This window comes from Flavobacterium luminosum, from assembly GCF_023635005.1.
Classification (GTDB): Bacteria; Bacteroidota; Bacteroidia; order Flavobacteriales; family Flavobacteriaceae; genus Flavobacterium; species Flavobacterium luminosum.
Window position 1 is genome coordinate 1 of the sequence record NZ_JAMLJM010000010.1, and the last position, 57,671, is coordinate 57,671.

A 57,671-nucleotide genomic window follows, 5' to 3' on the forward strand; every position below is an offset into this window, starting at 1 on the left:
TAATGCAAAATCAAATGTTAATTTTACAATTAAATTTTCTTTATCGTTTCTCATCTTCAAATTAAAGAATTGTCAAATTATTTTTGTCTTACTGTACGTTGCTCAATTCTTTTTTCAAATTTCTCTCCTTGGAAAATTCGGTTGACCATAATTCCCGGAATATGAATTTCATTAGGATCTAAGGTTCCTACAGGTACTAATTCTTCAACCTCGGCGATAGTGATTTTAGCTGCTCCGGCCATTGGTGCGTTGAAGTTTCGAGCCGTTCCTTTAAAGATTAGGTTTCCGGCTTCGTCGCCTTTCCAAGCTTTTACGATGGCAAAATCAGCCTTGTAAGCATGTTCTAAAACGTGCATTTTTCCGTTAAATTCACGTACTTCCTTCCCTTCGGCTACTTCAGTTCCATAACCGGCAGGGGTAAAAAATGCAGGGATTCCCGCTTGTGCAGCACGGCACTTTTCGGCTAAGGTTCCTTGTGGAGTTAATTCTACTTCTAACTCCCCGGAAAGCATTTGGCGTTCAAATTCTGCGTTTTCGCCTACATACGATGAAATCATTTTCTTGATTTGACGTTTTTGTAGTAGCAATCCTAAACCAAAATCGTCTACTCCGGCATTGTTAGAGATACAAGTCAAATTAGTAACCCCTTTTTTAACCAATTCTGCAATGCTGTTCTCTGGAATTCCGCATAATCCAAATCCGCCTAGCATTATAGTCATGCCATCTTTAACATCATGTAATGCTTCTTGAACGTTGTTTACTTTTCTATTAATCATAATTATATTCCGAATTCGTCTGTGTTCTGTTCTTCAATTTTTACAGCAGTAGAGTCGGTTGCAGTAGAATCATTTACTTGTCTTCTTGGTGCAACATAACAATCTACTTTTATTGATAAGTCTTTAGGTTTTTCGAAAGCTTCTTTGGAAACATTCAAAGATGTATCTGCATAACATTTTTTCATAAATAATGCCCAAATAGGTAGTGCCATAGTAGCTCCCTGACCCGTTGCCAATGTTCTGAAATGAGCGGAACGATCATCATTTCCTACCCAAACACCAGTCGCTAAATTAGGTACCATACCCACAAACCAACCGTCCGACTGATTTTGAGTTGTTCCTGTTTTTCCTGCAATTGGGTTATCAAACATATAAGGATAACCGGTTACTCTTTCAAACTTCCAGCCCCCTCCTTGAGTTCTTAATCTGCTTCCGGATCCAATTTCGGTTACGCCTTCCATTAATTTGATAACGGCATAGGCTACGTCTTTACTTAAAACGTCTTTGGATTCTAACTTAGGTTCAAAAATAACATTTCCGTTTTTATCTTCAATCTTGACAATCACCTGGGGTTTGATATAAATTCCTTGGTTTGCAAAGGCACTAAAAGCGGCTACTAAATCTCTCACTGTAATATCTACAGCACCTAATGCAATAGACGGTTGTGAAGGAATTTCTGTTTCAACACCTAATTTTTTCACTAGATCGATTACTGCATCAGGACCGGTTCTGTCTATGAGTTTTGCAGAAACCGTATTGACAGAAAGTGCCAGAGCTTTTTTAAGACTTATCATACCTCTGTACTGATGGTCTGAATTTCTAGGTTCCCAATCTTCGGTGACATTATGACGCCCTTTGCGAATCATGAAAGGACCGTCAACAATAGTATCACAAGGAGACATTCCTAATTGTTCTAAAGCGGTAGCATACACAAAAGGCTTGAAGGTTGAACCTACTTGTCTAGCTCCTAATCCTACGTGATCGTATTGAAAATAACGGTAATCGATACCACCAACCCAAGCTTTTACAAAACCTGTTTGAGGCTCCATAGCCATTAAACCTGGTTGTAAGAAATGTTTATAATAACGGATGGAATCGTAAGGTGTCATGATAGTGTCTCTGTCACCTTTCCAAGTAAAGACCGTCATTTTGGTTTTAATGTAGAATGACTTTTTAATCTCTTCCTCATCTTTTCCATCCTCAGAAAGTATTCTCCAGCGTTCCGAAGTTCGCATAGAACGCTCCATAATTCTATCGATATCCGACTGCTTGATATTAACAAACGGAGCGGTTTTGTTCTTTTTAGATTCTAAGAAAAACTCTTCCTGTAAATTCGCTAAATGTTCTTTTGCGGCTTCTTCAGCGTACAATTGCATTCTAGAATCTATAGTAGTATAAATTTTTAATCCATCGGAATAGATATTATAGTCCGATCCGTCTTCTTTTTTGTTTTCTACTACCCATTTTTTCATGTAATCGCGAAGATATTCACGAAAATAGGTTGCAGTTCCTTCGTTATATTTCTCGGGAGTAAAAGTCAATGTAATTGGTTTGGCCTGAAAATTTTCTTTTTGTGTTGTCGTCAGAAAATTATTTTTCTCCATTTGTTTCAAGACAACATTTCTTCTCTCGCGTACTTTTTCTTCTCTTTTTAAGGGATTAAATAGGGATGGATTTTTAAGCATTCCCACCAACATAGCTGCCTCATCAATAGTTAGATTTTTAGGCTCTTTAGCAAAATATACTTTTGCTGCGGAACGAATTCCAACCGCTGTATTAATAAAATCGACTTTATTAAAATACATAGCGATAATCTCGTTTTTGGTGTATTGTCTTTCCAAACGAATCGCAATAATCCATTCTTTTGCTTTTTGAACAATACGGAACGGTAAAAATTGAGAACCTTCACCGTGGAATAATAATTTGGCCAATTGCTGTGTTATGGTACTTGCTCCTCCTCTACTTCCTAAGCTCAGAGAGGCACTTAACGTTCTTCTGCCATCAATACCAGAATGTTCATAAAAACGTTCGTCTTCGGTAGCAATTAGAGCCTCTACCAAATGTTTAGGTAAATCTTCATACTTAACCGGTGTTCTATTTTCATTAAAAAATTTACCAATAACGACACCGTCTGAAGAAATAATTTCTGTAGCCAAATTAGACTCAGGATTTTCTAATTCAGAAAATGAAGGCATTGATCCAAAAAGCCCCCAAGAAGCAAAAAGAAAAAACAACAATACGCCTCCAAATCCCATGAAGAAGTATTTCCAAAATTTTTTCACATATGGTGAATAATCCGGTTTTTGAGTATTCAGTTTTTGTGCCATACTATTTCTTTTCTAATGATTCTATTCTAAAACCTATTTCGGTGATACCGTTCAAGCGTTCTACTCCGGTTACTTTCCCGGTTTGTCTTACCGCTTGTTGAATGGAAACTTTGTAATTTCCAGTTTCCGAAAAAGTAGCCTTTTCTTTGTACCAAAGTTTACTTTCCTTGATATCCGACCAACCTTCTCCCATTAAGGTACCGTCGGGATTTGCCATTTGATACTCTAACGTATCGATATGAATTTTTCCTTTGGGTTGTTCCATTTTTACAATTAGAAACAAATTACTGAATTCATAATCATCATTGTTTCTAACATTTATAAATAAATTGACAGGAACCTTTGAAGCTTTTTGTTCAAAATTAAAAGTAATGATGCTATCTCGATGCCAACCATCGTCGATAGTATGATATTCGTCAAAAATTTGCGTTTTATCGCACGATATCATCATCGAAGCGAACAAAAACAGCAATACACTATTTTTTAGCATCTTTTTTTTCATTTCTAAATTTAGGACGATTTTGTCTTTTAGGTTTATTATCTTTTTTTTCGCCCTCCGGCTTCGGTGTCGTTGCATTTTGATTTTGCCCTTGAGTTTGCTGTGGCGTTTGTGATTGCGGACGGCGTTTTTTATTATTGTTATTTTTGCTTTTCTTCTTTGGCTGATCGAAACGAGTTAAACTGTCTTGTCCCATAGCATTTTGGAACGTTTTTTCCACTTCTGGTTTTTCCGCTTCAAGCGCATAATCCTCTAAAGAAGAAACTCTTGTTTTTTGCTTGTTTAAGGCTATAATTTCTTTAACCTGTTCTGCTTTAATTACATGCCAATGCGCAAAATTATCGGTATAAGCAAACCACATCAGTCCTTTAAATATGTCTATTTTTTGACATACCGCATCTCCTTTTTCTGTATAAAGTTTCGTATCCATATCTGGCAAATCTTTTAAAGCATCCAGATAGGTATCTAATTCATAGTTAAGACAGCATTTTAGTTTACCACATTGCCCAGCTAATTTTTGAGGGTTTAAAGACAACTGCTGGTAACGAGCTGCAGAAGTATTCACACTTCTGAAATCTGTCAACCAAGTAGAACAGCACAATTCTCGACCACAAGAACCTATACCTCCCAATCGGGAAGCTTCTTGGCGGAAACCAACCTGTTTCATTTCGATTCTGATTTTGAATTCAGAAGCATAATCTTTGATTAACTGACGGAAATCTACTCGATCATTGGCGGTATAATAAAATGTAGCTTTCGAACCATCTCCTTGAAATTCGATATCCGAAATCTTCATTTCTAGATTTAAAGCAATGGCTAATTCACGAGCGCGAACCTTCATAGGCTCTTCGCGGTTGCGAGCATCACTCCAAATATCGATGTCTTTTTGAGAAGCTTTACGATATATTTTAGGGATTTCACCATCGGGGTTTTCGCCTTTTTTCTTCATTTGGACTTTAACCAACTCACCCGTCAGGGTAACTATACCCACATCGTGTCCCGGTGAAGCTTCGGTTGCTACAATATCCCCGATACTTAAGGTTAATTTTTCTGTATTTCTGAAAAACTCTTTTCGCCCGTTTTTAAAACGAACTTCCACACAATCGAAAGGTTCCTGACCACCTGGTAGACTCATGTTGGCCAACCAATCGAAAACTGTTAATTTGTTGCAGCTATCGGTGCCGCAAGTCCCATTATTTTTACACCCTTTTGGCGCTCCGCCATCAGTGGTTGAACAAGAATTACATGCCATAAATTTGAATATATATAGGTCGTCCCGGTTTGTTTTGGGACTACTATTGCCAAAATCATTTTGTGGGTAAAGATACATATTTTAAATTCCAAATTAGAAATTCCAAATCCCAAAATTTTATTTTGCAAATGTCTAGCAAGACCTTTTAAACAAAAAACCTGTTACAATATAAAAACGTAACAGGTGTAAGAATAAGTATCTTTAATCTAATTTTTAGGTTTCTTTTACCGAAATAATATGTACCGGACAAGCTTTTTCGGCTAATTCACAAGCCTCTACAATGGTATGATCGTGTGATTTTAAGGTGTGAAATCCTTTCGTATCGACAGATTTAATCAGTACCGATTTGCCATCTTTTTTAGACATTTGAAACTGTGCCGGCGCAAACTCTACACAATAATTGCAACCAATACACTTATCACGTTGTAAGGTAATAATAACCATTAGGCTTCTACAATTTTGTATAATTTATCTGACAATCGAATTCTGAATGGTAGTTTAAATGTACAACTGTCACCTTTTGTCGCTTTTTCGGAAACTTGATCGTTCACATACATCTCCCCAATAACCATTTCTTGTGCACCAGTACTTGGTCCTGTGATTAGAATCTTATCACCTTTCTTAATATCATAGGCTTCAATTTTAAATTCACCTATACTGGCTTTTTGATAAAAATGCATCCCTTTTCCCACATATACTTTCTTTTGAGTGGCATGACTTCCAGGGTCTTTACTCCATTCGCCTAGTTTTTGCCCTAAGTAATAACCGCTCCAGAATCCTCTATTGTAAACGGTGGACAAGGTTTCCATCCAAGTGCTGATTTTTTCTTTGGTAAAAGTTCCTTCGTAATACGAATCGATGGCTTCGCGATATGTTCTTGTTACTGTCGCCACATAATCGGCTGCACGACCACGACCTTCGATTTTTAAAACTTTAACACCAGAATCGATTACTTGATCTAAAAAATCGATTGTGCACAAATCTTTAGGAGACATCATGTATTCGTTGTCTATCTCAATCTCAAATCCTGACTCTTGATCGATAACCGTATATTTTTTTCGACAGTTTTGCTTACAAGCACCGCGGTTTGCCGACGAATTATGCGAATGCAAACTCAAATAACATTTTCCTGAAACTGCCATACACAAAGCACCGTGACCGAAAATTTCAATTTCAACCAAATGACCGCTTGGTCCTTTGATTTGTTCTTTTTCGATTTGCTCTGTAATTTTCTTTACTTGACGCAAACTCAACTCGCGAGACAACACAATAGTGTCGGCAAACATGGCATAGAATTTTACTGTTTCAATGTTAGTAACATTCAATTGAGTTGAAATATGCACCTCCATTCCAATAGTTTTGGCCGCCATGATTACTGCTTGATCTGATGCAATAACAGCGGTTATATTAGCTTCTTTAGCTTTGTTCAAAAGTGTTTTTACTATTGAAAGATCATGATCATAAACAATTGTATTGAGAGTCAAATAAGTTCTCACATTTTTTTCTTGACAACGACGCGCTATTTCCGGTAAATCGTCTAATACGAAATTTACCGTTGCTCGTGCTCGCATGTTCAATTGTTCTACACCAAAATAAACTGAATCACAACCGTTGTCTAACGCCGCTTGAAGTGATTCGAAATTTCCAGCCGGAGCCATTAATTCGATTCTTCCTGTAGTTGTCATTAGCGTATTATTTTAAATAATTTATCGGACGGTCTTACTTTAAAAGGTACATTAAATGTTAATTTGTCTCCTGCTTTTGCAACAGTATTAGGAACACCGTTAACATACATGTTTTCTACGATGAGTTCTTGTGTTCCGGTAGTTGGGCCAATAATCATGATTTTATCTCCCACTTGAAGCTCTTGGTTTTCCATTAAAAACTGACCTACTTGAGCTTTGGAGAAATAATGTTGTCCTTTGGCAACCAATACTTTTTTCTGCGCGATTCTTTGACGAATATTTTTGGGTTTCTCTGTCAAATCAGTTGCCTTGGCCAAAGGGGTTGCCGTTAACTCACCCGATTTCTTAAACTTTAAGGCTTCCGATTTTCCTTTTCTGAAGATTTTATTCCCTACCTGAATTCCTCTGCGAAGTCTAACTTGTTCTTCTAGTGGAAGATGAGTCATCTCGAGACATTCGGTTGAACAACAATTTTCCATTCTTTCAGCACACTCCTCACATTGAATAAACAATAAGTGGCAACCGTCATTGGCACAATTGGTATGGGTATCGCAAGGTTTCCCGCATTGATGGCATTGCGCTATAATATCATCGGTAATTCGTTCTCCCAAACGATGATCGAACACAAAGTTTTTACCGATGAATTTACTTTCTAATCCTTCTTCTTTAATTTGTTTCGCGTAATTGATAATTCCGCCTTCTAGTTGGTATACGTTTTTAAATCCTTGATGCTTAAAATATGCCGAGGCTTTCTCACAACGAATTCCTCCGGTACAATACATCACCAGATTTTTATCTTCTTTGAAATCTTTTAATTGCTCGTTAATAATCGGTAAGGATTCACGGAATGTTTCCACGTCTGGCGTGATAGCTCCTTTGAAATGTCCTACTTCACTTTCGTAGTGGTTTCTAAAATCTACTACAATTGTGTTAGGATCTTCTAGAATTTCATTGAACGCTTTAGCATTTAAATGTACTCCTTTATTAGTTACATCAAAGGTTTCATCATTTAAGCCATCGGCTACAATTTTGTGACGTACTTTAATGGTCAGTTTCAAAAACGAGTGATCGTCGTGTTCTACCGCCACATTCAAACGAATTCCTTTCATAAAAGGATACACTTCTAAAGTATCTCGAAAAGCTTCAAAATTTTCTGCAGGAACACTCATTTGGGCATTAATCCCTTCTTTGGCTACATAAATACGGCCTAATGCTTCGAGTGCATTCCAAGCTAAAAATAATTCGTCTCTAAATTTTTTTGGATGTTCAATGTTGGCATACGCATAGAAAGACAATGTAAGGCGTTGTTTCCCCGCCTGATCAATTAGTTCTTTTCTTTCTTCTGCGCTTAAGGTGTTATACAGTTGCATGCTATAAACGTTAAGTGAGAAATAAATAAAATGTCTTGAATTCTAAATGGAAGAATTCGCGGCAAAGGTATTGATTTTTAAATTATCTCAAAATATTTACCCGGTAAAGGTCTAACAACACCTTTGAGTTCCATACCCAACAATATCGACGATAATTTGAATACCGGCATTTGACAATCGATTGCAATAGTGTCTAAATGTTCTTTGTTACCTTTTTGCAAATAATCATAGATCAATTGCTCTTCGTTTTCTAAAGCAACAAAAAGTTGTTTTTGAATAGCCTTAGAAGGCTCTTTCTTTAAATCCCAATTCAAATGATAAATCAAATCTGCGGCACTCGTGAGCAATTGGGCTTTATTGGTTTTAATAAGAAGATTGCATCCTTGGCTGTATTTGTCGGTAACTCGGCCCGGTACTGCAAAAACTTCCCGATGATAATCATTAGCCATATTAGCTGTGAGTAATGATCCACCTTGTTCAGCACTTTCGATAACAATAGTAGCTTCAGAAATACCCGCTACAATGCGATTTCTTTTCACAAAATTTTCCCTATCTGGATTTGAAGAACTCCAAAACTCGGTCATGAAGCCGCCATTTTGCTCCATTTTGGCCATATACTTTTTATGGTTTTTAGGGTAAATTTGATTCAATCCATGTGCTAAAACACCTATCGTTGGTAGATTATGTTCTATTGCTGCTTGGTGGGCTACAATGTCTACGCCATAAGCAAAACCGCTAACAATCATTGGATTCAAAGGCGCTAAATCGGCTATAAGTTGCTTACAAAAATCAGCACCATAGGAAGTTACTTGTCTTGTGCCTACTATACTTATAATTTTTCGATTATTGAAATTGATATTTCCAGTCGTAAAAAGTAAAACAGGCGAATCATTACATTGTTTTAAACGTTCTGGATATAACGCGTCTTGGTAAAAAAGCGTTTGGATATTTTCTGATTGAATAAACTTTAATTCGCTTTCTGCCTCTTTAAAAGCTAGTGAATCTTGCAATTTTTTAATAATGAAAGGTCCAATACCTTCAATTTTAGCTAATTCAGAAGTTTTAGCTTTAAAAATTGCTTCTGCTGATCCTAAATGCGCTAGAAGTTTTTTGGCGGTAACATCACCAATACCTTCCACTTTCAGTAAGGCTAAGGTGTATAACAAATCTTGATGTAACATGGCGTATAAATTGTGAATAACAAAGTAACGTATTTTTAAATTGTTAATAAAATTTGTTAATAAAATTTTTATTTTGGCTTGTATGCTTTACTTTTGCTACTATGAATGTAGCACAACATATTTCTCAGTTATTGTATCGTTATCAATGTGTAACGATTCCAGGTTTTGGTGCCTTTTTAACCGAAACTGTTTCTGCAAACATACAGGAAAACAATCACACCTTTTTTCCTCCTAAGAAAGTAATTTCTTTTAATGCCAATATTAAGAACAATGATGGCTTATTGGCTAATCACGTTGCTGTTGCTGAAAGAATAAGCTACGAGCATGCGGTATCTGCTATTGAAAATGAAGTTTCCGAATGGAAAACAAAATTAGAAGGCAGAGATTATTTAATTTTTAAAGGCATTGGTCTATTAAAATTAAACGCTGAAGGTAATATTGTTTTCGAAGCTTCGAGTCATGTAAATTACCTTACTGATTCTTTTGGTCTTAGTTCTTATGTTTCGCCGGCTATAAAACGTGAAGCACTTAAGAATTTGGCAGATGCACCTGCTACCAAAAAAATAAGTATCGAAACCATAGAAGAGAGAAAAACCGTTCGCCCTTACTTAAAATATGCGGCAATGTTTGTCCTTTCCCTTGGAGGTACTGGTTTCGGATATGTTTCTTATATCAACCAGCAAGAGCAAGCTGAAACTTTATTGGTTCAGAAGCAAGTACAGAATGAAGTAAAAAATAAAATTCAGGAAGCTACTTTTTTTCTAAATAATCCGATAGGAGAAAACACTGTTGATCCTAACTTAAACTATAACTTTCATATTGTTTCCGGGTCATTCAGAATTAAAAAATATGCTGAAAATGCCATGAATATTCTAATTCAAAAAGGCTACGATGCTTCGGTTTTAGAACGAAATGAAGATGGATTATTTTCTGTATTGTACGGAACTTATAATTCTCAAGCTGAAGCCGATGCTGCTTTACTGAAGATTCAGAATCAAGAAAATAAAGATGCTTGGATTCTCCTGCAAGAAAAATAAAAACCTTTACAGCCTTTCAATTTCTGAAAGGCTTTTTTTATAACTATAGATATACGCACTATCTTTACCAAAAAAATTACTATGCAAACTAAATTTCCTTCTGAATCATTAACCATACTTACCGATTTAGTTCTTCCTGGAGAAACAAACCCTTTAAACAATCTTTTTGGAGGAGAATTGTTGGCTCGTATGGATCGAGCAGCAAGTATTGCCGCAAGACGTCATTCCCGTCGTATTGTTGTGACAGCTTCTGTAAATCATGTGGCTTTTAATAGAGCCGTACCACTAGGAAGTGTCGTTACTGTTGAAGCTAAAATTTCAAGAAGTTTTAAATCTTCTATGGAAATCTATATAGATGTTTGGATTGAAGACCGTGAGTCGGGGAACAAAACAAAGGCCAATGAAGCCATTTATACTTTTGTAGCGGTAGATGAAACAGGACGTCCTGTAGAAGTCCCGCAGGTTATACCACAAACTGATGAAGAAAAAATCCGTTTTGATGCTGCTTTACGTCGTAAACAATTAAGTTTAGTCTTGGCTGGAAAATTGAAACCCAGCGAAGCAACAGAATTAAAAGCGTTATTTATACAATAAAAAAGTCCCAAATTTGGGACTTTTTTATTACATATTAATGATCCATACTTGAGGATTCAATTTCGTTATATTTTGATAAATCAGGAATTTAAGCACTGATCTTCCAGCGGATTGATTATAGAAAATCTCCCCTAAAACTTGTTTGGTAGTAACCTTACTTCCTTTGTTCACATAAACTTTACTAATATTAGAATAAGTTGTAGTGTAATCTCCATGACGCACCATAATTGTTGCTGTACCGTTAGGAGCCATCTGTACATCACTTACCTCTCCGTTAAATACCGCTCGCGCTTTTGCTCCACGCTCTGAAGATACTTCAATACCGCTACTTTCAATCATGATAGAAGGTTCCAACGGATGTGGCTGACGACCAAAACGCTTCGTTAACGCCCCTTTTTCTACTGGCCAAGGCAAACGACCTCGATTCGCTTTAAAATCGTTAGCTAATTCTTTTGCTTCAGGTGTTAAGACGAAAGTTGTTGTATTCGTCGTGTTTCCAGATTTTCTGTTGGCTGCTGCAATTGCTTCACGAATTAATCGTTCTATTTGTCGTTCAATTGCACGTGCTTCTTTTTGTTTTTTACGGATATCCGCAATGATTTTATTTTTATCCTTTTTAATAGATTTTAATAACTTTTGTTGCTCTTGGCGTTCTATTTCTAAAGCCTTTTTTTCTTGCTCGCTTTCCGCAATCAGTTTTTCTTTTTCTTTTTTCTGAACCGCTAGCTTGTTATTGTATAGTTCTAGCTGTTTGGTTTTTTCTTTAATTTGTTCGCCTTGTACTTTTCTGAAACTAGAATATTGTTTCATATACTGAAAACGCTTGTAGGCTTGTAAAAAATTATCCGACGACAAAATAAACATTGCCTTACTTTGTTCTGATCGACTTTTGTATGATTTTACAATGTTTTTAGCATAATCTTCTTTTAACAAAATCAATTCTTTTTTAAGTTTATTAACCTCTAACTGATTAATATACATACTATTCCCAAGAACCTTCTTTTGTTTTTCGGTAGTTCTAATTAATTTTTGTTGCAACCCAATTTTTACATTTTGTTGCTCTACAACTTTCACTACCGATTTTTCTTTCTTTCTTTGAGTTTGTAATAATTTTTCCTGTTCACGAATTTCTTCCTGTAATCTGGCTTTTTGTTCTTCTAACCTACGTTGTCTCTCTTCTTCCTGACCAAAAGAAGTAGTGACCGTAATTAAAGCAAAAAATAAAATTATATATTTTAACATCATTAAAGATTAATTAGACTATTTGATGGTAATTTGTTCATAACCTCTTGGTACATTATATACAAAATTTAACTCGTCATTAAATTTGGCATCCCTGTACTCTATGGCAATGGACGTAGTTTGATTGTTCTGTGTTGCAAAAATAGCTAATTCTTGCGGTAAAACACTTTCGGCAAACGATTTATAATTGGAATAATTCACCAACATTTTTCGTTCAGGAGAAAGTTGTTGTATTTCTTGTTTTTTTAAATTGAAAGAATCCGGATAAAATACAAAACCTTTTAAAAAATTACCGGAAGTAATTTCGTTCAATCTCGGTGCGTTTTCTTCGGTAGTCATTTCATATTTGGTCTGATCTAAATCGTCTATAGCCTGACCAATAAGCATGTTTTGGACTTTCTTAAAATCCAATTCGGTCCCTAACCAATCGCTCAACATTTTGTAATCGCCTTCAAAATATGTATTGTTGGCTTTTTCATAATATTTAACCTGTGTTGGTGTGATGAGAGCTTTTGCACCAGTAATTCCGAAAAATTTTACAGTCAATAAAATCATCTCGTCTTTTTTAATACGAATATCTGCCGATACTCTTAAAGACTGTTTTGGACTTACATAATCTACGTTGGCATTTATAAAAGCCGTCTTAAAACCACGATTAATCGCGTAATGATTGGATATAATATTTTTAACTGTTTCTACTGCAGCGGTATTTGTTACTGTTGCAGGGGTTACTAAATTTTGTTTGGGTTTACAAGCTACCACTAAAACTAAAAGTAGTAAAGGAAGTATTTTTTGCATTCTTTTTTATTTCTTTTTAAGATTAATAGCTCTTTTCTGGTACTGATCACTTTTTGGGATATTGCCCATTTCTTTAAAAGTTTCTGATAGCAGTAAACAAAAATCAGTTTCAAGAGCTACATTATCAACTACATAATCTATGCCTATTTCTAAAAAAGTAATCGCTTTTTTGAAATTTTTAACTTTTGCAGAAGCCTTACCTGCAAAGTAATAATATTCCGGTTGGTTTGGATAAAGATCAACCAATTCGGATGCTTTTTTTAAGAGCAGTTCATAATTGGCTACTTCTTCGTAAGATGCCAATAAAAAAATATTCGTTTCTAAATCGTTGGTACTCGTATTGAATGCTTTTTCTAAATAAGCAATCGCTTTGGACCAGTTTTTCTTTTTGTAATAAAACTTTCCTAATTCTGTATAAACATTTACTTCAGGATTATTTTCGAAGTATGGAATTATTTTATTCAACTGTGTTTCAAAAGAAGAATTCTTCGTTGTGAAAATCAAAAACTCATTAAACATTCTGAATTTGATTTTCATATCAATTTTTTTACCGTTAAGAACTTTTTCTAAAGAAGCCAATGCTTCTGTTCCTTTGTTATCATTAATATGATATTTGAATAAAAAAACTTGTGCCCATTCCGAATTTGGAATATTTTTTTCCATCTTTTGAGCCACAGCTCGCGCTTTTTCCTCCTGATTGTTTTCGGAATACGTATAAATTAACGAAATATAATTTTCCTCAACCAAAGGATTTTGTTCTATTGCACTTTCAAGATTTTTCTTCCCTGTGCTATTACTAGTCGATTGCATATTAATTTCCAATCGATAAGTATCCCGAATATACGTTTTCCCAACAGTCTCGTCTAGCTCATTAATTAAAACCAAAGCTTTATCATACTGACGGGTATACATATACAACGAAAGTAAATCCTCTTTATAATTCTTATCGAGTGGAATAATTTTTTGAAGAGTTGTAATTCCCTGATTGTAATTTTTGGTTTCATAATAAACCTCATACAAATCAATCCAATACCATTTATTATTGGGTTGCAATTGGGTTGCTTTTACGTAATTATTCTCAGCCTCGATATAATTTTTTTGAAAAAAATAATTTTTCCCTAACTCATGATAAATTACTTCATTTTCAGGCTGAAGTTGTAAACATTTTTCCAAAGAAACAATTGCTTTGTCGTAGTTTTCGATGCCCTTTTGCAACAGTGCTTCATAGTAGGCTTCCTGAAAATCATCGGTTTCTAAAGCTATATCTTCAGGATTAACCTGAGCCAAAAGAGTTTGGGTGCAACAACTCAGCACCAATAATACAACGATATTTGAAACTCTTTTTTTCATCTTTATGTTTACTCCAAAACAGAATAATCGCCTATGCTGATACTCTTGAAATCGCCATCGAAAATTGCATGATTTCCAATCATAGCATTATCTAGTTTAGCATTACGAATATGGGCATGCGTTTGTACCAAGCTGTTTTTAATATTCACATTGGTTAAGTGGGTCGATTTACCAAGAGATACGTTAGGACCAACCGTTGAGTTTATCAATACCACATCTTCCCCAATGAAGCACGGAGGTATAATGGTTGAATTTTCAATTCGTACCGTATCTGCTATTAGATTTTCTTCTGCGTCAGTGTGAAGGAAATTTAACATGCGTGAATTGGTTTCTACGGTTACATTTTTGTTTCCGCAATCCATCCACTCCTCTACTTTACCAGGAACAAATTTCATACCTTTTTGTTTCATGTTTTCCAACGCATCTGTTAGCTGATATTCACCACCTTTTACAACGTTGTGGTCTAACAAATATTGCAATTCGCTTCTTAGGGTTTCTCCAGATTTAAAATAATAAATTCCAATGATTGCTAAATCAGAAACAAACTCTTTAGGCTTTTCTACAAAATCAATAATTTCATGTTGGTCATTAAGTTGTACTACTCCAAAAGCACTTGGATCATCTACTTGTTTCACCCAAATTACACTATCGGCTGTGGTGTCTAAAGTAAAATCAGCTCTAAACAAAGTATCAGCATACGCAACAACTAAAGGTCCTTCCATCGACTCTTTAGCACACAAAATAGCATGTGCGGTACCCAATGCTTCATTTTGATAACAAATAGTACCCTTTGCGCCTAATTTTTCTGCAATAGCCACCAAATCCTCTTCGACTTTGGTACCAAAATCCTTGTGGATGATAAAGGCGATTTCCTCTATTTGATGATTAATTACTTTGGCAATATCTTCAACTAATCTATGAACAATGGGTTTCCCCGCAATTGGGATTAAAGGTTTTGGGACAGTTAATGTATGTGGGCGCAAACGTGATCCGCGTCCGGCCATAGGAATTATGATTTTCATCTTTTATTGTATTAACATTTAAAGTAATAAGTCTTTCGTGTAGTCAAAAGTCTTTACTTAATTGATTATCTAAATTTATTTTACTCCAGTACTGCCAAATCCTCCAGAACCTCGAGAGGTTTCGGACAATTCTTCTACTTCAAGCCATTGGGCTCTTTCGTGTTTTGCAATGACTAATTGTGCAATTCTTTCCCCGTTTTCGATTACAAAAACTTCATTGGATAAATTTACTAAAATTACGCCGATCTCTCCGCGATAATCCGCATCGATCGTTCCGGGAGAATTCAAAACGGTAATTCCTTTTTTTAATGCCAAACCGCTACGAGGGCGAACTTGTGCTTCGTAACCTATGGGAAGTTCCACAAATAATCCGGTTTTGACCAAAGCTCTTTCTAGTGGTTGAAGTGTAATTGGTGTTTCTATATTGGCTCTCAAATCCATTCCTGCCGAAGCTAATGTTTCATAATGAGGTAACGGATGTTCGGATTTATTAATGATTTTTATTTGCATTTTCATTTGATTTTGAAGCGAAACTTACTAAAACCTAAAGCCTTTTTAAACTTGTTTTTTCGGTTAAAAAACTAAGGGTTCTTAGTGTTGGTTTCTGAATTATTTTCGTTTGACTATTTTTAAAATAGTTTGTTTTTCGTTTCGATAAATATAATAACCAAAAAGTAGTAATGCAAATATACCGAAAACGAAACTTTGTCTTAGTTGTGGTACGTAAAACGATAAAGCGGATAAAATGGTTGACACAGCCAAATAACCTCCAATTTTTTGTTTGTCATAAGGAATGGGATATTTTTTTTGTCCCAAATAATAGGAAATAAACATCATACTTCCGTAGGCTACCAGTGTTGCCACTGCAGAACCGTAATAACTGTAGCTAGGTACTAACCAAAAGTTTAAAACCAAGGTTAAGACAGCTCCAACTATAGAAATATAAGCCCCTACCTGAGTTCTATTAATCAATTTATACCACACCGAAAGATTGGTGTAAATACCTAGAAAGAAATTAGCCAACACAATTAACGGTACTACTTTCATCGCATCCCAATAATTGTCGTTAGGCACCAATACAACTTTTAATATATCAATAAAAACAATTACAAACAAAAATATAAAGGAGCCAGAAATTACAAAATATTTGGTAATCGTGGCGTACGTTTGTGTTGCATTCTCTTTATCGGCGTGACTAAAAAAGAAAGGTTCGATTCCTAAGGTATAGGCTGTTCTGAATAAAACCATGAACATTCCTAATTTATAACAAGCTGAATAAGCACCAATATCATCTTTAGGCACTTGTAGTCTTTCTAGTAAAATTTTATCAAAATGTTCGTTAACGGCAAAACCAATTCCAGCGACTAAAATAGGCAGGCCATAACGCATCATCTGTTTCCATAAATTAAAATCGAAATGCCAATTAATTTTAAAGTAATTGCCTGAAAGAACCACTAGCGTTAAAAAACTAGCTATTAGATTAGAAACGAAAATATAACCTACCTGAAAATCTTCAAAATAGATTACATTTAAAATATTGTCTTTGGAAATTGTTGGCAAAAACAGCAAAAAGAAAATATTCAGACCAAAATTAATCGCCACATTTCCGATTTTGATTATCGCATAACGCATTGGTTTTTTCTCTGCTCTTAGTTTGGAAAAAGGAATAATTACCAACGCATCTAAAACCAAAATTCCAATCGTATAAGTAATGTATTGCGTTTTAATATTCAATGCACTAGCGACAGTTTCTTGATAAAAGAAACCTACAAATAGGAAAATCAAAGAGGAGCACAACAACGAAATCATAGACGTTGCGATCACCTTATTTTTATTGGATTCTGAATTATAAAAACGGAAAAAAGCAGTCTCCATTCCGTAAGATAAAATCACGTTAAAAAAGACTAAGTAAGAAAATATGATAGAGACATCGGCAAACTCTGCTTTTGGTAATGCATGAACATAAACAGGATTAAGCATAAAGCTTATCATGCGTGGAAGCACAGTAGCTAAGCCGTAAATTAAAGTCTGTTTGAAAAGGCTTTTATATACACTCAAAATATAATAATTTGAACAAAAGTAATTAATTTCTCGGTCGAGCCGAAGGATAAGGTGGTATTTCTTTTTCTATTACATTTTTAATTTTATAAAAAGCATTCTTTCCATTTTGAGTATAGGTCAAGAGTGCTTCTTTGTCGGAAATTCGTATCGGGGGTTCACAAGATTTGTTTTTTCTGAAAGTCCGACTCCATAATATCTGCTCTATCCCAGTTCGCATTTCCTTTAAAAGAAACCAAATAATTGAAATTATCTATGGGCTGTAAAGATTCTACTTTTCCTCTAAAATATAATTGTTGAATTTTTATCTCTTTGGGTAATCCCTGAGAGAAACGGATGTGAAAATTAGTCCCGGAACCTCCACCTCGAATTCCTGCAACCCAATTCTCGAAATATACTTCATCTATTTTTACAGGAAAAACATACTCTTGATGCATGATTGTTTTATTACTGCAACTCCATTGCAAAACACACCACAAAATAATTATAGCCCTTATGATCACTAACTCAATTGATTTTTATTAATTGTTTTTATAAAATGATATCCTCTTGGCGCAAATCCTTGATTGTAATAAAATCTATGCGCTGTATAATTTTCCACATAAGCATCAAGAACAATCATGGTACTTCCAAACTCGTGCGCTTTGGCATCGATGTAATCAGTTAATAATTTTCCTATTCCTTTTCCACGATAATCAGGATGGACCACAAAATTATCGATTTCTAAATATGGGCCAGACCATAATTTTATTCCTTTCCAAAAACCGGTAATTCCCGCGACTTTTTCTCCATCTAAAACTATGAGTTGTTTGTAATTATGAGGGATCATCTGTCTTAAGTAAAGTTCATATTTTTCTGCAGTCATCTTAGGATACAAATAGTGAATTGTTTCCAATTGTGCCAACATTTCTTCTAAAGTAGTGAGTTCTTTAAGTTGCATAGTGTCTTTAATATTAAAATATAAAGATAAAAAAGAATACTGATCTAAAATACCCCATATACCTTAGTATGTCGATTATCATCAAAACTTCAAAACATATATCCATTTCAAAATCACATCGAAAAAAAAGCCCCAGCGAAATCTTGCTGAGGCTTTTTATATAAAATAAATTTATCTTTTAATGAATAGGATTATGTCTTGTATTCAGTTTTGTTTTCTCAAATACATTAATCAATTTTTTAGCTTCATTAATAATATTTGTTCCATCCTTTTTATCATAATCGTTAGCGATCAACCCTTCACCTTCAGCAAGAGCTTTCTCAGGCATGTCTAAATAAAGATATATTTTTCCTAGATTAAAATAAGCAGAGTATCTAATTTTTCGACTTCCTTTATCATCACCAATGTATTTCGTTTTTAGTGATTCGAAATATTCTATTAAAGGTTGCATGTTTTTCGCAATCTCATCAATTGGCTCGTTAGCATTCATCGATTTGAAAATTACTTTAACGGCATCTACAGCTTCTTTTTGAATTTTTCCTTCTTCATCCTCAGAATCTATAATCCATAAATTGTCAGTAATTGTTTCAGGCGTAAAACCATATTTGTAATTGATAAAATCATAGGAATTATTAGCAACTTCATGGGCAAATTGACTCGCATAAAAACTATACAATTCATTCTTTTCAGGGGCTTTATCCTTTTATCTAAAAACAGCGATCGATGCCAAGAATAATGAAATAATTTTCATCATTTTGTAAATTTTAGTTTTTTTATTTGAGGTTATATAAAAAATGCCCCATCTAAGGGGCATTTAAAATATTATAGTTGAAAGCAAAAAATGCTTTTCAATATTATCCGTTCAGCGCTTCTGCACCACCAACGATCTCTAAAATTTCGCCGGTAATTGCTGCCTGACGAGCTTTGTTGTAAGTCAATTTCAACTGGTTTCTTAACTCAGTAGCATTATCAGTTGCTTTGTGCATTGCAGTCATACGAGCTCCATGTTCTGCAGCAAATGAATCACGAATAGCTTTGAACAATTGTGTTTTTAAAGATTTAGGAATCAATGTCATCACAATTTCTTCTTTTGAAGGCTCAAAAATATAATCCCCAGCAACCGCTTCCCCTTTAGCGATTGGTGCTAGTGGTAAAAATTGTTCTGTTTTTACTACTTGAGTGGCTGCATTTTTGAATTGGTTATATACTAATTCAATTCTATCATAATCTCCAGCAAAGAATTTAGCGGTTAAAGCCTCAGCAATTTCAGCAGCGTTCTCAAAAGTTAGGTTATCGAAAATAGCACTTTGGTTATCTACAATGGTATGAGTTTTCTTCAGAACGTCATTTCCTTTTTTTCCGATAGCTAACACATCGTATTGAATACCTTGATTTTTTTCGGTAATACTTTTAACTTCTTTGATCACGTTGGTATTAAAAGCACCACACAAACCTCTGTTTGAAGTGATGGCAACCACTAATACTTTTTTTACTTCTCTCTGGTTAGTATACGCTCCTCCTACTTCCCCCTCTAAAGTAGCCGAAAGATTTTGTAATAATTCGGTTAACTTCTCAGCATAAGGACGCATAGCAGTAATAGCATCTTGTGCTTTTTTCAACTTTGCAGCTGAAACCATTTTCATCGCCGATGTAATTTGCATCGTTGAAGAAACTGAAGTAATTCTATTACGGATTTCTTTTAAATTCGCCATTTTTTATACGTAAATAGTGATAAGAAATTGGTAATTAGCATGCACTAATCACCAATTCTCTTCACTAAATTATTAGTTATATTTTGCAGATACTTCTTTCGCTACTTTTTCGATAACATCAGTAATGTTGTCATCTAATTTACCAGCTTTTAAAGCATCTAGTGTATCTCTGTGTTTTGCGTTTAAGAATTCTAAGAAATCTTTTTCGAATTCTTTTACTTTATTCACAGGAACATTTCTTAACAAGTTTTTAGAACCAGCATAGATAATAGCTACCTGATCTTCTACCGTAAACGGAGAGTTTAAACCTTGTTTTAAGATTTCTACGTTACGTTTACCTTTTTCGATTACATTTAAAGTAGCCGCATCTAAGTCAGAACCAAATTTCGCGAAAGCTTCTAACTCACGGAACTGAGCTTGGTCTAACTTTAAGGTACCTGATACTTTCTTCATCGATTTAATTTGAGCATTACCTCCTACACGAGATACAGAAATACCTACGTTGATTGCCGGACGCACCCCTGAGTTGAATAAATCAGACTCTAAGAAAATCTGACCGTCAGTAATCGAAATTACGTTGGTCGGGATATACGCAGAAACGTCACCTGCTTGTGTTTCGATAATTGGTAACGCTGTTAATGAACCACCACCTTTAACGATTGGTTTCAATGACTCTGGTAAGTCGTTCATGTTTTTAGCGATATCATCGTCAGCAATTACTTTAGCTGCTCTTTCTAATAAACGAGAGTGTAAGTAGAATACGTCTCCAGGGTAAGCCTCACGTCCTGGTGGTCTTCTTAATAATAAAGACACCTCACGGTAAGCTACTGCTTGTTTAGATAAATCATCATAAACAATTAAAGCAGGACGACCTGTATCACGGAAATACTCACCAATTGCAGCACCTGCCATTGGAGCGTATACTTGCATTGGAGCAGGATCAGAAGCATTAGCAGCAACGATAACCGTATAAGCCATAGCTCCTTTTTCTTCTAACGTTTTTGCTAAAGCAGCAACCGTTGAAGCTTTTTGTCCAATAGCAACATATATACAGAATACTGGTTTACCAGCATCATAAAATTCTTTTTGGTTAATGATGGTATCGATACAAACAGTAGATTTACCAGTTTGACGGTCACCAATTACCAACTCACGTTGACCACGACCTACAGGAATCATAGCATCTACTGCTTTAATACCAGTTTGTAACGGTTCTGTTACAGGTTGACGGAAAATTACTCCAGGAGCTTTTCTTTCTAATGGCATTTCGTATAAGTCACCACCGATAGGACCTTTACCATCTATAGGAAATCCTAAAGTGTTTACCACACGTCCTACCATTTGTTCCCCTACTTTAAGAGAAGCAATACGTTGTGTTCTTTTCACTGAAGAGCCTTCTTTGATACCAGTTGAAGGGCCTAATAATACCACCCCAACGTTATCTTCTTCAAGGTTCAAAACGATACCTTCCATACCATTTTCAAACTCTACTAACTCACCGTATTGAACGTTTGAAAGCCCGTAAGCACGAGCAATACCATCTCCAACTTGAAGTACTGTTCCTACTTCTTCAAGGGTAGCACCAGATTCAAAACCTGATAATTGCTTTTTTAAAATTGCTGAAATCTCAGCTGGTTTAATATCCGCCATAATTATATTACAATAATTAATTACTTAACTCTCTTTTTAAAACTTGTAATCTGTTGGCTACGGAAGCATTGTACTGCTGGTCGCCTATTCTTAAAATAAATCCACCAATAATTGAAGGATCTACAGTATTTTCTATTGTGATTTTTTTATCAGAAAACTCTTTAACCTTAGCCATCACTTTAGCTTCCATTTCTGGAGTCATTTCAACAGCCGTAGTTACTTTAGCAACTTGTAAACCGTTAGCCTCATCAAATAGTTTATTGAATTCTACTGTGATAGATTCTAACAATTCAAATCGTTTGTTTTCTAATAATAATTGAAATAAACCTTTGCTTACAGCATTAGCAGAAGCAAAAACTTCCAACAATGCGTTGTACTTTATTTCATTTTTTAAAGTAGGGTTTTCGATAAAAGCCGCTAACTCTTGGTTTTCCTTAATCGTTTTAGCAATCAAGATCATGTCTTGGCTAACTTCAGAAGCAACGCTTTTGGAATTAGCTAAGTCTAAAATTGCTTTCGCATAGCGAATGGCTGCTCTTGTACTTGACATGATAGAATTAGTTTAATTTTACATCACCTAACATTTTCTCAACCAATTTCATTTGAGACTCTTTGTTAGATAATTCTTCTTTTAATAATTTTTCAGCAATCTCTAATGAAATAGAAGATACTTGCGATTTTAATTCAGCCATAGCTGCATTTTTCTCACTCTCGATAGAAGCTTTCGCTTGCTCAATCATTTTTTGACCTTGAACTTGTGCTTCTTCTTTTGCGTCAGCAATCATTTTTTCTTTCATTTCACGAGCTTCTTTTAATAAAGAATCACGCTCTAAACGCGCCTCTTGTAAAATACGCTCATTGTTCGCTTGTAAATCTTGCATTTCTTTTTTAGCATTATCAGCAGCTAATAAAGCATCTTTGATACCTTCTTCTCTAGCGGTGATAGATTCCATAATTGGTTTCCATGCGAATTTAACCAATAACAAAATCAAGATTACTAAAATAATTGCTTGCCAAAAAAACAGACCGAATGAAAAATCGTTATATAATTTCTCCATTATGTTGAATATAAAATGATTTAATTTTTTAATTGATAAAACAAGACCTGTAACCAACCGTTACAGGTATTGTTTGTTTTGTCTTTATTATTTTCCTAAGATTAAAGCAGCAAATGCTAAACCTTCTAATAAAGCTGCGATGATGATCATCGCTGTTTGGATTTTACCTGCAGCTTCTGGTTGACGAGCAATAGCGTCCATAGCAGAACCACCGATTTTACCTAAACCTAAACCAGCACCGATTACTACTAAACCTGCACCTACTAACGTTGGAATAGTTCCCATAAGTATATATATATAAAATTAAACTTCTAAATTAATTATCTATTAATGATGTCCTTCTTCGTGGTGATGATCTTGTACCGCCATACCAATAAATAAAGAAGACAACATAGTAAAAATAAATGCCTGTAAAAATGCAACTAATAATTCAATAACCGAAATAAATAATGTTAATCCTAAAGAGATTGGCATATCAGAAACTAAATTTTTACCCACGAAGATTAATGAAATTAAAGTCATTATCACTACGTGACCTGCGGTAATGTTTGCATACAAACGAACTAATAACGCAAATGGTTTTGTTAATGTACCCAATAATTCAACTGGAATCAAAGCAATCTTCATCAATACAGGTACACCCGGCATCCAGAAAATATGACCCCAATACTCTTTATTCGCACTAAATTGCGTAATAATGTAAGTAAATGTAGCTAAACAAATAGTTACTGCAATATTTCCTGTTACGTTGATTCCTAGAGGAGTCATTCCTAAAAGGTTTAATAACCAGATAAAAAAGAACACCGTCAATAAGAATCCCATAAACTTACGGTACTTTTTCTCTCCAATATTTGGAATCGCCACTTCATCTCTAATGAAAAGAATTAGTGGTTCTAAAATTCTTCCAAAACCTGATGGGATAGGACCTTTTTTATAAGAGTTTGCTAAACTAATAAACATGAATAACAACATGGCAGAAACAACCAACATTGACAATACGTTTTTAGTAATAGAAAAATCTAATGGTTTTTGATTCGTTGGGTGATGATGCTCATCGTACGTAATTGTACCGGCAGCATCTGTTTTGTATATTTTACCGTGGTATAATTTATAAAAATTACCGTTAACTTCTGCTACAGTTTCTCCATGATGGAATTTCGAAGAAGAGAACACTTGTAAACCATTATCCCATAAAATTACAGGCAATGAGAAACCATAATGCTTACCTTCTTTTTCATCAGAGAAAAATGTAAAATCATGAGAATCCTGTAAGTGATGCTCTATGAAAGCAGTTACTTTTTCTTTTTTCTCTTCTTCAGGAGTTAAAGTTTTTACCTCGTGAGCTGCATTTGCATGAGTAGAATCATTAGCAACAGCATGAGTTTCGTGTGTACTTACCTGAGTTGAATCAGTAGTAGGATTAGCGATTGCTGCCGAAGCTAACAAAGACATCCATACTGACACTATTAATGATACCGACTTGTTTGAAATCACCATAAAAAACTATTAAGCTAGTGTTTAAATTTGGTGCAAAGGTACATTTTTTATTAATATCCAAAACGTTTAAAATATTTTTTTTAGAAAAGCCGTTTGTGTTTCTCATTTTCAAGGTTTTATCTTTGAGCTAATCTTCCTTTTTTGAAAGAATTCTTTTGAAGTTATTAACAAATAGAAATGGGATATGACTCTAAGATTGCTTATTTTTCAACGATGAAATAAAGTATTTCATCGAATAAAATGTCGATAAAATTGTTAATAAATTATTTTTCGTTACTTTAGCCTCTGGCCAAAAACAAGATTTTAATGAGAAAGATATTACTTTTTTATTTTCTATGTCCTTTTTTACTCCAAGCACAATGTTGGAAAGAAGTTTCTACTGGAGGTGTTCACACTATAGGATTGAAAGATGGAGGGACTTTATGGTCTTGGGGTAGAAATAATCAAGGGCAACTAGGAACAGGAGAAAATACAACTATTACTAATAAAATACCTAAACAAATAGGAACAGAAAGTAATTGGGTTAAAATTTCTGCAGGAAATGCTCACAATTTGGCTATTAAAACAGATGGAACGCTTTGGGCTTGGGGTAGAAATCTTGATGGACAGGTAGGCGTTGGTACTAGTACTTCTTATTTTAATTTTCCCCAACAAATAGGTTCTGATACTGATTGGGAATTTATCTCTGCAGGAGACGAGTTTTCTTTAGCAATAAAAAAGAACGGCACGCTTTGGGCATGGGGTGACAATGCATTTGGACAATTAGGCGACAATTCCACCTCTGATAAAAATACACCTATTCAAATTGGTATAGCAACTGATTGGTCTTTTGTATCTGCGGGAACTGAACATTCTTTGGGAATAAACAAAAATGGAGAATTGTGGGCTTGGGGAAAAAACAGTAGCGCTCGATTTGGGATTAATACTCCATCATATTCACATGTGCCTATTCGCATAGGTAGCGATACAGATTGGTCTGTAGTACTAGCTTCTCGAGAACACGGCGTAGGATTAAAAACCAATGGAACTTTTTGGACCTGGGGTTCGAATGCCACAGGACAGTTAGGGGATGGTACAACAAGCCCTAAAACATCTCCCATCAACATCGTTGCTTTTAATGAAGCGACTGCAATTGCTAAAGGCCACCAACATACACTAGTCATAAAAAAAGATGGAACACTTTGGTCATGGGGTGGTAATGCAACTGGACAATTAGGCATTGGAACGCCACTATCCCCAACGGCACCTGGACCAACTTTAACCCCAACTCGAGAAAACACATTCAACAATAGTTGGGTTTTTGTGAGCTCAAAAATTACCCACACCGTAGCTATTAAAAGTGATGGTAGTTTGTTTACTTGGGGAAACAATATAGGAGGACAACTTGGTGACAACACTCAGACTGCTAAAAGTTCACCAACATCGGTTTCTTGTCCTACTTTAGGATTAGACGATATAGCAGTAAAAGAAAATATTATGGTGTATCCAAACCCGGTAACAACAATTTTGAAATTTAAAAACACCGAAGATATCCCATTCTCTTCTATAGAAATTCTAGATATCACGGGGAAAGTATTACTTCAACAAAATTTCGCGACCGAAATCAACGTAGAAAACCTAGCGAATGGAATCTATTTTGTTCGAGCGAATGGAGGTGATGTTGTATTTCAATCCCGATTTATGAAAAACTAGTTTGGTTTAATTTTTTCGCTGTATGGAACGTTTCTAAAAAAAGGTAAAAGATAAACAATCCGTAGAAATTCCATTTTTCGGTGGAAGAACCATCAACTTCCATGATAAAATGACTTCCGATAAAATAAATTATAGCCACTTTAACAGAGGTGATTAGTAAAAAAGTCATTCCTACTAGTTCTTTATTTTTCTTAAACACCAAATTCAGTACTATTGTTACCAAAATAGATAATAACAGCATTAAAATATGGGTTTTTTCTAAACTTAATTGAAACGTTGAAGTATCGATATTAAGTACTGAAAAAAGAATTTTTTCTATAACATAAACCACAAATCCTGCTACTAGTATTGGTGCGATGGTTTTGAACATTTCTATTTTTTTTATTTATTCCCTATTTTATTCACTTGTTTGATAACCTGATACAAAGCAACTACAACCCCCAACAATGTAAGCAATTGACTGTAGTAGATTGTACTGCTAGGATGATTAACATCTAACCATTCACCTAATTTGAAAAATACAAATATGATGAGTCCCATCTGAAAAGGAATATTGATTAACGACATCCATTTATTTATTCCTCTTCTATCGGGTTTTTTATTTTCCATGAGTTGTCTCTGCTGTATTCACAACTGTTTTCATTACACAAGTCGCATTAAAATTAGCTCCTGGTTCTACAACTAATTTCCCACAAGTAACCTCACCATTAATAACAGCGTTCGTCTTTACATTTAACATTTCCTGAACGACAATTTTACCTTCAACTTTGCCTTCCACATCAACGTTAAGACAGTGAATATCTCCGGTCACACTTCCTGCGGGTCCTACAACCAATTTCCCTTGAGAAGTAAAGTTGCCAACTAAATTTCCATCTAATCTGAAATCTGCTTTAGACTGAATGTTACCTTCAATACTAGTTCCTTCTACAATTCGGTTAGTTTTACCGAGGGCATCGGTATACGATTTTGAGCTTTCTTTGAACATCATTTTTTAAATTTTAAGTTCTAAAAATTGATTGAAATTTTTATGCACCTGGATCACGGCATAATTCTCTGAAGAAATAACGTGAGCCGGTGTTTTAATTTTATAATCTTTTGTCGTTTGAAGTAATTCAACTAAATATACCGAAAATTCTCTAGAAGAAATTCCATGAATAACTACAAAATTTTCTGTTTCGTTATAAACATCGTACGATACTTTAAATTTACTGTAGTCCTTTTCTAGAATATACTTGTTGATTTTTTCCATGAGTTGTACCGTAGCAGGATCTTCTTTTTTACCTACTTTATACAAGACCTTCCAACTTGTAGCAGTGGTATCAAGAGAAATAGCCATTTGTTCCATTTTTGGAATACTTTCCTTCAAGATATCCTGAGCTTGAGTGGCTTCTTTACTTTCAGGGTACGTTTCAACCACATGGGTCATTGCTTTTTTGTAAGCTGCAACCCCTTGTAATTTTCCTAGAACACTCGCTTTTAACAACTCAAATTTCGGTATTAAATTGTCACCGGCAAATTGACTCAAAGACTGATCGATCGTTGCCAAAGCAGAAGAAAATTCCTGATTCGTATACGATTTATAACAATTATTATACACTTCAGTCGGTGTTAAAGTTACTGTACTATTTTCTACAATTTGTCCACTTAAGATTTGAGCATATCGCGTATTAGGATAATTAAGAACAATATTGTTTTTTAACGTTTCTGCTTTAGAAGGATTCGTTGTTTGATAAATCTGATACAAATTATAGAGTGTTGGCAGTACCAATCGTTCTTCAGGGGTACTGGCTAAAACCTTTTCAAATTTTGAAGTCGCCAATTCTAATTCAACAAACTTTTCTTTATAGATTACTCCTAACTGATAATTCGCAAAATTGCGCTCTCGAGCCAAACTGTCTAAAATAACAGGAGATGTTGGCAATTGTTTTAGATAAAATTCTGTTGTGTATTGCTCCGGAATAGCTTCTTCCTTTTTAGGCTCTGGCGTTTGATTGTTTTCCGCGATTTTAACTTCTTCCGTTTGAATCGACCAACGCCAATTTTCTTTCAAAGCTCTTTTCCCCCAAAGTTTCTGGAATTCTACTTTTCCGTAAGCCACGGTTGTAGGCGTATAAAAATAGAAAGACCCTTTATCTTGAGGTAAATTAAACCCTGAAGGATTTTGCGGCATTCCACTGTTAAGGTTCGGATTGTCTTCGGTATTTCTTTGTGCTTCTTTTTGCTTTTCTTCTAGAGCTATTCTAGCTTCCTCTTTGGCCTTAAGTTTAGAAATATGTTTTTCGAAAAAACTTTTTTGATCTTCTGCCGAAATAGATGATAGATAAAGAATACTGTCGTTATGTTTTACAACGCCTTCGAATTTGATGACATCATTAAGATTTTGACGCTTTTTTGAAATCACAAAATACTCTTTATTCTTTTTCATCAAACGTGTCAGAGTACTATCATAATACTGACCTGCAGTAACATATTGGGTTCGGTCAAAATAAATAGTGGCTAGATTTCTATATGCCGAAGCTTGCAAATAAGCATCCGTTGATCCTGCTCTTAACGATTTATTGTAGAACTTAATTGCTTGATCTTTTTTATTCAAATGATCATAAAATAACCCCATTTCGAAATTCAAGACATCGAGATACGGTCTGTTTTCTCTATCTTTAAATAACTTGGCATACTTTTTCAAAAATGTTACAGTATCTTGAGTTGCATCTACTACTTGCGCTTGTTTGGCATGAGCACGAATAACATAATTTCGAGGAGATTTACGCTTCATGTCTATCACCTCTTGAAATTTTGAATAAGCACTATCGTTGTATTGAAGCGATTGGTAAATTTGTCCTAAAATAAAATGATATCGAGCTCTTTCCTCATTTAACTTTGTAGAACCAATAGCGATTTTTAGCGGTTCAATAGCCTTCTCTTTTTCCTCTAAGTTGATGTACGCCTGAGCCAACATCGCGTTAGCATCCGCCTTAACCTGAGGTTTTAATTTGTCTTTTTTTAATAATAATTCTAGATTTTTAACCGCTAAAGCATCGTTTTCCAAACGTATATTGGTTTTTTCTCTCCACACCTTCGCTTCATAAATCTTATCCGAATTCGAATATTTGTATAAAATATAATTAAACGCTTCTAAAGCCGGAACAAATCTTTTGTCATAATAACGGGCTTTTCCAAGTAACAAATGAGCTTCATCCATTTGCATATTCTTTTCTTTTCCCTTAATATTCATAGAATGCTTTTGTATTGCTTTGGTGGCTTTCTCTTCGGCACGATCAAAATTTTTATTTTTCCCTTTTTGACCCGGAAGAAAGGCTTCTTCGTCTATTTGCATTCGTTCAATGGGTAGGATTTCCCAAAAATTATCCGAATAACCCGTTTTTAACTCATTAATACCCGATTGTAAAGCTAAATCGCCATTATAAAGAGTATTATACTGCGTATTTAAAGCGTGCCAATTACGATTAACGAATGTATTTTTTTTTGTAGAACAAGCTACTATTACAAAAAGTAAAACAAGAGGAGAAAGATATTTTAAGTATTTTATTTTCAACATAAAAAAGTTTTAAAATATAAACTTCAAAATTAGTTTTTTAGTATTATGACCCGTAAATGTACGTTTCTTTTTGAAATTCTTACCAAATCATGGCTTTAATTTTACTCTATTAGAAATATTCTCGATGTACTTTAGTAATTTTGTCAAAAAACAAATTATCATGTCTACATTCTATAAATTAGCCATAAAAGAAATTACCCGAGAGACTCCTCAGACTATTTCTGTCTTATTTAATGTCCCACTAGAATTTTTAGATTATTACAAATTTATTGCCGGTCAATATGTAAATTTGAAATTGACTCTTGACGGACAAGAAATCAGAAGAGCCTACTCTATTTGTTCGGCACCAAACAGTGGCGAATTACGCATTGCCATTAAAGCTGTAAAGAATGGTCTTTTTTCAACATTTGCCAATGAAAAATTAACAGAAGGCCATGTACTTGAAGTAGGTCTACCAGAAGGTAAATTTATTTTTGAACCGGATCCTAGCAAACAACGAAACTATATGGGATTTGCAGCGGGTAGTGGTATTACTCCAATTCTGTCGATTATTCAATCGGTATTAATAGAAGAGCCGCAAAGCACATTTGTTTTGGTATACGGAAACAAAACACCAGAAGAAACAATTTTTTATAAACAACTTATAGCATTACAACAAAAATATCTTGGTAGATTTTTTGTGCATTTTGTTTATAGTCAAGCTAATGTTGCAGATTCATTCTTTGGAAGAATAGACAAATCGGTTGTAAATAATGTACTTAATGTGAAACATGATGGTAAAGAATTTTCTAAATTCTTCCTATGTGGACCAGAAGAAATGATTAATGTTGTTTCGGGAGTATTAAAAGAGAAAAATGTCCCAGAAAAAAATATCAAATTTGAATTGTTCTCTGCTTCACCAACAGAAAATAAAGTTGACGTTGGCAGTAACGATCATGCTAAAATAACCGTTATTGTTGATTCTGAAGAAACAACCTTTGAAATGTCTTCGAAACAAACCTTATTAGAAGCGGCATTAAAACAAGGTTTAGATGCACCTTATTCTTGTCAAGGGGGCGTATGCAGTAGTTGTATTGCAAGAGTTACAAACGGTCATGCAGTGATGAAAAAGAATTCGGTACTAAACGATAAAGAAATTGCCGATGGTTTGGTTTTAACCTGTCAGGCGCATCCAACAACACCGGAAATTACGGTAGATTTTGACGATGTATAAGAAGTGATAACAAAAAAATAAATTCCAACCTCAGCCGTTGGAATTTATTTTTTGTACCACCTCCGAAGGCAAAATAGTTCGCATGGCATCCTCATAACCTTCGATAATTTTGTTGCCATAAACCGATGTGGGTAATAGTGGATATTGCTTTCTATCCGCAGTGATACAAAATTCATCCGGTTGATTAAAAGGTTTAAACCCTGCAAAAGGATGTGTGGCTCCCCAAAGAGTAATGACTTTAACTCCTAACATGGCCGCTATGTGAGCATTTCCACTATCCATAGACAACATCAGGTCTAAATTCGAAATCAAATCTAATTCTTGTTGAAAATTTATGCTTCCGGCAACAACCACAACATTTTCATGATTCCCTTTTAATTGGTTCAACTTTAAGATTTCTTTTTCTCCACCACCAAATAGAAAAATTTTGACATTGGTTTTAACCAAATCATTGATCACTTCTTGCATTAAGTCTAACGGATAGACTTTTGATGGGTACTGAGCAAAAGGAGCTATGCCAATCCATTTTTGATTTTTGGTTCCTGTAATTTTTAGGATATCATCGGATAAAATTGCTTTTTGAGGAAACTCAATTTTTGTCAAATCTATCGGAAACCCCAATTGTGTAAAAGTATCACAATGTCTTTCAAACATTGACTTTACAGGTTTAAAAACTTTATTTTTGGCCCGAGTCAACGCTTTTTTATCGGCTCTGCCTTTATCGGTAAAAGCCACTTTTTTACCAGATACCGCAAACAATCCTCTAACGATTTTAGAACGAAGCACATTGTGTAAATCCGCTACAGCATCAATGTTACGTTTTTTAAGGTCATTATACAATCGGACTAAACCAATGATTCCTTTGTGGCGCTCGTTTAAATCGACAGCAAAGAAATCTATGTTTTTAATTCCGTTAAAAAAAGGTTTAAAAAAAGGACGAGAAACTACCGTTACTTTTACTTCGGGATACTGCAAAGAAAAAGCTCTCAGCACAGGGACTGTCATTGCAACATCGCCCATAGCTGAAAGCCTTATTACTAAAATGTGTTTGATGTTTGACATCGAAACAGCTTCTTATTTTTTATTTTGATACAAGACCGGATTCAATTCCTCGTCGTTGTACATTTTCATTTGCTTGTACACTTTCATATATTTATCTCCATTTTCAATATCTTCAATTAACTGACTAATGGAAACGAACATGTCATTTTTTTGATCTAATAACACATTCAATTTTTCTTGACATTTTGCACGGTGCTCCGGAGTAGCTTCAGCTCTATGAGCTTCTTCGTTCATGTGATAAATTTTCAGTGCTAAAATAGACAAACGGTCAATAGCCCAAGCTGGACTTTCTGTGTTGATTTTTGCAGAAGGTTTTACCTGAACATCAGCATATTTTTGCAGAAAATAACTGTCGATATATTCTACCATGTCGGTACGAACTTGGTTCGAAGCGTCTATTTTGCGTTTCAAATCTAAGGCAGCAACCGGATCAATTTGTGGATCACGAATAATATCTTCATAATGCCATTGCACGGTGTCTACCCAGTTTTTAGCATATAACAAATGTTCGATAGATCCTTTTTCGTACGGATTTACAAGTGGTTGGTAGACATCATCTTTTATATGATACTCTTGAATACTTCTTTCAAAGATTGGAAAAGCAAATTCTGCAAACATAGTTTTGACTCTTTATTTTTTACAAAAGTAGCGTTTTTTTGTACTTTTATACTCAATTTGTAAAAATTATCAAAATGCATATACATTATATTTCAGAACAAAATAGTATTTTAAATCACTTCCTTACGCAATTACGCGATATTCACATACAAAAAGACAGTATGCGATTTCGCAAAAATATTGAACGTATTGGTGAAATCATGGCCTATGAACTAAGTAAAACTCTGGAATATAAAAATATAGATGTGCAAACTCCCCTTGGAATCAAGCATACTACCACTATTGCCGAACCGGTAGTTTTGTGTTCTATTTTAAGAGCTGGGTTGGCCTTACACCAAGGTTTTATGAATTTTTTTGATAATGCTGAAAACGGATTTGTTTCTGCCTACAGACATCATTACGACAACGATGAAAAATTTGATATTTTAGTTGAATACCAAGCGGCACCATCATTTGAAGGTAAAAATCTTATTTTGATTGATCCCATGTTGGCAACCGGTCAATCTATTGTAGCCGTATTGCATAAACTTCACTTAGAACAAAAACCAAAAGAAATTCATATAGCCGTTGTGATTGCTGCTCCTGAAGGTGTGGAGTATTTGCAAAAGAATTTACCCGAAAACTGTCATTTGTGGGTCGCTGCACTTGACGAAAAACTTAACGAAAAAAACTACATTGTTCCCGGCCTAGGGGATGCGGGTGATTTGGCCTACGGAAGCAAATTATAACAATCGTAAAACGTAATTTACTATACTGGCTAAGATAATGATTCCCAAAATTGATTCTTTTAGCCAGTATTTTTTTATGGTTTCCAAATAATTCGTCAACATAATCGAAACGGGAACAAAAGTAAAAATCAGGTACGTATTGTCTTTATTAGGTGAAATAAAGAAAATGATAAGGCCTAGTATAAAAGCAAAAATTATTTTTTTGTACGAAGATTGTAAATTCAACGGCTTGTGCGTTAAAATAAAAAGCATAGTGAAAAAAGCAATCATAGCTACTATTATATAAAGCCCCAAGGAAAAACTCTGAAAAATATTTTTGATGTAATTCACATCAAAATCTATGGCGATACCGCTACTATAACGAAAAATAAAATCCGGATTAAAGATTAGAGCAAAAAAAGTAGTAATTACTACTACTGTAAAAAATGCTATAAAAGGAATAATCCAATTTCTATAATCACGGGAAACGTGGAAAATGATTGAAATAAACACCAAAAGAATAAACAGAATACTCCAAAAATGAAATAAACTGGCCGCAAAAACCCACAAAGACGCATCAAAGATTTTTTCTTTTGGCGTGACCATAGACTGCATTGAAATTAGTCTTCGCAGCGCCAATAAAATCAGTGCATTTGAAATAATAAGGTTTCCGTTTGAAAAAGTTCCAGGAAAAAGGATAAAAAATATACAAAACAACAGGAACGTATAGCTGTTATCCTTACTCAATCCGTTTTTCTTGGTGATAAAATTAGTAATAAAGAGCGATCCTATTAATACCAATGAAAAAATCACTTTTTCGATAATCTCGTAAACTGAAATAGTTGAATAACTAGTAGTAAACTGATAAATAGCAAAACAAGTTAACAACAATATTGTAATTAAAATATAATTTATTGGTCTTGATTTACTAAAAATGCTTGTTATCATGAGTATATTTTATATTTTTGCTGTGTAAATATAATACATTCGTGACGATACTATAAAACTTACTCCTTCTTTTGAAGAAAAAAGTTACCGTCATCAATGAATTACATGGGATTCTACTAACAAAAAAAACGTAATGATATGAAATCATTTTTTGAAGCAATAGCTTGGTTATTTGAAGAAATTCTTATGGCTCCTCACGACCTAATGCGCTCTTTAGAATTGGATAATTGGTGGATTGCTAACCTCATCAATTGGGTTCTTTGGGGTATTATCTGTTATTATATTGTTTACTGGGTGAAACAATTACAAATTTTCAAAGACAACAACGAAGACGATCAGGATACTACTGCTCATTCTTTCTTAAAATAAAAACAAAAATGCCGCTCGTTTGAAGCGGCATTTTTTTATACTAAATCCTGACCAATATCTTTTCGGAAATACATCCGGTCAAAATGAATCTTCTGAATACTTTCATACGATTTTTTAATGGCTTCTTGAAAATTATCACCATAAGAAGTAACCGCTAAAACGCGTCCGCCATTGGTAACCACCTCATCATTTGCTTGTTTGGTTCCGGCATGAAAAACGATAGAACCATCAACTTCTTTCAATCCAGTGATTATTTTTCCTTTTTCGTACTCTTCCGGATATCCACCCGAAGCTACAATTACTGTAGTAGCGGCTCTTTTATCAATTTCAAGTGTTACTTTTTCTAACTCTTGTTTGGCAACCGCCTGAAATAATTCTAATAAATCCGATTGTATTCTGGGCATTACTACTTCTGTTTCAGGATCACCCATTCGGACATTATATTCAATAACCATAGGTTCTCCCTTCACGTTAATTAACCCGATAAAAATAAAACCTTTATATTCGATACCGTCTTTTTGTAATCCTTCGACCGTGGGTTTTACAATTCGGTTTTCAATTTTTTCCATCAAAACAGCATCTGCGAATGGTACCGGAGAAACAGCTCCCATACCACCGGTATTAAGTCCGGTATCCCCTTCTCCTATTCGTTTGTAATCTTTGGCTGTTGGTAAAATTTTATAGGATTTCCCGTCGGTAAGCACAAAGCAACTCAACTCTATTCCGTCCAAAAACTCCTCGATCACCACTTTAGAAGAAGCTTCTCCAAATTTGGCATCGACCAACATATTGCGCAATTCTTGTTGTGCTTCGGCTAAATCGTTCAAAATTAAAACGCCTTTTCCTGCTGCCAAACCATCAGCTTTTAATACATAAGGGGCACTTAATGTGGTTAAAAATTCACAGCCTTGTTCTACCGTATCTTTGATAAAACTTTCATAACGAGCTGTTGGAATATTATGTCTTATTAGAAATTCTTTCGCAAATTCTTTACTTCCTTCCAATTGTGCTCCCACTTTTGACGGTCCGATTACTGTAATATGACTAATTTGTGGATCACCTTTAAAAAAATCATAAATTCCTTGAACCAAAGGATCTTCAGGTCCTACTACCACCATATCGATTTGGTGATCAAGAACAAATGATTTAACCGATTGAAAGTCTAAAGGGTTCAAGTTTACATTGGTTGCCAATGGTGCCGTACCGGCATTACCCGGTGCTACAAAAAGCTGATGACATAAAGGACTTTGAAGCATTTTCCAAGCCAAAGCGTGTTCACGACCGCCTGACCCTAAAAGAAGAATTGTCATAGTATTGTGTTGTTGTTTTGTTATGCAAAAATAGCTTGTTTTGGACAGAAAAAAAACATTTATAAATCGACTTTGTAAACCATATTTTATATTTTTGGGCAAATCTTACATTATGATTCGGTTTTTTGATTGGTCTTTACGGTTAAACGGTTTCCAAATAAAGGAAGCAATTGCCGAATTCAATTCGATTCTCTCATTATCAGAATCCGAATACCAAGAGTTCATTGAAAATAAAAAAAGAGAAATTATAGCCTTTCACTTAAAAAATAATGATTACTACCGAAAATTTATTGGAGATCACTCTGTAAAAAACTGGAATGATATTCCGGTAATGACTAAAAAAGATTTTCAAAAATCTTTATCAGAAAGGCTTTCGCGAGGTTTTACTGAAAAAACGGTTTTTAAAAATAAAACTTCGGGTTCCAGCGGTGACCCTTTTGTTTTTGCCAAAGACAAATATGCTCATGCCATCACCTGGGCTTCAATTATTTACCGTTTTGGCTGGTATGGTATTGATTTCAACAAATCCTATCAGGCAAGGTTTTACGGAATTCCATTAGATTTTATTGGCTACACCAAAGAGCGAATCAAAGATTTTTTTGGGGGACGTTATCGATTTACTATTTTCGATTTATCGGATGCTGTATTGGAAAAAGTACTTCAAAAATTCAAACAAAAGAAATTTGATTACATTAACGGTTACACCAGTTCAATAGTATTGTTTGCAAAATTCTTGCAACAGAGAAATATTGTTTTAACTAATGTTTGTCCAACACTAAAAGTATGCATGGTTACCTCCGAAATGCTTTTTGAAGAAGATAAAATCTTGATGGAAAAACAATTTGGAATCCCAATTGTTAATGAATATGGAGCTTCTGAATTGGATTTGATTGCTTTTCAAAATCCTGCCGGAGAATGGCAAGTCAATACGGAAACCTTGTTTGTGGAAATCCTGGATGAAAATAACCAGCCCGTTCCTAATGGCACCGAAGGCAAAGTAGTAATTACTTCTTTGTTCAACAAGGCTCACCCGTTTATCCGTTATGATATTGGTGACATTGGGATTTTAGACGAAAAAAGCTTTGGCAAAAAAACCATTCTGAAAAAACTGATTGGTCGAACTAATGATGTGGCGATTTTGCCGAGTGGAAAAAAATCGCCCGGATTGACCTTTTATTATGTGACCAAAAGTATTATTGAAGACGATGGAAATGTGAAAGAATTCATTATCAAACAAACCAAAATTGATTCGTTTGAAATTCACTATGTCAGTGAAACCGAATTGACTTTAGTGCAAATAGACAAAATAAAACAAGCCATTGACTTGTATTTGGAGCCTAGATTGCATTTTACGTTTCATCGAAAAGAATCGTTAGAAAGAACTGCTAGAGGAAAACTAAAACAATTTCAGCGTTTGCTTTAGTTTCTATACTTTAAAAAACCTCTCACCATCCAATGAATCATATAATAAACCGATTGAAAAATGGATAGTTTTTCAACTTCGCGGTAAAATTGCCATTGGTATTTTATCAATGCTTTTTTATCTCTGGAAAGGGAATTTTCTCGTATACGGTAAATGGCTTTAGGTTCTTTAATTCCGTGAGCAAAAGGAATTTCTTTCAAATACTTTAACCATAAGCCCATGTCTTGTCTTTTACGAATATCGGGCATTAGTTTTACACCTAATTTTTTGACATCAATAAAAGCGGTAAGACAACTGATCGAATTGGTTTTTAAAATATCTGTGTAAGTAACTTTTGGAGGCACAATGAAATCTGAATAGACAAATTGTAAATTTTCATTGGATCTTCTGTAGGAAGAAAATACAAATGGAATTCCTGTGTTGTTTATAGTAGCAATACTGTTGGTAATAAAATCGGCAAACCAAATATCATCTGCATCCAGAAAAGTCATATAATCACCTCTTACTAATTTAATGGCCTCGTTTCTGGCTTTAGATGCTCCGGAATTTTTATGCAACCGAATTAAATGAATGCGATGGTCCTCTTCCATAAAATGCTGAATGATATCAACTGTTTTATCCAATGAACAATCGTCGACAATTAACATTTCCCAGTTTGAATAGGTTTGGTTTTGAACCGATTGAATCGTTTCAGTAATAAATTTTTCTGAATTGTATGTTGGAGTAATTATAGATACCAGCCCGTTCATTTAATACGCTTTTTCGTCGCCTAAAATAAAATTTTTAATTGTAATCAGTATTATTTTAATATCAAGAAATAAGGTCCAATTTTCGATATAATACAAATCAAATTTTAAACGATTTTCCACATCTTTATCCGTGATTACTTCCCCTCTAAATCCATTTACTTGCGCTAAACCCGTTACTCCTGGTCGTATGTAATGACGTTCCATAAATTTATCAAAACGACGGGCATACTCTTCGTTAACACTCAGCATATGCGGCCGCGGTCCCACCACAGACATGTCTCCTAAAAAGACGTTGATAAATTGCGGCATTTCATCGATACTCGATTTTCTTAAGAATTTACCCAGTCTGGTAATTCGTGTATCATTTTTAGAAGCTAACTCAATATCCGCAGTTGCATTGACCAACATGGATCTAAACTTGATACAATCAAATTCTTCATTATCCAATCCGTGGCGTTTTTGCTTAAAAAAAACAGGCCCTTTTGAATCCATTTTTATCAATAAAGCAATTATGGGTATTAACCAAGAGAGTACAAAAATGATAATGAATAGTGAAAATACTATGTCAAAAATTCGCTTAAGCCAATAATTAAACCATATTTCTAGAGGTGTTTTTCTGATTGAAATTAAAGGGATGTATCCATAATAATCTAAAAACATATTATGAGATAACGCCGAATTGTCAGGAATTAACTTGATTGTTTTAAAATTACTGTGTGCAAAAGCAATAATTTCATCCGAACAGTCTTTTGAAACGCTATTAAGATCACAGTATATTTCATCGGTTTTATTTTGAAAAACGAATTGGATTATTTCTGAAATGGAAATAGTATTCGAAAAAAGCATTTGTAATTTGTAGCCAAAATCAGCATTTTTTTTAAAGAAATCCGACAATTCTTGGCTCTTCTCGCTTTGTCCTATAATAATTACATTTCGGTAATTTCCACCAAGTATTTTCCTGTACTTCCGGAGTACATAAAAAATTCCGAATTTAAAAAAACCAACAAGTACTGTTAAAAAAAGTAAGTATTTAATAACTATCGCAACAGAGACTACCCTTTGAGTAGTAAATAACAATGTTATAAATACCAATGAAAATAAGGCTAACTGTTTGAATATTTTTACTACAATATCACTTTGAGACGTAAAACGATATACTTCGTAAAAGTTCGTAAAATTGGCTATAACTGTCCATAATAACAGAAGTACTATTGTACTTTTAAATCCAAACGTAATACTCGGAAAAGCAAAAAGCAATAACCAGACGATCAAAAGAAAGTCTATCAAATAAGAAATAGGTCTGATGTATTTAGAATACCTACCTACTGACATTATTACTTAATAAAATCTTTAAAATCTTTATGAGCTTCTTTTAAAAGTTCTTCTTTGGGTAGGGATTTAAAATATTCGTACGTTAATTTCATACCTTCACTTCGGGAAACCTTAGCTTCCCAACCTAAAATTTCTTTGGCTTTTGTAGTATCAGGTTGACGCTGTAACGGATCATTTTCCGGTAGCGGATGGTATACAATTTTTTGTTCCGTACCTGTTAGTTTAATAATTTCTTCCGCAAAATCTTTGATAGTGATTTCGTCCGGATTACCTATATTCACCGGGTACGCATAATCCGAAAGCAACAAACGATAAATTCCTTCTACCTGATCATCTACGTAGCAAAAAGAGCGTGTTTGCATTCCGTCTCCAAAAATGGTTAAATCTTCGCCTCGCAATGCCTGACCAATAAATGCTGGAATTACACGACCGTCATTCAGTCGCATTCTAGGTCCATAGGTATTAAAAATACGAACAATACGGGTTTCTAATCCATGAAAACGATGGTAGGCCATTGTAATAGATTCCTGAAAACGTTTCGCTTCATCATATACACCACGCGGTCCGATAGTATTAACATTTCCATAATATTCTTCGGTTTGTGGGTGTACTAAAGGATCTCCATACACTTCTGACGTAGAAGCTATCAAGATTCTTGCTTTTTTAACTCTTGCTAAACCCAAAAGATTATGGGTTCCTAATGATCCTACTTTTAGAGTTTGTATCGGAATTTTTAAATAATCGATAGGACTAGCCGGAGAAGCAAAATGCAAAATATAGTCTAATTCACCTGGAACATATACAAACTTAGAAACATCATGATGGTAAAACTCAAAATGTTCTAATTTGAACAAATGTTCAATATTTTTAAGATCTCCCGTAATTAAATTATCCATTCCTATTACGTGGTATCCTTCTTTTATAAAACGATCGCATAAATGTGATCCTAAAAATCCTGCTGCTCCTGTAATTAAAACTCTTTTCATTTTATTTGGTTTGTAGCAAACTTTCCTGCCACGATTTTATATTAATGTCAAATATCGTTTTTATTTTAGTCTTATCCAAGACACTGTATGCGGGTCTTTTCGCCGGTGTGGGATACGCTTCAGTAGGAATAGGGTTTACTGTTGTGGAAATTGCATTGACTCTGAAAATTTCTTTGGCAAAGTCGTACCAGGAACAAACTCCTTCATTACTGAAATTATAAATCCCATACATAGTACTATTTGATTGTATAATTGTAAGTAAAGTTTCTGCCAAATCTACAGCGTTTGTAGGTGTTCCGATCTGATCATTCACCACATTCAAAGCGTCCCTATCAAGGGCAAGTCGCAACATGGTTTTCATGAAATTGTTCCCAAACTGAGAATACACCCAAGAAGTACGAATGATAAAATGTTTATCGCAATGAGCTGTCACTTCATTTTCACCTTCTAATTTCGTTTTTCCGTATATCCCAATAGGATTGGTGGTATCTGTTTCTGTATAAGGTACCGAAGCCGTTCCATCAAAAACAAAATCGGTTGAAATATGAAGCAACGTAGTTCCTGATTTTTGACATGCTTTGGCTAAATATTGAGATCCAAGAACATTGATTCGATAAGCCTTATCCGATTCTGATTCTGCTTTATCTACGGCAGTATATGCCGCGGTATTAATACAATAATCGATACTGTTTTGATCAAAAAAAGTAGTAACACGATCTTCATTAGTGATATCCAAATCGTTCGAAGAAGCAAAAATAAATTGAATTTCGGGATATTTTGAAGCTATAAAAGCAATGGATTGTCCCAACTGACCCGAAGCTCCTGTGACTAAAACTACCATACTTTTTTAGCATTTTCCAATGTTGGTAATATTTTATCCTTCTCGGAAATAATCAAATTTTCGATAGGAAATTCCCAGTTAATATTTACCGTTGGATCATTGTAAATTAATCCTCCTTCGCTGGCAGCATTGTAAAAATTATCGCACTTATAAAAAAAAGTAGCCGTTTCACTTAAGACTAAAAAGCCATGTGCAAAACCTCGAGGTACAAAAAATTGTTTCTTATTTTCACCCGAAAGGACTACAGAATAATACTGACCGTAAGTGGGAGAATCCGGACGTAAATCGACTGCCACGTCTAATACCTCACCTTCCAACACGCGAACCAGTTTAGCCTGTGCGTGCTCACCGCATTGATAATGCAGACCGCGAAGTACCCCTTGGGTTGAATACGATTGATTGTCCTGAACAAAATTGATTTTTTGTCCAATTCCTTTTTCAAAAATGTTTTGATTAAAGCTTTCCATGAAATAACCGCGATCATCATGGAAAACTTTGGGTTCTATTACAAAACAACCGGAAAGGTTTGTCTCTGTGAATATCATTAGCTATTAAAAATTTGCTCTAAAATTTTAATTGTAATCAAGTAGGTTGGTTTTACTCCTGTCGTTCCTAAACCACCAGAGGCCAATGTACTACCGGTTTCAAGCGGATTATCCGAAGCATAATAAGCGTAACGAACTTTTACATCCGGATTAATACTCTTACGAATTTTAGAAGCCGATTGGATTGCCTTCTGGTAATACGCTCCTTCCATTTCTAATCCGATAGCTCCCCAAGTAGACTCGTGGAAAAACTTTAACAAGTCTCTATTTTGAAGAGAGGTTCCCAATACCGTAATCATAGGTCCGGCATATACAGGGATATCATTGCCTTCAAACATCTCCTTTGTTAATTCATTATGGAAAGGATAGTTGTCTGCCGTTCCTTCATTGACATGCGCACTAGGAATCATAATGTCTCCTTTACCACCTTCTAAAATACCCGCTTTCCCCATAATAGAGACCGATTCTACATTCAGGAACGTTTTCTTCTTGTCCACTTTATACGGTTTCAAAAGTTCATCGATGGTTTCAAAGGCCTGTTCTCCAAAAGCGTAATCCATAACAATTAACACCGGAGCCTCTTTGCCTATTTTTGCTGTAGGGAAAGCTGTTTTTTTCCAATCGAATTTAGCCGTATCAAAAATTTGAACATCAATATTAGTTCCTGAAGTATCCGGCAAAGAAATCATTCCGTTTTGTAAAGCGAAATCTTCAACTTTTTTTCGTAATTCCTTGTTTCCTGAAGCCGATAAATCTTCATAAATCTGATATTCTCCTTTTCCTTTATACTTTGAAGCTAACACGGCCGGAGCGAAAACCGAGTTCATCACACTGTGCATATTGGCACTAATAATATGAATTGGTCTTTCTAATAATCCATTATTCGCTAATACTTCTTTAATATTGGTAGCCCAAATATCTCCATAGATATGGTGCCCCAAACGCTCTCTTAAAATTGGACTAAAAGTGATAGTTCTCTTGTTATCATCAACTACTTCTTCAATAGCTAGTTTTCCTAACCAGTACACAATATGCAAGAAACGATCTGGCGAAGCTGCATTTCCAAAATCATCGTAAATATCGCTCACCTCAGCAAAAGTTCTACCTAAAACGTTAGCCGCATGAGAAATAGCTTTTTCTCTTTCTACTAATGTTAATTTTTTAGACTGTAATGCTGCTTGCTCTAATTTTTCCCAATCACGAGATACTCTACCTTCATCATCAATTAAAACTTTATCTTTTATTTTATGTGATTCGATGAAAATAAAAGTAAGATGTGTTAAAATATCATAGATATCCGAACGCCCTCTAGTAATTTCCACATTCATTTGTTCATCGTCAATACGATAACAATTTCTGCGACGTTTAGGAGGCACTATAGGTTGAAAATGTGATTTTGAATACCCTTCGTCTGAAGTTAAATTAATGTATCGACATTCTTCAATTCCAACCGGTAAACGTTCGATTACGTATAATAATCCGTTTAATTCCACTTTTTCTTCGGCAATTGAACCGTAGATTTCGGGGCGAAGCTCTAACAAAGCTTCTCGTAAAGTTTCACCTGAAACACCCATGGGTTTATAAAAACCTCTGTTAAATAAATGTCTCATGGTAATGTACAGTCGTTCGATAGCTGCCGACGACTCTTGCGCTCTAGAGCGCGAAATGTTCTTGATTTCTTTCATCTATATTTATTTATCTATTCTCTATTTTAGTTAGGAAAGCATTTTTTTGACACATAACTCTCACCTTCTTCTTTGCAAGTTTTGCTTTCCTTTTTTATTTTTAACCCGCAAAAGTACAATTTTTATTTTTAGTTCGTTAGAATTAGATGAATAGCTGGTTCAAAAACCTTCGCTTTCAGTACTTTTCCATCACTATCCTTTTTAGATTCTTTTTGCCAACTACCTCCCATAAAGGTATAAGTGTATTCGCGATCTACGAAGCTATAAAAAGGTAACGGGTAATAAACTCTTTGGATTTTTGGTTTATTGGGATCGGCCGTAGCAACGGTTTTTTCTAACTTATTCTTTTCAATAAAAAGTCTTTCCACCGCCACAAACAATCCTTTTTTCGGGAAAATTAAATTCAATTTTGAGAGATCGAACCAAGTTCTTCTCGAACCTTTTTTAACAGAAACAATATAATCTTTTTCTAATAGTTCATCACCAGGAAGACCATCGGGATTTACCTCATAGAAATGTATTTTAACCGAAGCGTCCTCCAAAGCATTTTCTGTGAAAATAGAAATTTTCTTAATAAACTTTGTTTTGGCATAACTTTGCTGGTATGGAAAAAATTTAGCATCAAACTTGGGACCGTTTTCAAAAGCCTGATGCAAAGAGTTTTCGGACTTACCGATCTCGATTTGTTTGGTTTCTTTTTTATTTACAATAGACACTTCCCCGAGTTCATATGTAGTTGAAGGTAAAACCACTAACATATTTTCCGAAGCGCTGATTTTCTTTTTTTCATATCCCAAAGCCGAAAAAACAAGTGTTTTACCTTCTTTGATGGCTAGAGAAAATGTTCCGTCTACATCAGAAGAAGTTCCAATATTTTCTTGTTCTACCACAATATTTACGTAAGGAACGGGTAGATTATTTTCATCTACTACCTTTCCCTTGATTTGCGAAAAAAGAGAAATGCTAAACCATGAAAATAAAAAAATCAGCGTGTTTAATTTCATCTTTAATCGTTATTGATTTGTGAAAAAATCGGCGATCTTTCTATCATTGGCTAATCTTGGCAATTTGTTTTGACCTCCTAATTTTCCAATAGATTTCATATAGTTTTGAAAACCATTTTTAGCCACCTTACTAATTACCAAAGTACGCAGTACATGTCCAGAAATTAAATCGTCGTAGTATACATTTTGCTTCCGCATAGCCTGATCCAACTGTAAAGCAAAAGCCTCTAAGTCATCGGGTTCATTTTCAAATTCAATAAACCATTCGTGATAAGGCAGTCCTTGGGATGGATTAATTTGTGGGGCTACGGTAAACTCATTCACGCGCACCGATGTTCCGATCATTGCTTCTTGTAAAGCACTTTCTACTTCTTTACCAATGACGTGTTCTCCAAATGCTGATATGTAATGTTTTATTCTTCCAGAAACAATAACCCTGTAGGGTTCTAAGCTGGTAAATTGAATCGTATCTCCAATATTATAACCCCAAAGACCGGCATTGGTCGATAAAATCAAAACGTAGTTGATGCCCCGTTCGACTTCACCAATGGTATATCTTCGCGGATTTTCGGTAAAAAATTCGTCTGCTTTTATGAACTCGTAAAAAATTCCTGAATTCAACAACAACAACATTCCTTTTTCTTTTTGAGAATCCTGATAAGCAAAAAAGCCTTCAGAAGCCGGAAAAAGTTCTATAGCATCTACTTTTCTACCGATTAAGTTTTCGAATTTAGCACGGTACGGTTCGTAATTCACTCCTCCGTATATAAATAAGTTGAAGTTTTTGAAAATTTCACCTACGGGTTTATTGGCTTTCTCTTTCAGTTTTTCAAAATACATTTGTACCCAAGAAGGAATCCCGGAAATAACCGTCATATTTTCTGGAAATGTTTCCTCCACGATCGCTTCTACTTTGGTTTCCCAGTCTTCTATACAATTAGTTTCCCAAGAAGGCATTCGGTTTTTTTGTAAATATTTAGGAACATAATGTGCCACTATACCAGACAATCGGCCTAACTTGATACCATTTTTTTCTTCTAGGATAGGACTTCCTTGTAAGAAAATCATTTTTCCGTTCACAAAATCAGCCTTACCCGTTTCATTGATATAGCTTAAAATCGCATTTCGGGCTGCTTCAATGTGAAACGGCATTGATTCTTTTGTTAAGGGAATATATTTGGCTCCCGAGGTGGTTCCTGAAGTTTTGGCAAAATAAATCGGCTTTCCTTTCCAGAGAATATTTTCTTCTCCTTTAACCACTCGATCAATATAAGGACGTAAGGCTTCGTAGTCTCTTACCGGAACTCGTTGGGCAAAATCTTCGAACGTATGGATTTGATCAAAATGATGATCCTGACCAAATTGGGTTGACTTGGCCTGACGGATTAAATCCTGAAAAACCTTTTGTTGCGTTGCTACCGGATTGGTAGCCCATTTTTGGGTTTTGTAGTGTATATATTTTGCAAATTGCTTAGCAATTAATGACTTAATAGACATTTATTTTGTGGGTATTATGTTTTTCTTTTCCGAAATTTAAAACGTAACGCGTATTTTATTTACTTTTTTTGTGCTTCTTCTTGTACTTGTTTACGAAGTTCCATTTCGGCTTTACTTACTTCTAAATCATATTCGGAAGGATCGACATAATCTGAAGCTAAGATCGAATCTTTGTTGACTTTGGCGTATTCTAAATCTCCTGTTAGTACTTTCTTTAAAGATTTGATATATTCATCGTTCTTTTTCAACTGAAATTCTAATGAGTCCGATTTGATTCCCAACAAAAGTGCATTTTTCTTTAACTCTGTTGACGAATAGCCGGGAATATACTCCCGTAACGAAGTAAATGCAATTAAATAACTAGTTAAGGAGATTAGAAAAATAGCTCCTATGCTACCGAAAACAAAAACGTTTAAAATACTCAGTTTCAGCGAAAACTGTTCTTCAAATGTTTCTTCATTAACAATAACCAAACGACGACGCGCTTTTATGGCATCAAAAAAAGCTTTTCTTCTTAGTTTTTTTAATCGTTTTTTAGGCATAATTCATCGCACTTATAGTTACAAATATAGCAATTTCGGGATTTTGAATCGTAATAAATAATAATTCGTTAAAAATTAAAACTCTTGTGCTTTTCTTTAATATATTTGCTGAATAATTCAAATGCTGAAAAGCATAAAATAAAGTATCATGGGAAGATTTGGAACTACTGAAATTATTGTAATATTAGTTGTTGTTTTATTACTTTTTGGAGGTAAAAAAATACCTGAATTAATGAAAGGTTTAGGAAGTGGATTGAATGAGTTCAAAAAAGCTTCTAAAGGTGAAGATACCACGAAAAAAGACGAAACTAAAGAATAATTCCGATTAGGTATTTACTTCATTTATGGATAAAATAGACGCTAAAATTCTTAATATATTACAGGAAGATTGTACTCTTTCTGTGAAGGATGTTGCGGCTATGGTAGGATTATCGTATACACCGACTTATGAAAGAATCAAAAATCTTCAGGAGTCCGGAGTGATTAAAAAAAGTGCCGTAATTCTAGATCCATCTAAAGTAGGAATAAAATTATTTGCCTACTGCAATGTAACCTTAAAACAACAGTCTAAAGAGAATTTAAAGTCTTTTGAAGACGAAGTTATTAAACTCCCTGAAATACTAGAGGTTACGAGTCTTTCAGGGGTTTATGATTATGTACTTAAAATTGCTACTGCAGATATTGATGCTTACAATGATTTTGTAGTGAACAAATTAGCCAATATCCCTAATATTGGTCAATATCACAGTAATATTGTGATGAGTATGGTAAAAAACGAAACTTCGTACCATTTACCTGAAGATTAAACCAACTTCTTCTTTTTGTTGTTAAATTCTTCTCTGATATAATCATTGCATAAATTACCCAAACTGCCTTCGTGAACATGATTGAGTTCTTGATTATTGTACTCGAATAGTTTTTCTTCCACTTGTTTCGAAACTAATTTATAAGCATCTCTGAAAGGAATACCCGATAGCGCCAACTGATTCACTGCTTCTACCGTAAACAAATTCAAGTATTTTTCATCCGATAAAATATCCTTTTTTACTTCAATATTTTCCAACATAACCTGAAGCATATCCAAACATTCTTTAAGGGTGATAATTCCCGGAAACAAACATTCTTTGGTCAGTTGCATGTCTCTGTGATAACCCGAAGGTAAATTGTTGGTCAATAAAGTTAACTCATTGGGCAATGATTGAATTCTGTTACATTTTGCTCTAATCAATTCGAAGATATCTGGATTTTTTTTGTGAGGCATGATGCTGCTTCCGGTTGTCAATTCTTTAGGGAAAGTTATAAAACCGAAATTTTGATTCATATACAAACAAACGTCCATAGCGAATTTTGTTAGCGTAGAAGCTACTCCTGCCAAAGCCATGGCCATCGTTTTTTCTATTTTTCCTCTAGTCATTTGAGCATATACTACATTATAATTCATGGTTTCAAAACCAAGTAAGTTGGTGGTAAGTGTTCTGTTTAAAGGGAAAGAAGAACCATAACCCGCACCGGAACCCAGAGGATTTTTATTCACCATTTGGTACGCTGCAATTAGAAGTTCTAAATCGTCACTTAAGCTTTCGGCATAAGCACCAAACCATAATCCAAAAGAAGAAGGCATGGCCAATTGAAAATGAGTATAACCGGGCAATAAATCCTTTTGATGTTTTTCGCTCAAATGAATTAAAGTAGTAAAAACGGTTTCTATTTTTTCTGTGATTTGTTGGATTTCTGATTTGATAAAAAGCTTGATATCCAACAAAGATTGATCGTTTCTAGAACGCCCGGCGTGGATTTTTTTCCCCACCTCACCTTTCATTTGTGTCAATAGTAACTCTACTTGAGAATGGACATCTTCAACACCGTCTTCAATGACAAAAGTTTTATTGTAAACTGTTTCTAAAATAGCTTGCAACCCTTCATGAATCTCTTGTAATTCCTGAGCAGTAAGTAAACCTATTTCATGAAGCATAGTAGTATGTGCCAGCGAACCTTTGATATCCGCTTCGGCTAGATACAAATCCCAAACGATATCCTGACCAACAGTGAATTTTTCCACCATCTCTTCAACAGAAGTTTTTACTTTATTATCTGTATTTTGCCAAAGTTTCATATGTCTAAATTTTATTTTTTAGCAGTACCATACGGTGTCACCTTTAGTGATAAACGGTTTGTTTATACAAACGATTTGTCAAAGGTGATTTAATGATCTGTCTGATTAAATTTTTCAAGCATTTCGATATAAATTTCAATGCCTTTGTTGATTTCTTCTACGTAAATATATTCGTTAGCGGTATGCGATCGAGCTGAATCTCCAGGACCCATTTTAAATGTTGGAAAACCACTCATTAATGCTTGATCCGATGTGGTTGGTGAAGCGTAAATTGTTCTTCCCAATGCCATACCGCTTTGCACCATGGGATGTTCCTTGGGTACAAAAGAAGGATTTAATCGCGTGGAACGCGGAATCACTTCACAATCAACATGTTTTTTAATAATTTCTAAAGCTTGTTGATTGTTGTATTTATCGGTCGTTCTAATATCTACTGTAAACTGACAACTTTCTGGTACTACGTTGTGTTGTACTCCCGCATTGATTATGGTAACGGACATTTTTACTTTGCCTAGCATTTCAGATTCCTCAGGGAATTCAAAAGTTCTAAACCATTCAATGTCTTTCAAGGCTTTATAAATGGCATTTTCACCTTCCTCTCTAGCGGCATGTCCAGATTTTCCATGAGCAATACAATCAATTACAAACAAACCTTTTTCAGCAATGGCGATATCCATTTTTGTAGGTTCTCCAACAATTCCGAAATAAATATCTCCCAATTCCGGTAATACAATTTCGACACCATTGTTTCCTGATATTTCTTCTTCTGCCGTAGCGGCATAAATCAGATTGAAGTTAAGATCTTGTCTTTCATAAAAATGCAAGAAACAAGCCGCTAAAGAAACTAAAGGTCCGCCGGCATCGTTACTGCCTAATCCGTATAGAATACCTTCTTCAATATCTGGACTGAACGGATCTCGCGTATATTGCTTATTGGGTTTGACAGTATCGTGATGTGAATTGAGTAAAATGGTGGGTTTGGTAGCATCAAAATATTTGTTTTTCACCCAAACATTATGTTGCAATCTTTCGGTTGGAATGCCTCGCTGAACAAAAAAATCATTCAGAATTTCAGCGGTTTGCTCCTCTTCCTTACTAAAAGATTGTGTTACAATTAGCTTTTGCAATAATACTAACGCTTCGTTTTGTAATTGTTTCATTTTTAAACTATTTGGGTTCCGATAAATGCTTCTCCTTGCTCGTTAGCATAATCGGCATGACAAATTTCCACTTTACTGATTTCAGATTCACTAGCTCTGAACGCATTTTCTAATTTTGGCAACATCCCTTTGGAAATAATTCCTTGTGTTTTTAAGGATTCGTACTGCTCTTTATCAAGCATTCTCAACCAAGAACTATCGTCTTCAGGGTTAAGTAATACGCCTAATTTTTCGAAACAAAATCTCAAGTGTACCTCATTGATTTCAGAAAGCGCCATAGCGACTTCCGTGGCGATGGTATCAGCATTGGTGTTTAATAAATTCCCTTTTCCATCGTGTGTGATTGGGCTAATAACCGGGACAATATTATTATCGATCAAATTTTGTAAAAATCCAGCATTGATGCTTTCCACATCACCAACCCAGCCATAATCAATGGTGGGGTGATTTCTTTTCACTGATTGGATAATATTTCCGTCAACTCCGCTCAATCCAATGGCATTGCAGGATTTTGCTTGTAATTTGGCTACAATACTTTTATTCACTAATCCGGCATAAACCATGGTTGTAATTTTTAGGGTTTCTGCATCGGTAATGCGTCTACCATCGATGATTTGCTGTTCAATATTTAGATCTTTTGCCAAACTAGTGGCTAATTTTCCTCCGCCGTGAATTAAAATTTTTCCTCCCGGCAATTGCGCAAAACGATTCAGAAATACATCCAATTTATTTTCGTCATCAATGATGTTTCCTCCTATTTTAATTACATGTATCATCTTTTTAAAAATTGGTTTCCAGTATTTTTTTCAATACCGTTTGTGCTGCATATACTCTATTTTCGGCTTGTTTCAAGACTAGCGAATTTTCACTATCCAAAACCTCATCTGAAAGTTCTACATTTCTTCTTACTGGTAGACAATGCATGATCTTAGCAGAATTGGAGACTTTTAATTTTTCATTGGTTAACATCCAATCCTCTTCAACTGGTAGTACTTTCCCGTAATCAGTATACGATGACCAGTTTTTAACATAAACAAAATCGGCATCTTGCAATGCTTTTTCCTGATCGTATTCGATAGTGGCGCCTTTCGTGAATTCTTCGCTGAGTTCGTATCCTTCCGGATGAGTAATCGTTAGATCGTATTCACAAGCTAAAGCCCATTCCGCAAAAGAATTCGCCACCACATGCGGTATGGGTTTGATATGAGGCGCCCAAGTTAATACCACTTTAGGTTTTTCTTTGGTTTTGTGTTCCTGAATTGTAATCATATCGGCTAAACTCTGCAACGGATGTCGAGTGGCTGATTCTAGACTTACTACCGGTACTTTGGCATATTGAATGAATTGATTGATAATTTTATCGGCACTATCTTCTTCTTTGTTGGTTAAAGACGGAAAACAACGAATTGCTAAAATATCACAGTACAAGCCCATTACGGCAGCCGCATCTTTAATATGTTCTACAGTTTTTCCGTTCATTACTGCTCCTTCCTCAAACTCCAAGGCCCAACCGTCATTGTTCACATTGAGAATCATTACTTCCATCCCCAAGTTTTGAGCTGCTTTTTGAGTGCTCATTCGGGTACGTAAACTCGAATTGAAAAACAATAATCCAATCGTTTTGTTCTTTCCTATAGCCGATGTTTTTTCGGAATTTTTCACTGCAATGGCTTCGTCAACCAAAGCTTTTGGATCGGCTACGTCTTGTACTGAAGTGAACTTTTTCATTTTAAAATTGTTTTTAAAGCATTTAACAACGCATCTAATTCTTCTTGGGTTACCGCTAATGAAGGCAAAATTCTTAGTGTGTTTTTATTGCTGGCTGTTCCAGTAAAAATTCCGAATTCTTCCAATAGTCTTTTTCGTACCGGTGCACATGGCTCATGCAATTCGATGGCTATCATGAGTCCTTTACCTCTTATTTCTTTGATATTAGGTACAGACTGCAATTGTTCTATTAGATACGTTCCTAATTTTTGGGCATTATCTATTAAATTTTCGTTCTCAATAACATCTAAAACCGCTATTCCAGCAGCACACGCTAAATAATTTCCTCCGAAAGTGGTTCCTAACATTTCTTTTTTAGGTTGAATATGAGGAGCGATTAAAACTCCCGCAATTGGAAATCCATTTCCCATACCTTTAGCCACCGTAATAATATCCGGTTGGATTCCGGCGTATTGATGCGCGAAGAATTTTCCGGTTCTTCCGTAACCCGACTGTACCTCATCTAAAATCAGAACTACATTATGCTCTTTACATTTTTGGGCAATATGTTGCAAAAATTCTGTTTCAGGAATTTGAATTCCTGCCACACCCTGAATTCCTTCAATAATCACGCAACTCACCTCATCATTGAGTGCTGCGTCGAAGGCATTGATATCGTTTAACGGTAAAAAAGTTGTGTTGTTGTTTTCGTTTACCGGAGCAATAATCGCAGGATTATCGGTACTGGTAACCGCTAGTGAAGTTCTACCATGAAAAGCTTTTTCAAACGCGATGATTTTTTTTCTTCCGTTATAGAAAGAAGCCAATTTAAAGGCATTCTCATTGGCCTCGGCTCCAGAATTGCATAAAAATAACTGGTAATTAGTGTAACCCGAAAGCGCTCCTAATTTTTGAGCCAATTCTTTTTGCTGCGCAATGATAATTGAATTAGAATAAAATCCTATTTTTTGCAATTGGTTGGTTAATGCCTCAACATAATGAGGATGAGTATGTCCGATACAAATTACGGCGTGACCGCCATATAAATCTAAATATTCTTTTCCGTTTTTATCCCATAATTTAGAACCTAAAGCTTTAACGATTTCAACAGGTGAAACCGAATACACATCGAAAAGTTGCATTTGTAAAGGACTATTTGTAACTGTTGTATCCATAATTAAAAAGCACTTGGTTTTAATTTTAAACCTGTTGTTTCGGGTAATCCGAATAGTAAGTTCATGTTTTGTACTGCCTGACCCGAAGCGCCTTTGAGTAAATTATCAATGACACTTACGATCATCAAATCGTCACCATTTTTTTCGAGATACATTAGGCATTTATTGGTGTTCACCACTTGTTTCAAATGACAATTCTTAAGCGACAAAAACACAAAGGGCTCTTCTTTGTACTTGTTTTCAAATAAAGCCTGTAGTTCTTCTAATGACTTATCTGATTTTAAGGTAATGCAAGCCAAAATACCTCGAGTAAAAGAACCTCTTTGTGGTAAAATATGAAGTTTAGCACTCGCGTTTTCTTGTGTTTTTTGCAAACTTTGATTGATCTCAGCCAAATGTTGATGCGTAAAAGCTTTATAAACCGATAAGTTATTTTGTCTCCAACTGAAATGTGAAGTTTCACTTAACGATTGTCCCGCACCAGTCGATCCTGTGGTACAAGAAGCATAGATTTCTCCTTCCAACAGATTGGCTTCTGCCAAAGGTAAAATGGCCAACTGAATTGCTGTAGCAAAACAACCCGGATTGGCAACAAAATTGGCTTTTTGAATTTCTTTTTTATTCCATTCCGGTAAACCGTAAACAAAAGAATGTTCTGCAGCAATACGGTGATCTTGGCTCAAATCGATGATTTTGACAGAAGACGGCAATTCGTTTACTATTTTCTTCGCCTCGCCATGCGCTACACACAAGAAAACCACATCGACGTTTGTATCGAAAGATTCCGAAAATTTCAACTCGATTTCTCCAAACAAATCATCATGAACGTCATAAAGAAACTTACCGGCGTTACTTTTGCTGTGCACAAACCCGATTTCCACTTGGGGATGATTAATCAGTATTCTGAGTAATTCCCCGGCAGTATATCCGGCTCCGCCAATTATTCCGACTTTAATTGTTTTCATTAGCTATATCTTTATTGACCTGATGATAAATGGATGTTTGGTTTCCAAATATTTTTGTGAATCCTTTTACATCTTCGCCCGTCCAACCCGTATTCATTTCTCCATAAGAACCGAATTTTGCCGACATTAAATCGTGTACACTGTCGATTCCGTTTAATTCATATCTGTAAGGATGTAACGTGATATAAACATCGCCACTGACTGTTTTTTGAGTATTCGTTAAGAACGCTTCAATATCACGCATGGTAGGATCAAGCATCTGACCTTCATGTAGCCAGTTTCCGTACCAACTTGATAATTGCTCTTTCCAGAACAGTTGCCATTTGGTTAGTGTATGTTTTTCCAACAAATGATGCGCCTTAATAATTAATTCCGGTGCTGCTGCTTCAAAACCTACTCTTCCTTTAATTCCAATAATAGTATCACCCACATGAATATGTCTTCCTATTCCGAAAGGTTGCGCTAATTGTTGTAAATATTCAATCGCTATAGAAGGATGTTCAAAAGATTGTCCGTTTATAGATTGCAATTCTCCTTCAACAAAAGTCAATGTAATATCTATCGGAGCTGTAGCCGTAACAGGTGTTGGCCAAGCTTGTTCGGGTAAATTCTGATGCGAAGTCAACGTTTCCTTTCCTCCTACCGATGTTCCCCAAAGTCCTTTGTTGATACTATAAACTGCTTTTTCAAAATTGAAACTGACACCGTGTGATTTCAAAAATCCGATTTCTTCCTCACGACTTAATTTCTTGTCTCGAATGGGAGTAATTATTTCTACATTGGGTAACAAATGATTGAAAATCATATCAAAACGTACTTGATCGTTCCCTGCACCTGTACTACCGTGTGCAATGGTGTTAATCCCTAATTGAATGGCATATTCTGCAATGCTTTTCGCCTGAACCGCTCTTTCGGCACTGACACTTAAGGGATAGGTTCCGTTTTTCAATACATTTCCGTAAATCAAATATTTAATGCAATCATCGTAATATTCTTTGCGCACATCAATACAAGTATAAGAAGCCACTCCACATTGCAATGCTTTTTCTTCTAGCGTTGCAATCTCCTGGGGATCAAAAGCTCCTGTATTTATGGTTACGGCATGTACCTCGTAATTTTCAATTTTACTCAAATACACCGCACAGTACGTAGTGTCTAAACCGCCACTATAAGCTAATAGTATTTTCTTTTTTTGCATTTTTTGATTCATTTTCTTTACTGTTATACAACATGGCCGTACACAAACAATTCTTATAATTTTTACTTTGCAAAATTTCAAAATTGACACAACTCTGACATCCTTTCCAGAATTTTTCATCATTGGTCAATTCCGAATACGTAACCGGAACATAACCTAACTCCGAATTGATTTTCATAACGGCCAATCCTGTGGTTAGACCAAAAATTTTAGAATGTGGATATTTGGTTCGAGACAATTCAAAAATTTTAGATTTAATCATTCTCGCCAATCCGCTCTTACGAAATTTAGGATTAACAATCAATCCTGAGTTAGCCACATATTCTTCATTTTGCCACGTTTCTATGTAACAAAATCCTGCCCATTCATTATCTTCAGTTACGGCAATAACCGCCTTACCTTCTTGTATTTTTTGTACAATGTATTCTGGTGATCTTTTGGCAATTCCTGTCCCTCTCACTTTCGCAGACGCTTCCATTTCATCACAAATTGTCTGAGCAAAAGAAATGTGGTTACTATTTGCAATTAGAATACTAAACATAGATTAATTTTTGTGCAAATATATAAATAAATAGATATAATATCTTTTTTAAATGAAATTTAACAGGTTTTTTATCTTTATAGATAAATTTAACAAATAGTACAACTTGTATTTCATTGATTATTAGATATTTTATCTAAATAAAAAAGCCCTGATTTCTCTTTGAAATCAGGGCTACTGTATAAATGTAAATATTGGTTAAATAATCATCGTCAGTTGAATACGCTTTCTGGCTTCATCCACTTCAACGACTTTAACCTGAACGTGTTGGTGTAATTTCACCACTTCATTCACATCGCTCACAAACCCTTCTTTGAGTTGGGAAATGTGAACCAATCCGCTTTCTTTGATTCCGATATCTACAAAACAACCAAAAGCGGTAATATTGTTTACAATTCCAGGGAGTATCATCCCCGAACGCACATCGGCTATGGTTTTTACATTGGGATCAAATTCAAATATTTTAGCAGCCTTTCTTGGATCTAATCCTGGTTTTTCTAATTCTTTCAAAATATCCTTAATTCCTAGGATTCCAACCGTTTCGTTGGTATAATTTTCAGGTTTAATTTGAGAGATTTTTTCTTTATTTGCAATCAGTTCATCGACTTTTACACCTAAATCTTTAGCCATTTTTTCGACTATTTTATACGATTCAGGATGTACCGCCGAATTATCTAATGGATTTTTTCCTTCCTTAATTCGAATAAAAGCAGCCGCTTGCTGGAAAGCTTTTTCTCCCAATCGAGGCACTTTTTTGAGTTGGTTTCGATCTTCAAAGGCACCGTTCTCACTGCGGTACGCCACAATGTTTTCCGCCATTTTTTCACCTATACCCGATACATAACTCAACAACGATTTACTTGCTGTATTTATATTAATTCCCACTGAATTTACACAACGAACCACTGTGGTATCTAACTCTTCTTTTAATTTGGTTTGATCCACATCGTGCTGGTATTGTCCCACACCTATCGATTTCGGATCTATTTTTACCAATTCCGCTAAAGGATCCGACAAACGTCTTCCGATGGATACGGCTCCACGAACAGTGACATCATAATTTGAAAATTCTTCGCGCGCAATTTTGGATGCAGAATAAACCGATGCTCCGGCTTCTGAAACTACGAAAACCTGAACTGGTTTATCAAAAGCAATTTTTTTAATGAAAAATTCCGTTTCTCTACTTGCTGTTCCGTTACCAATAGAAATCGCCTCGATATTATAGGCATTAACCATCGATTTTATCTTTTTCATAGCCATAGTTGTCTCGTTTTGTGGCGCATGCGGAAAAATAGTTTCATTGTATAATAAATCTCCTTTTTCATCCAAACATACCACTTTACAACCTGTTCTAAATCCTGGGTCTATGGCCAAAATACGTTTTTCACCCAAAGGCGGCGCTAATAATAGCTGACTCAAGTTTCCGGCAAAAACATCGATGGCTTTGCTGTCTGCTTTTTCTTTTGCTTCCTGAAGCGTTTCATTAGCAAGTGCTGGTTCTAGAAGTCTTTTATAACTGTCTTTTATAGCCAATTGCAAATGTGGTGTCGTGTCATTATCCGATTTGATGATGTTATCTTCAATAAAAGAAAGTGCTTCTTCTTTATCGATTTCAACATTAAGCTTTACATAGCCTTCCGCATGAGCTCTCAACATAGCCAATAAACGATGGGAGGGCGCTTTACTGATGGGTTCTGACCAATCGAAATACTGTGAAAATTTCTGTGCGGCTTCGTCGTCTTTTTTGGTTTTTACTACTTTGGTGGAAATCTCCCCTTTTCGTTGAAACAGGCGTCGAAGGTTTTTTCGAATATAAATATTTTCATTAATCCATTCCGCTACAATATCACGGGCGCCTTGGAGCGCTTCTTCTTCGTTGGCTACCTTGTCATTAAGGTATTTTGATGCAATAAACTCGATATCATCGTTGCGTTGGGCCATCATGATTTTAGCCAATGGTTCCAATCCGTTTTCTCGTGCAGTATCGGCTTTGGTTTTCTTTTTCTTTTTGTAAGGAAGGTATAAATCCTCTATTTCCTGTAAATCGAAACTGTTCTCGATTTTCGATTTGAGTTCCGGAGACAAAGCATTTTGTTCTTCTATGGATTTTAAAATACTCTCTTTACGCTTAACAATTTCATCAAATTGTTTGTTGAGTTTGGCAATTTGCTCAATTACCACCTCATCTAAATTTCCCGTTTTATCTTTACGATAACGAGCAATAAACGGAATAGTACAATCCTCGGCTAATAATTGTAAAGTGGCTTCGATATTTTTTGGTGTGGTTGAAACCGATTTTACTATGTATTCTATATTTGTCATTCTGAAAAAATAAGAACGCTAAAATAGTATCTTTGGCGCAATTAATTACGACTTCATTAAAAAAGAACGCGGAAAAAAACCTTTGGAAGTTTATTGAATTATGCAGAAAAAATGAAAATTATTCTACTCTATTTTATCATCATCAACCTCATTACTTTCTTTCTTTTTGGGATGGACAAATGGTTTGCCAAAAGAAGTATCCGTCGAATTTCGGAAGAAAATTTATTAGGTTTTTCATTTATTGGTGGTGCTTTAGGAGGCCTGATGGGCATGATTATTTTTAACCACAAAACAGCCAAATTTTCTTTTATATGGAAATTTGTTATAGTGCTTATGAGTCAAATCGCTTTGATTGTTTTTATG

The 57,671-nt window shown here is 35.0% G+C and carries 59 protein-coding genes (1 of these 59 running past the window's edge); 10 read left to right on the top strand and 49 right to left on the bottom strand.

All coding sequences use genetic code 11. The features are described 5' to 3' along the window. Nucleotides 1-77 precede the first annotated feature (77 nt). From NAT50_RS11025 to dprA, 8 genes are all read right to left on the bottom strand, one after another. Nucleotides 78-776 (bottom strand): CoA transferase subunit A, encoded by a 699-nt coding sequence (locus NAT50_RS11025; protein WP_250593283.1) that lies wholly within the window; start codon nt 774-776, stop codon nt 78-80. A 2-nt stretch (nt 777-778) separates the two neighbouring features. Next, nucleotides 779-3,103 (bottom strand): penicillin-binding protein 1A, encoded by a 2,325-nt coding sequence (locus NAT50_RS11030; protein WP_250593284.1) that lies wholly within the window; start codon nt 3,101-3,103, stop codon nt 779-781. 1 nt (nt 3,104) lies between these two features. Continuing rightward, nucleotides 3,105-3,605: a gliding motility lipoprotein GldH gene (locus tag NAT50_RS11035; RefSeq protein ID WP_250593285.1), complete on the bottom strand. Its 501-nt coding sequence runs from the start codon at nt 3,603-3,605 to the stop codon at nt 3,105-3,107. Beyond that, complete coding sequence (locus tag NAT50_RS11040) at nt 3,580-4,854, bottom strand: PSP1 domain-containing protein (protein WP_250593286.1); 1,275 nt, start codon at nt 4,852-4,854, stop codon at nt 3,580-3,582. Before NAT50_RS11040 ends, NAT50_RS11035 begins: the two co-directional genes overlap by 26 nt. A 213-nt stretch (nt 4,855-5,067) precedes the next feature. Continuing rightward, nucleotides 5,068-5,298 carry a ferredoxin gene (locus NAT50_RS11045; RefSeq protein WP_250593287.1) on the bottom strand — a complete coding sequence of 77 codons (231 nt, stop codon included), beginning with the start codon at nt 5,296-5,298 and terminating at the stop codon, nt 5,068-5,070. Then, nucleotides 5,298-6,539 carry a peptidase U32 family protein gene (locus tag NAT50_RS11050; protein ID WP_250593288.1) on the bottom strand — a complete coding sequence of 414 codons (1,242 nt, stop codon included), beginning with the start codon at nt 6,537-6,539 and terminating at the stop codon, nt 5,298-5,300. The genes NAT50_RS11045 and NAT50_RS11050 overlap by 1 nt, the downstream gene beginning before the upstream one ends. Continuing rightward, entirely contained in the window at nt 6,539-7,909 is a 1,371-nt protein-coding gene (gene trhO, locus NAT50_RS11055; RefSeq protein ID WP_250593289.1) for an oxygen-dependent tRNA uridine(34) hydroxylase TrhO, read from the bottom strand. The genes NAT50_RS11050 and trhO overlap by 1 nt, the downstream gene beginning before the upstream one ends. A gap of 77 nt (nt 7,910-7,986) precedes the next feature. Beyond that, nucleotides 7,987-9,090 carry a DNA-processing protein DprA gene (gene dprA, locus NAT50_RS11060; protein ID WP_250593290.1) on the bottom strand — a complete coding sequence of 368 codons (1,104 nt, stop codon included), beginning with the start codon at nt 9,088-9,090 and terminating at the stop codon, nt 7,987-7,989. A 101-nt stretch (nt 9,091-9,191) separates the two neighbouring features. Between dprA and NAT50_RS11065 the strand changes: the two genes are divergently transcribed. Next, on the top strand, nt 9,192-10,127 hold the full coding sequence (locus tag NAT50_RS11065) for an HU domain-containing protein (RefSeq protein WP_250593291.1): 936 nt from the start codon (nt 9,192-9,194) through the stop codon (nt 10,125-10,127). A gap of 81 nt (nt 10,128-10,208) precedes the next feature. Beyond that, nucleotides 10,209-10,721 carry an acyl-CoA thioesterase gene (locus NAT50_RS11070; RefSeq protein WP_250593292.1) on the top strand — a complete coding sequence of 171 codons (513 nt, stop codon included), beginning with the start codon at nt 10,209-10,211 and terminating at the stop codon, nt 10,719-10,721. Nucleotides 10,722-10,748: 27 nt separating this feature from the next. On the opposite strand, the gene NAT50_RS11075 is transcribed toward NAT50_RS11070, so the two are convergent. The 15 genes from NAT50_RS11075 to atpB all read right to left on the bottom strand — a co-directional run bounded on the left by NAT50_RS11075 (nt 10,749) and on the right by atpB (nt 24,048). Next, nucleotides 10,749-11,963, bottom strand: a complete 1,215-nt coding sequence (locus tag NAT50_RS11075; RefSeq protein WP_250593362.1) for a murein hydrolase activator EnvC family protein — start codon at nt 11,961-11,963, stop codon at nt 10,749-10,751. Between the two features lie 18 nt (nt 11,964-11,981). Then, on the bottom strand, nt 11,982-12,761 hold the full coding sequence (locus NAT50_RS11080; RefSeq protein ID WP_250593293.1) for a DUF4292 domain-containing protein: 780 nt from the start codon (nt 12,759-12,761) through the stop codon (nt 11,982-11,984). 6 nt (nt 12,762-12,767) lie between these two features. After that, complete coding sequence (locus NAT50_RS11085) at nt 12,768-14,111, bottom strand: tetratricopeptide repeat protein (RefSeq protein WP_250593294.1); 1,344 nt, start codon at nt 14,109-14,111, stop codon at nt 12,768-12,770. An 8-nt stretch (nt 14,112-14,119) separates the two neighbouring features. Continuing rightward, the gene (locus NAT50_RS11090) at nt 14,120-15,133 is read right to left on the bottom strand and encodes a sugar nucleotidyltransferase (protein WP_250593295.1); all 1,014 of its coding nucleotides are present in this window, start codon (nt 15,131-15,133) and stop codon (nt 14,120-14,122) included. Between the two features lie 75 nt (nt 15,134-15,208). Beyond that, the gene (dut, locus tag NAT50_RS11095) at nt 15,209-15,643 is read right to left on the bottom strand and encodes a dUTP diphosphatase (protein WP_250593296.1); all 435 of its coding nucleotides are present in this window, start codon (nt 15,641-15,643) and stop codon (nt 15,209-15,211) included. Nucleotides 15,644-15,742: 99 nt separating this feature from the next. After that, nucleotides 15,743-17,191, bottom strand: a complete 1,449-nt coding sequence (locus tag NAT50_RS11100; RefSeq protein WP_250593297.1) for a lipopolysaccharide biosynthesis protein — start codon at nt 17,189-17,191, stop codon at nt 15,743-15,745. Between the two features lie 158 nt (nt 17,192-17,349). Next, nucleotides 17,350-17,628: a hypothetical protein gene (locus NAT50_RS11105; RefSeq protein WP_250593298.1), complete on the bottom strand. Its 279-nt coding sequence runs from the start codon at nt 17,626-17,628 to the stop codon at nt 17,350-17,352. 65 nt (nt 17,629-17,693) lie between these two features. After that, nucleotides 17,694-18,131, bottom strand: a complete 438-nt coding sequence (locus NAT50_RS11110; RefSeq protein ID WP_250593299.1) for a GNAT family N-acetyltransferase — start codon at nt 18,129-18,131, stop codon at nt 17,694-17,696. Nucleotides 18,132-18,309: 178 nt separating this feature from the next. Beyond that, the gene (locus NAT50_RS11115; RefSeq protein WP_250593300.1) at nt 18,310-18,807 is read right to left on the bottom strand and encodes a hypothetical protein; all 498 of its coding nucleotides are present in this window, start codon (nt 18,805-18,807) and stop codon (nt 18,310-18,312) included. Between the two features lie 178 nt (nt 18,808-18,985). After that, nucleotides 18,986-19,843 carry an ATP synthase F1 subunit gamma gene (gene atpG / locus NAT50_RS11120; protein ID WP_250593301.1) on the bottom strand — a complete coding sequence of 286 codons (858 nt, stop codon included), beginning with the start codon at nt 19,841-19,843 and terminating at the stop codon, nt 18,986-18,988. A gap of 72 nt (nt 19,844-19,915) precedes the next feature. Then, nucleotides 19,916-21,493, bottom strand: coding sequence for a F0F1 ATP synthase subunit alpha (gene atpA, locus NAT50_RS11125; protein WP_250593302.1), 1,578 nt, complete (start codon nt 21,491-21,493; stop codon nt 19,916-19,918). A 16-nt stretch (nt 21,494-21,509) separates the two neighbouring features. Continuing rightward, complete coding sequence (gene atpH / locus NAT50_RS11130; protein WP_250593303.1) at nt 21,510-22,043, bottom strand: ATP synthase F1 subunit delta; 534 nt, start codon at nt 22,041-22,043, stop codon at nt 21,510-21,512. A gap of 7 nt (nt 22,044-22,050) precedes the next feature. After that, nucleotides 22,051-22,551 carry a F0F1 ATP synthase subunit B gene (locus tag NAT50_RS11135; protein WP_250593304.1) on the bottom strand — a complete coding sequence of 167 codons (501 nt, stop codon included), beginning with the start codon at nt 22,549-22,551 and terminating at the stop codon, nt 22,051-22,053. Nucleotides 22,552-22,638: 87 nt separating this feature from the next. Next, a complete protein-coding gene (atpE, locus tag NAT50_RS11140) occupies nt 22,639-22,836 on the bottom strand; it encodes an ATP synthase F0 subunit C (protein ID WP_008465835.1) in 198 nt (65 codons plus the stop codon). A 42-nt stretch (nt 22,837-22,878) separates the two neighbouring features. Next, entirely contained in the window at nt 22,879-24,048 is a 1,170-nt protein-coding gene (atpB, locus tag NAT50_RS11145) for a F0F1 ATP synthase subunit A (RefSeq protein ID WP_250593305.1), read from the bottom strand. A gap of 306 nt (nt 24,049-24,354) precedes the next feature. Between atpB and NAT50_RS11150 the strand changes: the two genes are divergently transcribed. Then, nucleotides 24,355-25,740, top strand: a complete 1,386-nt coding sequence (locus NAT50_RS11150) for a T9SS type A sorting domain-containing protein (RefSeq protein WP_250593306.1) — start codon at nt 24,355-24,357, stop codon at nt 25,738-25,740. Here the strand turns inward: NAT50_RS11150 and NAT50_RS11155 are convergent. From NAT50_RS11155 to porW, 4 genes are read right to left on the bottom strand one after another with little or no spacing between them, the layout of a single operon-like run. Beyond that, complete coding sequence (locus tag NAT50_RS11155; RefSeq protein ID WP_250593307.1) at nt 25,727-26,110, bottom strand: hypothetical protein; 384 nt, start codon at nt 26,108-26,110, stop codon at nt 25,727-25,729. The genes NAT50_RS11150 and NAT50_RS11155 overlap by 14 nt on opposite strands. Before the next feature lie 11 nt (nt 26,111-26,121). Continuing rightward, nucleotides 26,122-26,349: an AtpZ/AtpI family protein gene (locus NAT50_RS11160; protein ID WP_250593308.1), complete on the bottom strand. Its 228-nt coding sequence runs from the start codon at nt 26,347-26,349 to the stop codon at nt 26,122-26,124. Continuing rightward, nucleotides 26,339-26,725, bottom strand: a complete 387-nt coding sequence (locus NAT50_RS11165; protein ID WP_250593363.1) for a bactofilin family protein — start codon at nt 26,723-26,725, stop codon at nt 26,339-26,341. Before NAT50_RS11165 ends, NAT50_RS11160 begins: the two co-directional genes overlap by 11 nt. A gap of 6 nt (nt 26,726-26,731) precedes the next feature. Beyond that, on the bottom strand, nt 26,732-29,296 hold the full coding sequence (porW, locus tag NAT50_RS11170) for a type IX secretion system periplasmic lipoprotein PorW/SprE (protein WP_250593309.1): 2,565 nt from the start codon (nt 29,294-29,296) through the stop codon (nt 26,732-26,734). A 160-nt stretch (nt 29,297-29,456) separates the two neighbouring features. Between porW and NAT50_RS11175 the strand changes: the two genes are divergently transcribed. Continuing rightward, nucleotides 29,457-30,509 (top strand): ferredoxin--NADP reductase, encoded by a 1,053-nt coding sequence (locus tag NAT50_RS11175; RefSeq protein WP_250593310.1) that lies wholly within the window; start codon nt 29,457-29,459, stop codon nt 30,507-30,509. Nucleotides 30,510-30,539: 30 nt separating this feature from the next. Here NAT50_RS11175 and NAT50_RS11180 read toward each other — a convergent pair whose 3' ends face one another. Both NAT50_RS11180 and NAT50_RS11185 read right to left on the bottom strand, forming a co-directional pair. Further along, nucleotides 30,540-31,571, bottom strand: a complete 1,032-nt coding sequence (locus tag NAT50_RS11180) for a glycosyltransferase family 9 protein (RefSeq protein WP_250593311.1) — start codon at nt 31,569-31,571, stop codon at nt 30,540-30,542. A gap of 12 nt (nt 31,572-31,583) precedes the next feature. Next, nucleotides 31,584-32,189 carry a DUF4254 domain-containing protein gene (locus tag NAT50_RS11185; protein WP_250593312.1) on the bottom strand — a complete coding sequence of 202 codons (606 nt, stop codon included), beginning with the start codon at nt 32,187-32,189 and terminating at the stop codon, nt 31,584-31,586. Between the two features lie 74 nt (nt 32,190-32,263). On the opposite strand from NAT50_RS11185, the gene upp reads away from it, so the two are divergent. Further along, nucleotides 32,264-32,917: a uracil phosphoribosyltransferase gene (upp, locus tag NAT50_RS11190; RefSeq protein ID WP_250593313.1), complete on the top strand. Its 654-nt coding sequence runs from the start codon at nt 32,264-32,266 to the stop codon at nt 32,915-32,917. Here upp and NAT50_RS11195 read toward each other — a convergent pair. Continuing rightward, nucleotides 32,912-33,844 (bottom strand): DUF6427 family protein, encoded by a 933-nt coding sequence (locus NAT50_RS11195; RefSeq protein ID WP_250593314.1) that lies wholly within the window; start codon nt 33,842-33,844, stop codon nt 32,912-32,914. The two genes, upp and NAT50_RS11195, sit on opposite strands and share 6 nt — an antisense overlap. A 138-nt stretch (nt 33,845-33,982) precedes the next feature. Between NAT50_RS11195 and NAT50_RS11200 the strand changes: the two genes are divergently transcribed. After that, nucleotides 33,983-34,213, top strand: a complete 231-nt coding sequence (locus NAT50_RS11200) for a DUF6341 family protein (RefSeq protein ID WP_250593315.1) — start codon at nt 33,983-33,985, stop codon at nt 34,211-34,213. A 35-nt stretch (nt 34,214-34,248) separates the two neighbouring features. On the opposite strand, the gene purD is transcribed toward NAT50_RS11200, so the two are convergent. Next, nucleotides 34,249-35,523 carry a phosphoribosylamine--glycine ligase gene (purD, locus tag NAT50_RS11205; protein ID WP_250593316.1) on the bottom strand — a complete coding sequence of 425 codons (1,275 nt, stop codon included), beginning with the start codon at nt 35,521-35,523 and terminating at the stop codon, nt 34,249-34,251. 112 nt (nt 35,524-35,635) lie between these two features. Here purD and NAT50_RS11210 point away from each other — a divergent pair, with 112 nt between their 5' ends. Next, a complete protein-coding gene (locus NAT50_RS11210; protein ID WP_250593317.1) occupies nt 35,636-36,946 on the top strand; it encodes a phenylacetate--CoA ligase family protein in 1,311 nt (436 codons plus the stop codon). Here the strand turns inward: NAT50_RS11210 and NAT50_RS11215 are convergent. From NAT50_RS11215 to NAT50_RS11255, 9 genes are all read right to left on the bottom strand, one after another. After that, nucleotides 36,943-37,695 carry a glycosyltransferase family 2 protein gene (locus NAT50_RS11215; protein ID WP_250593318.1) on the bottom strand — a complete coding sequence of 251 codons (753 nt, stop codon included), beginning with the start codon at nt 37,693-37,695 and terminating at the stop codon, nt 36,943-36,945. The genes NAT50_RS11210 and NAT50_RS11215 overlap by 4 nt on opposite strands. Next, a complete protein-coding gene (locus NAT50_RS11220; RefSeq protein WP_250593319.1) occupies nt 37,696-39,027 on the bottom strand; it encodes an exopolysaccharide biosynthesis polyprenyl glycosylphosphotransferase in 1,332 nt (443 codons plus the stop codon). Between the two features lie 2 nt (nt 39,028-39,029). Continuing rightward, entirely contained in the window at nt 39,030-40,013 is a 984-nt protein-coding gene (locus NAT50_RS11225) for a UDP-glucuronic acid decarboxylase family protein (protein ID WP_250593320.1), read from the bottom strand. 1 nt (nt 40,014) lies between these two features. Then, nucleotides 40,015-40,854, bottom strand: coding sequence for a dTDP-4-dehydrorhamnose reductase (gene rfbD, locus NAT50_RS11230; protein ID WP_250593321.1), 840 nt, complete (start codon nt 40,852-40,854; stop codon nt 40,015-40,017). Next, nucleotides 40,848-41,399, bottom strand: a complete 552-nt coding sequence (rfbC, locus tag NAT50_RS11235; RefSeq protein WP_250593322.1) for a dTDP-4-dehydrorhamnose 3,5-epimerase — start codon at nt 41,397-41,399, stop codon at nt 40,848-40,850. Before rfbC ends, rfbD begins: the two co-directional genes overlap by 7 nt. Further along, complete coding sequence (locus NAT50_RS11240) at nt 41,399-43,084, bottom strand: DUF6909 family protein (protein WP_250593323.1); 1,686 nt, start codon at nt 43,082-43,084, stop codon at nt 41,399-41,401. Before NAT50_RS11240 ends, rfbC begins: the two co-directional genes overlap by 1 nt. Before the next feature lie 128 nt (nt 43,085-43,212). Then, entirely contained in the window at nt 43,213-44,088 is an 876-nt protein-coding gene (locus NAT50_RS11245; RefSeq protein ID WP_250593324.1) for a carboxypeptidase-like regulatory domain-containing protein, read from the bottom strand. Nucleotides 44,089-44,097: 9 nt separating this feature from the next. Further along, the gene (locus NAT50_RS11250) at nt 44,098-45,585 is read right to left on the bottom strand and encodes a GH3 auxin-responsive promoter family protein (RefSeq protein ID WP_250593325.1); all 1,488 of its coding nucleotides are present in this window, start codon (nt 45,583-45,585) and stop codon (nt 44,098-44,100) included. 59 nt (nt 45,586-45,644) lie between these two features. Beyond that, the gene (locus tag NAT50_RS11255) at nt 45,645-46,127 is read right to left on the bottom strand and encodes a peptidase (RefSeq protein ID WP_250593326.1); all 483 of its coding nucleotides are present in this window, start codon (nt 46,125-46,127) and stop codon (nt 45,645-45,647) included. Nucleotides 46,128-46,275: 148 nt separating this feature from the next. Between NAT50_RS11255 and tatA the strand changes: the two genes are divergently transcribed. Both tatA and NAT50_RS11265 read left to right on the top strand, forming a co-directional pair. Continuing rightward, nucleotides 46,276-46,446, top strand: a complete 171-nt coding sequence (tatA, locus tag NAT50_RS11260) for a twin-arginine translocase TatA/TatE family subunit (protein WP_129434322.1) — start codon at nt 46,276-46,278, stop codon at nt 46,444-46,446. A 25-nt stretch (nt 46,447-46,471) separates the two neighbouring features. Beyond that, nucleotides 46,472-46,933 carry an Lrp/AsnC family transcriptional regulator gene (locus NAT50_RS11265; protein ID WP_250593327.1) on the top strand — a complete coding sequence of 154 codons (462 nt, stop codon included), beginning with the start codon at nt 46,472-46,474 and terminating at the stop codon, nt 46,931-46,933. Here NAT50_RS11265 and argH read toward each other — a convergent pair. From argH to NAT50_RS11310, 9 genes are all read right to left on the bottom strand, one after another. Next, nucleotides 46,930-48,240: an argininosuccinate lyase gene (gene argH / locus NAT50_RS11270; protein ID WP_250593328.1), complete on the bottom strand. Its 1,311-nt coding sequence runs from the start codon at nt 48,238-48,240 to the stop codon at nt 46,930-46,932. The two genes, NAT50_RS11265 and argH, sit on opposite strands and share 4 nt — an antisense overlap. A gap of 89 nt (nt 48,241-48,329) precedes the next feature. After that, complete coding sequence (locus NAT50_RS11275; RefSeq protein ID WP_250593329.1) at nt 48,330-49,400, bottom strand: M20 family metallo-hydrolase; 1,071 nt, start codon at nt 49,398-49,400, stop codon at nt 48,330-48,332. 2 nt (nt 49,401-49,402) lie between these two features. Then, on the bottom strand, nt 49,403-50,176 hold the full coding sequence (gene argB, locus NAT50_RS11280) for an acetylglutamate kinase (RefSeq protein WP_250593330.1): 774 nt from the start codon (nt 50,174-50,176) through the stop codon (nt 49,403-49,405). Between the two features lie 4 nt (nt 50,177-50,180). Then, nucleotides 50,181-51,128, bottom strand: coding sequence for an N-acetylornithine carbamoyltransferase (locus NAT50_RS11285; protein WP_250593331.1), 948 nt, complete (start codon nt 51,126-51,128; stop codon nt 50,181-50,183). Beyond that, nucleotides 51,125-52,249, bottom strand: a complete 1,125-nt coding sequence (locus NAT50_RS11290; RefSeq protein ID WP_250593364.1) for an aspartate aminotransferase family protein — start codon at nt 52,247-52,249, stop codon at nt 51,125-51,127. The genes NAT50_RS11285 and NAT50_RS11290 overlap by 4 nt, the downstream gene beginning before the upstream one ends. A 35-nt stretch (nt 52,250-52,284) precedes the next feature. Continuing rightward, complete coding sequence (gene argC / locus NAT50_RS11295; protein ID WP_250593332.1) at nt 52,285-53,247, bottom strand: N-acetyl-gamma-glutamyl-phosphate reductase; 963 nt, start codon at nt 53,245-53,247, stop codon at nt 52,285-52,287. Continuing rightward, complete coding sequence (locus NAT50_RS11300) at nt 53,234-54,445, bottom strand: argininosuccinate synthase (protein ID WP_250593333.1); 1,212 nt, start codon at nt 54,443-54,445, stop codon at nt 53,234-53,236. The genes argC and NAT50_RS11300 overlap by 14 nt, the downstream gene beginning before the upstream one ends. Further along, nucleotides 54,414-54,986, bottom strand: a complete 573-nt coding sequence (locus NAT50_RS11305; protein WP_250593334.1) for a GNAT family N-acetyltransferase — start codon at nt 54,984-54,986, stop codon at nt 54,414-54,416. The genes NAT50_RS11300 and NAT50_RS11305 overlap by 32 nt, the downstream gene beginning before the upstream one ends. Nucleotides 54,987-55,184: 198 nt before the next feature. Next, the gene (locus tag NAT50_RS11310; protein WP_250593335.1) at nt 55,185-57,308 is read right to left on the bottom strand and encodes a Tex family protein; all 2,124 of its coding nucleotides are present in this window, start codon (nt 57,306-57,308) and stop codon (nt 55,185-55,187) included. A 111-nt stretch (nt 57,309-57,419) separates the two neighbouring features. On the opposite strand from NAT50_RS11310, the gene NAT50_RS11315 reads away from it, so the two are divergent. Continuing rightward, nucleotides 57,420-57,671: the 5' portion of a DUF1294 domain-containing protein gene (locus NAT50_RS11315; protein WP_250593336.1), read on the top strand. It continues 9 nt past the right edge of the window; 252 of the gene's 261 nt are visible here — the first part of the coding sequence; the start codon lies at nt 57,420-57,422; its stop codon lies off the right edge, out of view.

Coding starts and splice junctions, on each gene's coding strand:
- NAT50_RS11050 (WP_250593288.1), bottom strand. CDS start 6,539: ATGACAACTACAGGAAGAATCGAATTAATGGCTCCGGCTGGAAATTTC.
- atpB (WP_250593305.1), bottom strand. CDS start 24,048: ATGGTGATTTCAAACAAGTCGGTATCATTAATAGTGTCAGTATGGATG.
- NAT50_RS11225 (WP_250593320.1), bottom strand. CDS start 40,013: ATGAAAAGAGTTTTAATTACAGGAGCAGCAGGATTTTTAGGATCACAT.
- NAT50_RS11250 (WP_250593325.1), bottom strand. CDS start 45,585: ATGTCTATTAAGTCATTAATTGCTAAGCAATTTGCAAAATATATACAC.
- rfbD (WP_250593321.1), bottom strand. CDS start 40,854: ATGGTAGTTTTAGTCACAGGAGCTTCGGGTCAGTTGGGACAATCCATT.
- NAT50_RS11265 (WP_250593327.1), top strand. CDS start 46,472: ATGGATAAAATAGACGCTAAAATTCTTAATATATTACAGGAAGATTGT.
- NAT50_RS11075 (WP_250593362.1), bottom strand. CDS start 11,963: ATGTTAAAATATATAATTTTATTTTTTGCTTTAATTACGGTCACTACT.
- NAT50_RS11195 (WP_250593314.1), bottom strand. CDS start 33,844: ATGATAACAAGCATTTTTAGTAAATCAAGACCAATAAATTATATTTTA.
- NAT50_RS11275 (WP_250593329.1), bottom strand. CDS start 49,400: ATGAAACAATTACAAAACGAAGCGTTAGTATTATTGCAAAAGCTAATT.
- NAT50_RS11175 (WP_250593310.1), top strand. CDS start 29,457: ATGTCTACATTCTATAAATTAGCCATAAAAGAAATTACCCGAGAGACT.
- atpA (WP_250593302.1), bottom strand. CDS start 21,493: ATGGCGGATATTAAACCAGCTGAGATTTCAGCAATTTTAAAAAAGCAA.
- NAT50_RS11165 (WP_250593363.1), bottom strand. CDS start 26,725: ATGTTCAAAGAAAGCTCAAAATCGTATACCGATGCCCTCGGTAAAACT.
- atpG (WP_250593301.1), bottom strand. CDS start 19,843: ATGGCGAATTTAAAAGAAATCCGTAATAGAATTACTTCAGTTTCTTCA.
- rfbC (WP_250593322.1), bottom strand. CDS start 41,399: ATGATATTCACAGAGACAAACCTTTCCGGTTGTTTTGTAATAGAACCC.
- NAT50_RS11085 (WP_250593294.1), bottom strand. CDS start 14,111: ATGAAAAAAAGAGTTTCAAATATCGTTGTATTATTGGTGCTGAGTTGT.
- NAT50_RS11135 (WP_250593304.1), bottom strand. CDS start 22,551: ATGGAGAAATTATATAACGATTTTTCATTCGGTCTGTTTTTTTGGCAA.
- trhO (WP_250593289.1), bottom strand. CDS start 7,909: ATGCAACTGTATAACACCTTAAGCGCAGAAGAAAGAAAAGAACTAATT.
- tatA (WP_129434322.1), top strand. CDS start 46,276: ATGGGAAGATTTGGAACTACTGAAATTATTGTAATATTAGTTGTTGTT.
- NAT50_RS11310 (WP_250593335.1), bottom strand. CDS start 57,308: ATGACAAATATAGAATACATAGTAAAATCGGTTTCAACCACACCAAAA.
- NAT50_RS11290 (WP_250593364.1), bottom strand. CDS start 52,249: ATGCAACTTTTCGATGTGTATTCGGTTTCACCTGTTGAAATCGTTAAA.
- NAT50_RS11040 (WP_250593286.1), bottom strand. CDS start 4,854: ATGGCATGTAATTCTTGTTCAACCACTGATGGCGGAGCGCCAAAAGGG.
- NAT50_RS11045 (WP_250593287.1), bottom strand. CDS start 5,298: ATGGTTATTATTACCTTACAACGTGATAAGTGTATTGGTTGCAATTAT.
- NAT50_RS11090 (WP_250593295.1), bottom strand. CDS start 15,133: ATGAAAATCATAATTCCTATGGCCGGACGCGGATCACGTTTGCGCCCA.
- NAT50_RS11065 (WP_250593291.1), top strand. CDS start 9,192: ATGAATGTAGCACAACATATTTCTCAGTTATTGTATCGTTATCAATGT.
- NAT50_RS11155 (WP_250593307.1), bottom strand. CDS start 26,110: ATGTTCAAAACCATCGCACCAATACTAGTAGCAGGATTTGTGGTTTAT.
- atpH (WP_250593303.1), bottom strand. CDS start 22,043: ATGTCAAGTACAAGAGCAGCCATTCGCTATGCGAAAGCAATTTTAGAC.
- NAT50_RS11025 (WP_250593283.1), bottom strand. CDS start 776: ATGATTAATAGAAAAGTAAACAACGTTCAAGAAGCATTACATGATGTT.
- NAT50_RS11150 (WP_250593306.1), top strand. CDS start 24,355: ATGAGAAAGATATTACTTTTTTATTTTCTATGTCCTTTTTTACTCCAA.
- argB (WP_250593330.1), bottom strand. CDS start 50,176: ATGATACATGTAATTAAAATAGGAGGAAACATCATTGATGACGAAAAT.
- NAT50_RS11210 (WP_250593317.1), top strand. CDS start 35,636: ATGATTCGGTTTTTTGATTGGTCTTTACGGTTAAACGGTTTCCAAATA.
- porW (WP_250593309.1), bottom strand. CDS start 29,296: ATGTTGAAAATAAAATACTTAAAATATCTTTCTCCTCTTGTTTTACTT.
- NAT50_RS11070 (WP_250593292.1), top strand. CDS start 10,209: ATGCAAACTAAATTTCCTTCTGAATCATTAACCATACTTACCGATTTA.
- NAT50_RS11160 (WP_250593308.1), bottom strand. CDS start 26,349: ATGGAAAATAAAAAACCCGATAGAAGAGGAATAAATAAATGGATGTCG.
- NAT50_RS11200 (WP_250593315.1), top strand. CDS start 33,983: ATGAAATCATTTTTTGAAGCAATAGCTTGGTTATTTGAAGAAATTCTT.
- NAT50_RS11245 (WP_250593324.1), bottom strand. CDS start 44,088: ATGAAATTAAACACGCTGATTTTTTTATTTTCATGGTTTAGCATTTCT.
- purD (WP_250593316.1), bottom strand. CDS start 35,523: ATGACAATTCTTCTTTTAGGGTCAGGCGGTCGTGAACACGCTTTGGCT.
- atpE (WP_008465835.1), bottom strand. CDS start 22,836: ATGGGAACTATTCCAACGTTAGTAGGTGCAGGTTTAGTAGTAATCGGT.
- NAT50_RS11220 (WP_250593319.1), bottom strand. CDS start 39,027: ATGTCAGTAGGTAGGTATTCTAAATACATCAGACCTATTTCTTATTTG.
- NAT50_RS11305 (WP_250593334.1), bottom strand. CDS start 54,986: ATGTTTAGTATTCTAATTGCAAATAGTAACCACATTTCTTTTGCTCAG.
- NAT50_RS11215 (WP_250593318.1), bottom strand. CDS start 37,695: ATGAACGGGCTGGTATCTATAATTACTCCAACATACAATTCAGAAAAA.
- NAT50_RS11105 (WP_250593298.1), bottom strand. CDS start 17,628: ATGCATCAAGAGTATGTTTTTCCTGTAAAAATAGATGAAGTATATTTC.
- NAT50_RS11080 (WP_250593293.1), bottom strand. CDS start 12,761: ATGCAAAAAATACTTCCTTTACTACTTTTAGTTTTAGTGGTAGCTTGT.
- argH (WP_250593328.1), bottom strand. CDS start 48,240: ATGAAACTTTGGCAAAATACAGATAATAAAGTAAAAACTTCTGTTGAA.
- NAT50_RS11300 (WP_250593333.1), bottom strand. CDS start 54,445: ATGCAAAAAAAGAAAATACTATTAGCTTATAGTGGCGGTTTAGACACT.
- dut (WP_250593296.1), bottom strand. CDS start 15,643: ATGCAAATAAAAATCATTAATAAATCCGAACATCCGTTACCTCATTAT.
- dprA (WP_250593290.1), bottom strand. CDS start 9,090: ATGTTACATCAAGATTTGTTATACACCTTAGCCTTACTGAAAGTGGAA.
- upp (WP_250593313.1), top strand. CDS start 32,264: ATGCATATACATTATATTTCAGAACAAAATAGTATTTTAAATCACTTC.
- NAT50_RS11285 (WP_250593331.1), bottom strand. CDS start 51,128: ATGAAAAAGTTCACTTCAGTACAAGACGTAGCCGATCCAAAAGCTTTG.
- NAT50_RS11180 (WP_250593311.1), bottom strand. CDS start 31,571: ATGTCAAACATCAAACACATTTTAGTAATAAGGCTTTCAGCTATGGGC.
- NAT50_RS11110 (WP_250593299.1), bottom strand. CDS start 18,131: ATGCAACTTAAAGAACTCACTACTTTAGAAGAAATGTTGGCACAATTG.
- NAT50_RS11030 (WP_250593284.1), bottom strand. CDS start 3,103: ATGGCACAAAAACTGAATACTCAAAAACCGGATTATTCACCATATGTG.
- argC (WP_250593332.1), bottom strand. CDS start 53,247: ATGAAAACAATTAAAGTCGGAATAATTGGCGGAGCCGGATATACTGCC.
- NAT50_RS11185 (WP_250593312.1), bottom strand. CDS start 32,189: ATGTTTGCAGAATTTGCTTTTCCAATCTTTGAAAGAAGTATTCAAGAG.
- NAT50_RS11255 (WP_250593326.1), bottom strand. CDS start 46,127: ATGCCTAAAAAACGATTAAAAAAACTAAGAAGAAAAGCTTTTTTTGAT.
- NAT50_RS11240 (WP_250593323.1), bottom strand. CDS start 43,084: ATGAAAGAAATCAAGAACATTTCGCGCTCTAGAGCGCAAGAGTCGTCG.
- NAT50_RS11035 (WP_250593285.1), bottom strand. CDS start 3,605: ATGAAAAAAAAGATGCTAAAAAATAGTGTATTGCTGTTTTTGTTCGCT.